This is a genomic window from Microbacterium sp. LjRoot205 (assembly GCF_056175745.1).
Map to the genome: position 1 here is coordinate 673,935 of NZ_JBGFFH010000001.1, position 54,230 is coordinate 728,164.

Here is a 54,230-nt window from a genome sequence, read left to right on the forward strand (position 1 = left end):
ACACGAACAGGACGGAGGGCTTGGTGGTGGTCGTCATGATGTCTCCAGGGTAAGCGAGCGTGCGGGCTCGGGCGACGGCGACGGAATCCTGCCGATCTGGAGCACACTCGGTGCGGCGCAGCAGCTTGCACCATCCGCTTCACCGAAGTCTCCCGATCCGCCGCAGACGCCGGTGTCAGGGAGGACGAGCTCAGTGCGGGCCGCGGCCTCGTGATCTCCGGCCAGGTGTGCGGCGACGCTGCGCACCTGCTCGTACCCCGTCAGCGCGAGGAACGTCGGTGCGCGGCCGTACGACTTCGCGCCGACGATGAAGAGCCCGGGCTCCGGTTGTGCGAGCTCGCGTGCGCCGGTCGCCGACACCGATCCGCACGAGTGGATGTTCGGATCGATCTCTGCGGCGATGCCGGCGACGGCCTCGAGGGAGGTGTCGAGGTCGATGCGCAGCTCCCGCAGGATGCCGGTGTCCGGACGGAAGCCGGTCAGCGCGAAGACCCGTCCGACAGCCGCCACCTCGCGTCCGTCCTCGGCGACGATCGTCATGCCGTCGCCCCCGGCGCGGAACTCCGCGACGCGGAACCCCGTGACCAGCTCGACCACGCCCGTGTCGATGACCTTGCGGGCGCGAGCGCCCAGTGCGGCGCGCTCCGGCAGCTCGTCGCCACTGCCGCCGCCGAAGACGTTCGCGGCGCTGCCGCGGCGCAGCAGCCAGGTCACCCGGGTTCCCGGTGCGCGGCGAGCCAGCTCGCTCAGGCGCAGCACCGCATGGGTGGCGGAGTGCCCCGCTCCGACGACGACGACGTGCTCGCCGGCGAGCTCCGCCACGTCGGCCGGGATGCGGTACGAGATGAGATCGGATGCCGCCCGCTCGCCGACCGCCGGGAAGCCGTCGGCGCCTGCCGGATTCGGCATGCCCCACGTGCCGCTCGCATCGACGACGGCACGGGCGAGGATGCGGGACTCGACACCGTCGACGTCGATGGTGTGCACGACGAACGGCGAACTCCTGCGCCCGGCGTCGACGACCTTGTCGCGCCCCTGGCGTGCGACTCCCGTGACGGTCGTCGCGTAGCGGATGCGGCCTCCCAGAGCACCCGCGAGCGGCGCCAGGTAGTCGCTCACCCACTCCGCCCCGGTCGGGTAGCCCGACGCAGGAGCGCTCCACCCCGTCGGCTCGAGCAGGCGACGGGCGGCCGAGTCGGTCAGTTCCGGCCATGCCGAGAACAGGCGCACATGCCCCCACTCCGAGACGGCGCTCGCAGCCCCCTGCCCTCGTTCGACCACCACGACGTCTTCACCGCGTTCGATCAGATGTGCCGCTGCGGCGAGGCCCTGTGGTCCCGCTCCGATCACCACGACGGGCAGTTCAGACATCGCATCTCCTCAGATTGAAAATCATCGATATGAGAAGCGTCGCGCACGTATCGAAGAATGTCAATACGTGAGAGGATGGTCGCATGACGCTTCCGGTGACGATCGAGCAGACCGCCTGCTGCACCCCGGGCACCGCAGCCGGGCTGCCGGTCGCCGAGGCCGAGCGCATCGCGCACCTCTTCAAAGCACTCGGAGACCCCACGCGCATCCGCCTGCTCTCGCTCATCTCGTCGGCGGAGGGCGGCGAGGCCTGCATCTGCGATCTCACCGCCCCGGTCGGCCTCTCGCAGGGCACCGTCTCGCACCACATGAAGCTCCTGGCCGACGCCGGACTCGTCACTCGCGAGCAGCGCGGCAAGTGGGCGTATTTCTCTCTCGCCGACGGCGCGCTCGACGCGGCCGGAGAAGCGCTGCGACGCGTCTGAGTCGGTCAGGCACACCCCGATAGGCTTGCTCCATGGCCCTTCTCTCGATCGCCGGCTCGACGCGCGCTCCGCATGAGCTGCGTTCGGCGACCCCGATGAGGAAGTCGATGCGCGTCGTCATGCACCCGGGCACGAATGGCTGGACCAGCGTCTGGGGCACACTCTCGCACGGTGAGATCGCGGGCTGCCCGCCGCCACGCGACTAGACCACGCCTCGATGGGGTGTGGTCTTCCGCGCCGTTCACCCCTTCTCTCGCGTGAGGTCTCTTCGTGTCCACTTCTCCTTCCCGTCCCCGTCTCCGCCTGGCTCCGCACGAGCTGTGGCGCGGCATCCGGAACAACGCCCGCAGCGACGTCCTCGGTGGCTCGCTCCTGCTCGCCGCCACCGTCGCCGCGCTGATCCTCGCCAACACCTCCGCGGTGTCGTGGTACGAGTCCGTGCGCGACTTCACCTTCGGCATCCCCGCGCTGCACCTCGACCTCAGCATCGGCGCCTGGGCGGCCGACGGCCTGCTGGCGATCTTCTTCTTCGTCGTCGGTCTCGAGCTGAAGGAGGAGTTCGTCACCGGTCGCCTGCGCGACCCCCGCCAGGCCGCGCTGCCGATCGCCGCGGCCGTCGGCGGAGTGATCGTGCCCGCGGTCATCTTCGCCGTCATCAACGCCGGCGACGGTGACGCCCTGCGCGGCTGGGCCATCCCGACCGCGACGGACATCGCGTTCGCCGTGGCCGTGATCGCCGTGGTGGGCAGGTTCCTGCCGCCCGCTCTGCGCGTCTTCCTGCTGACTCTCGCCATCATCGACGACCTCATCGCCATCACGATCATCGCCACGTTCTACACCGACACGATCAGCTTCCCGTGGCTCACGCTCGCCCTGCTTCCGCTCGCCGGATTCGCCCTCCTCGTGCAGAAGGGTGTTCGAGCGTGGTGGATCCTGCTGCCCCTCGCCGTAGCGGTCTGGGTCTGCATCCACGCCGCAGGGATCCACGCCACGGTCGCCGGCGTGCTGCTGGGCTTCGTCGTGCCCGTCGTGCCGACCGAGCGTGCCAGGGTCCCACGGGGAGTGGATGCCGACGGCGAGCCGGTGTACGACGGTCTGGCCCCGCACTTCGCCGATCGGTGGGGCGTCGTGGCGACGCTGTTCGCCGTGCCGGTCTTCGCCTTCTTCGCGGCCGGAGTCACCATCGGCGGTGTCGAGGGGCTGCGGTCGGCTCTCACCGACCCGATCGCGATCGGAATCATCGTCGGACTCGTCTTGGGCAAACCGATCGGGATCCTCGCGACCACCTTCCTGCTCAGCCGCGTGCCGGCGCTGCGCCTCGACGAGACGCTGCGCTGGCCCGACCTGACCGGCATGGCCTTCCTCGCGGGGATCGGATTCACCGTCTCCCTGCTGGTCGGCGAGCTCGCCTACGGGTCGAGTTCGATCGCCGACGAGCACGTCAAGATCGGCGTGCTGCTGGGGTCCCTCATCGCGGCGGTCATCGGCGGCAGCATCCTCGCGCGGCGGAATGCCGTGGCGCGACGCGCGCGATGACGACGAGAGTATGCCCGTCGCGGGGCCAGCGCGATCAGACCAGGCGCGCGGTCGTTCCTCGGACGTTCAGCTCATAGGGGAGCTCTGCGGGTATGCCCGCGGCCTCTCCGTCGGCGAGCTTGGCGAGCACGGCATCCGCCGCGCGCTCACCCTGACCCAGCGGGAACTGGTCGACCGTGCTGAGCCGGAAGAACTCGCCGAGCTCATGGCCGTCGATGCCCACGATCGAGAGGTCGTCCGGCACGGCGAAGCCGAGGTCGCGGGCGGCGAGGATCGCACCGATGGCCATCTCGTCGGATGCCGCGAACACGGCGGTGGGCCGGGGGCCCGGGCGGCCGAGCAGCTGCTTCGCCGCGCGGTATCCGCCCTCGACGGTGAAGTCGGCCGGTTCGAGGAAGGCGGGGTTCAGGGGGATTCCGGCCTTCGCCAGTGCCTTCTCGAACCCCAGGCGACGGTTCGTCGGGATGTGGAAGTCGATGTCGAACTCGGGGTTCGCGCCGATGTGGGCGATGTCATGGTGCCCGAGACCGATCAGGTGCTCTGTGGCGAGCTGCGCGACGGCCACGTCGTCGACCGTCAGCGTGTCGAGCTTCGGATTCGGGCCGCCGATCGCGATCACCGGCAGCCCGAGGTCGAGCAGGTGCTGCGTCTCGTCGGCGTCGAGCTCGATCGACACCGCGATCACGGCGTCGACCCGCTGCCGCCGCAGGAACGTGTCGAACACGTGGCGGCGCACGTCCTTGTCGGCGGTGATGTTGTAGAGGGTGATGTCGTAGCCCTCGCGCATCAGCGCCGACGACACCCCCGACAGCACGGTGCTGAAGAACCAGCGGTCGAGAAAGGGCACCACCACGCCGATGTTGCGGGTGCGACCCGACGCCAGGCTCGAGGCTCGAGACGAGACCACGTATCCGAGCGCCGCTGCCGCCTCCTGCACGCGTTGGCGAGCAGACTCCGACACGTGGCCTCGGCCGCTCAGAGCGCGCGAGACCGTCGCGGTCGAGACGCCGGCGAGCCGGGCGACCTCATCGATGCTCGCCATGGGGATTCCTCTCTGAGTCGGTGGGGCCGCGGCATCCGATGGGGAACGCGTCGGCGGGCAGCGGGATCGGCTCGGTGCCCAGGTTCGCGAGCACGTGCACGTCGCCGCGGCGGAATGCCACCGCATCCGCTCCGGCGTCCGCCCACACCAGCGAGCCGCTGCCGAAGCCGTACTCCCGGCGTCCGGCGAGCAGGCGCTTGTAGAGCGCGAGCGTCGACGAGGGGTCGACCTCCTCGACATCCCGCGAGTACGATGCCCAGTCGGCCGGCTGCGGCAGCCACGACGCGCCGGTCTCGTTGAAGCCGAACGCCGGAGCATCCGCCTCCCACGGCAGCGGCACGCGGCATCCGTCTCGTCCGTAGCGCTCGCCGTTCGTGCGGAACCACGTCGGGTCCTGACGGAACGCGTCGGGGATCTCCATCGCCTCGGGCAGGCCGAGCTCTTCGCCCTGATAGAGGTAGGCGGAGCCGGGGAGGGCGAGCATCACGGTCGTCGCCGCGCGGGCGCGGGCGAGTCCGATCGCGGTGTCGGGCTTGTGCGGAGTGTTCGGGCCGATGCCCTCACCCTGCGGGTTCTCGGCGGTCAGTGCGAGGCGCGAGGCGTGGCGCACGACATCGTGGTTCGACAGCACCCAGGTGCTCGGAGCACCGACCGCACCGAACGCGTCGAGGGATTCGCGGATGACGTCGCCGAGAGCCTTCGCGTCCCACTCGGTCATCAGGTACGGGAAGTTGAACGTCTGGTGCATCTCGTCGGGGCGCACCCACAGCGCGGTCTGCTTCAGCGTCGGCATCCAGGCCTCGCCGCACAGTGCGCGATCGCCGTCGTACTCGGCGAGCACCTTGTGCCAGTCGCGGTAGATCTCGTGCACGCCGTCCTGACCCCAGTACGGCACGTCGTCCTCGCCGCCGCCCATCGAGTCGGCGTCGGCCGGCGGGGTGTAGTCGGGCAGGCCCTCGGCCTTGATCATGCCGTGAGCCACGTCGACGCGGAAGCCGTCGACGCCGCGGTCGAGCCAGAAGCGGAGGATGGAGCGGAACTCCTCGCGCACCTCTTCGTTGTTCCAGTCGAAGTCGGGCTGCGTGGGGTCGAAGATGTGCAGGTACCACTGGCCGGGAGTGCCGTCGGCCTCGCTGATGCGCTCCCACATGCCGCCGCCGAAGACGGATTCCCAGTTGTTGGGGGGCAGCTCGCCGTTCTCGCCCTTGCCGTCGCGGAAGATGTACCGTGCTCGCTCGGGGCTGCCGGGAGCCGCCTTCAGCGCCTCCTGGAACCAGGCGTGCTGAGCAGACGAGTGGTTCGGGACCAGGTCGACGACGACGCGGATGCCGCGGGCGTGCGCCTCGTCGAGCATGGTGTCGAAGTCGTCGAGCGTGCCGAAGAGCGGGTCGACGTCGCGGTAGTCGGCCACGTCGTATCCCGCGTCACGCTGCGGGCTCGTCATGAACGGGCTCAGCCAGATCGCGTCGACGCCGAGCTCCTTCAGGGAGTCGAGCCGGCTGGTGATGCCGGGCAGGTCGCCGATGCCGTCGCCAGAGGCGTCGGCGAACGAACGAGGGTAGATCTGGTAGATGACCGCGCTGCGCCACCACTCGGAACCGGGGGCTGCGATCTGCTCAAGCTGTGCCATGGGATCAGATTAGTGCAAACGCTTGCAGGTCTGCCACCATTGCGATCGAATCGTTTCGGCAACGCGATATTCCACGCCGCTCCACAGCGACTTGCAGCCCGGGAGTAGGCTTCGGGCATCCGACGACTGGAGGCTGTCATGGTTCCCGAGATCAACTACTGGGCGGTTCTGCTCGCGACCGCGTCGAGCATGGTCGTCGGCACGATCTGGTATTCCCCGAAGGTGTTCGGCACGCGCTGGTCGAAGCTCGCAAACGTCGACATGGATCGCCCGGGTTCGAGCGCGACGATGGCGATCATCACCACCGTGTTCGTGAGCTTCGCGACGGCCTGGGTGCTGGCCGGAGCCTCCGCCATCGCGTGGCACTTCTACGACGGGTCGTTCTTCTGGGCGGCCGTCGTCACCGGCGTGCTGCTGTGGGCCGGATTCACCGCCGCGCGGTTCATCACCCACGATGCGTTCGAGGGGCGCCCGACAGCGCTGACCACCATGAACATCGCCCACGAGCTCGTCACGATCGTGGTCATGGCGCTGATCATCGGCGTCTGGCCGCCTGCGCTCGGCTAGCCGGCTGGGGCATCCTTCGTGAGGTCCTGCGCGAGCATCACGAGGATCCCGCTCGGGCCACGCAGGTAGGTGAGCTTGTAGACGTCCTGGTAGTTCGCGACTCCCCGCAGGGGCCGGAATCCATGCCGGGCGGCGATGGCCAGGGACTCGTCGATGTCCTCCACCGAGAACGCCACCCGGTGCATCCCGATCTCGTTCGGCAGCGTGGGCTCGGTCTCGATCGCGTCGGGGTGGATGTACTCGAACAGCTCGAGCTGACCGTGGCCGTCCGGTGTCTGCAGCACGGCGATCTTCGCATGATTGCCGTCGAGGCCGACTGCGGTGTCGGCCCACTCTCCTCTGACTTCGTCGCGGCCGAGCACGGTGAGGCCGAGATCGGTGAAGAAGGCGATGGTCGCGTCGAGGTCGCGCACGGCGATGCCGACGTTCTCCAGTGTGATGGGCATGCGTCGGATGCTACTCGCGAGCGCGACACGCCGGATGAGGCGAAAGACTAGACCTTCGCCCCTTCCGCTCGGACTTCTTGGTATGCCAGCATTTTGCACGTGACCTCCTGGTCGCTCGCGGGTCGTGCACTCGAACCGCGGTCCACACCGAGGGGGTCTTGATGTCGGGTTCGTCGCGTCGATCGGCTCCGTGGATGATCGCCGCCGCGCTCATCGCCGCCGCCCTGGTCGCGGGTGCGGCGACCGCAGCCTCGGGTGATGGCCCCTCCGACGCTCCGACCGCCGACGTCGCCTCCGACCCCACGCTCTCCGTCGCCCTGGCCTACGAGTTCCTCGATGCCCGTGTCGACGAGTTCTGCGACGGTGCCGGGCACTGCCTCCCTCGCAGCTACGAGGGAGGGTTCTTCACCGACCTGCCGACCTGGGACTTCACTCCGTCCTTCGTCTACGACGACGCACTCGTCGTGATCGCGTACACCGCCAGGGGCCTGCCGGACGACATCCGCCGGGCGCAGACCATCGGCGACACCCTGCTCTTCGTGCAGGCGAACGATCCGATCGGCGACGGGCGAGTCCGCACGTCGTACGAACCCCACGGCATCCGACAGGGGCGCGTCGAGATCACCGGCCCGGGCACCTTCACGGGCAACCAGGCGTGGGCGGGCATGGCGCTCGCGCGTCTCTTCCACGCGACCGGCGAGTCGAAGTACCTCGACGGAGCCGTGCGGATCGCCGAGTGGATCCAGACCAACACCGCCGACATGGCCCGGGCCCCCTTCGGCTATACGGGGGGTCAGCTCGAGAACGGCTCTTCGCTGGAGTGGAAGTCCACCGAGCACAACACCGATATCGCCGGCTTCTTCACGCAGCTGGCCCAGCTGACCGGCGACCCCGTGTGGGCCGACAGAGCGGCGGTGGCCACGGCATTCGTCGCCGCGATGCAGAGCGCAGACGGTCACGTCGACACCGGCACGCTGCTCGACGGGTCGACCACGAACGTCTATCCGGTGCCGCTCGACGCCCAGACCTGGACGCTGCTCGGCACGGGTGACCCGCGGTACGGCGCGGCTGTCGACTGGGCGCTCGCGAACCTAATGGCCACCGACGGGCCGTACACCGGCCCGTCCATCAGTCACGTCGACACCTCCAAGGTGTGGTTCGAGGGCAGCGGACACCTGGCACTGGCCCTGAAGCTGAGGGACGGAGCGGGCGACGCCGACCGCGCGGAGGCGCTGCTGAGCAGCATCCGACTCGGCCAGCGCGACGCGGCGAACGGAGACGGCAAGGGCATCGTGGCGACGTCGACCGACGGCCTGGATTCCGGCTTCGGCGACCTCTACTACGCCAGCCTGCACACCGGCGCGACGGCGTGGTACCTGCTCGCGGCCGCGGGGGACAACCCCTTCAGCCTTCCCGTCGACTGAGCGGCGCCGACTCCCGCCGGACGCGATCGCGATTGCGATTGCGATTGCGATTGCGAGGTCAGTTTCGCATCTTCAGACCGATGCGGGGTCGAAAAAGCATCCGATTCGGTCGTTTCCGATGCGGAATCGACCCCGGCTGTGTGCGGGGTGTGGAACCGACCCCGGGTAGGATTGCGGATGCCGCGTCGACCGGCCCCGGCCCTGGCGGGCTGCCGACCGGCGCGCCCGCGTGCCCTTCGGTGCTCAGGCGGTGCTTACGCGGCGACGCGGGCGACCGCGGCGACCGCGCTCGTGAAGAAGTCGAGTCCGTCGAGGCCCGAGCGCATGGCGGCCGAGGTGTCGGGGCCGAAGCCGGCCTCGGTGGCGTGCTCGGGGTGCGGCATGAGCCCCACGACGTTGCCCGCCTCGTTGGTGAGTCCGGCGATGTCGCGCAGCGATCCGTTGGGGTTGACGCCCGCATAGCGGAAGGCCACGAGACCCTCGCCCTCGAGACGGTCGAGCGTCTCTTCGTCGGCGATGTAGCCGCCGTCGGCGTTCTTCAGCGGGATCGTGATCTCCTGGCCGGTGCGGAAGCGGTTCGTCCACGCCGTGTCGGAGTTCTCGACGATGAGCTTCTGGTCGCGACGCACGAAGTGCTGGTGGTCGTTGCGGATCAGACCGCCGGGCAGCAGGTGCGCCTCGACGAGCATCTGGAAGCCGTTGCAGATGCCGAGGATCGGCATGCCCTTGGCGGCTGCGTCCTTGACCTCGCTCATGATCGGCGACAGCGCGGCGATCGCTCCGGCGCGCAGGTAGTCGCCGTAGCTGAAGCCACCGGGCAGCACCAGGGCATCGACGCCTTCGAGGTCGTGCGAACCGTGCCAGAGGGCGACGGGCTCGGCGCCGGCGATGCGCACGGCGCGCTGAGCGTCGCGGTCGTCGAGCGAGCCGGGGAAGGTGATGACGCCGATGCGGACGCTCACTCAGCGACCTCGATGCCCACGACGTCTTCGATCACGGAGTTGGAGAGCACCTCGTCGGCGATGCGACGGGCCTCGGCGAGGATCTCGTCGGTGACCTCGCCCTCGACGGTGAGCTCGAAGCGCTTGCCGATGCGGACATCGGTGAAGCCCTCGACGCCCAGACGGGAGAATGCGCCAGAGACGGCCTTCCCCTGCGGGTCGAGCAGTTCGGGCTTGGGCATGACGTCGACGACGATGGTGGGCATGTGGATCCTCCTGGCGGCCGCAGGCCGCAGCTATCGGTCGTTGAGCGACGAGCGCAGCGAGGAGTCGAAACGCGGGAGTCGCGGGCGGACGGGCGCGACCAGTCTACCGGCTCGCGGCAGGCGCCTTGAGCGAGAGCGCGAGCGTCAGGCGTGGAAGACGGTGTGCAGGTCTCCGATGGCCTCGCGGCCGCCTAGGCCGTCGATCTCGAACAGCACCGAGATCCCGACGACGTGGCTGCCGAGGCGCTCCACGAGCTCGCGTCCTGCGGCGAGCGTGCCACCCGTGGCGAGCACGTCGTCGATCAGCAGCACGCGGGATCCTGCGGGCAGGTCGTCGTGCATCTCGATCGTCGCCGTGCCGTACTCGAGCGCGTAGTCGACGGATGCTGCGGGCCGGGGGAGCTTGCCGGCCTTGCGGATCGGGATGAGTCCCACGCCGGCGGCGATGGCGGCCGCCCCGGCGAGGATGAACCCCCGCGCCTCGATGCCCGCGACCACGTCGAACTGCCCTGCGAACGGCGCGATGATCGCGTCGGTCGTGGCCTGAAGCGCCTCGGCGTCGGCGAGCAGCGGTGTGATGTCGCGGAAGATGATCCCCGCCTCCGGGTAGTCCGGGATGCTGCGGATCAGCGATTCGGCGCGGACGAGGGCGGGGGAGAGTTCGGTGTCGGGCACCGGTCAAGGGTACGCCAACACGGGGGCTTGACATTCGTGGGAGCGCTCCCATAGAGTCTCTCATCAATGCGTGGGAGCGCTCCCACGAGAGTTCCACGCATTGCCCCGACGCACCACACGCACCACAACCGCACGACCCACCACAAAGGAGTGAACTGTGAACACACGTGCCCGCAAGCGGATCCTGACGGCAGCAGCCGTCGCATCCGTCTCTGCCCTGGCCCTCGCCGGCTGCGCCTCTGCCGACTCGGGAGACAGCGCCACCGGTGACGAGAAGGTCACGCTGACCGTCACGACGTTCGGCACCTTCGGATACGACGACCTCTACGACGAGTACGAGAAGGCGAACCCGAACGTCACGATCGAGGCGACCAACATCGACACCGGCGGCAACGCCCGCACCGACGCGTTCACGAAGATCGCGGCAGGCTCGGGCCTCAGCGACGTCGTCGCGATCGAGGAGGGCTGGCTCGGCGCCATCATGGACGTCTCCGACACCTTCGTCGACCTGCGCGACTACGGCATCGAAGACCGCAAGGCCGACTGGGTCGACTGGAAGTACGGACAGGCGACCGATGCCGAGGGCCGCGTGATCGGCTACGGCACCGACATCGGCCCGAGCGGCATCTGCTACAACGGCGCAGCCTTCGAGGCAGCAGGACTCCCGAGCGACCGCGAGTCGGTGGCCGAGCTGCTGAACGGCGACTGGGAGAACTACTTCGCGGTGGGTGCCGAGTACACGGCGAAGACCGGCAAGGCCTGGTACGACCACTCCGGCTTCGTCTGGAACGCCATGGTCAACCAGCTCGACGAGGGCTACTACACCTCCGATGGCGAGCTCAACGTCGAGGACAACGCCGAGCTCAAGGAGCGCTTCGAACTGCTCGGCTCCGCGACCGAGGGCGGCCAGTCCGCCGCGCAGACCGCATGGGACTGGAACGGCGGCAAGTCGTTCGTCGACGGCACCTTCGCCACGTTCGTCTGCCCCGGCTGGATGCTCGGAGTCGTGCAGGGTCAGGTCGAGGCCGGAGGCGGCGACGCATCGACCGGCTGGGACTTCGCCGACGTGTTCCCCGGCGGAGCAGCCAACTGGGGCGGCGCCTTCCTGTCGATCCCCGAGAGCTCCGAGCACAAGGAAGCCGCGGCCGACCTGGCCGACTGGCTGACGCAGCCCGAGCAGCAGGTCAAGCAGTCCGCCGCCGCGGGCAACTTCCCCTCCACCGTCGAGGCGCAGGAGACGCTCTCCGCAGAGGCGACGCCGAACGCGTTCTTCAACGACGCGCCCACCGGCGCCATCCTCGCCGAGCGTGCGAAGGGTGTCGTGGCGCAGTTCAAGGGCGCCGACGACTCGGTGATCCAGGAGAACGTCTTCGGTCCGGCCCTCAGCGGCCTCGACCGCGGCGAGACCGACACCCAGGGCGCCTGGGATGCCGCGGTCAAGCTCCTGAACGAGCTGGTCGACTGACCCTCCGGTCGTTGAGCGAGCGCCGCGGAGCCGCCCGAGACGAAACGCTCACCGCGTCTCGTCTCGGGGCTTCGCTCCTCGCTCAACGACCGACGACTCTCCGGGCGTTGAGCGAGCACGGCGGAGCCGAGCGAGACGACACGCGCCACTCAGACGAAGGAACCCCTCATGACCCTCACAGCGGAACGCCGCGAGACGGCATCCGATGCGCCGAAGGCGGATGCCGCTGGCCGGCGTCCCTGGCGGCACCGCCTCTCGCGGTTCGACCAGAACGCGTCCCCGTACTTCTACATCTCGCCGTTCTTCCTGCTGTTCGGGCTGGTCGGACTCTTCCCTCTGCTCTACACGGTGTGGGTGGCCGTGCACGAGTGGGACCTGCTCAAGGGGCAGGGTGAGTTCATCGGCGCAGGGAACTTCGTAGAGATCCTCGGCGACGCGATGTTCTGGAACTCGATCTTCAACACCCTGAGCATCTTCCTGCTGTCGGCGATCCCGCAGCTCGCGGTCGCCCTGGTGATCGCGTACCTGCTCGATCGCGGCCTCCGCGCCCCCACCTTCTGGCGCATGAGCATCCTCATCCCGTTCGTGGTCACGCCCGTCGCCGTCGCCATCATCTTCTCGAGCATCTTCAACGAGGCCGACGGCCTCGCCAACAATCTGCTCAACCTGATCGGCATCGCCGACCAGCAGTGGAAGCACGACACCGCGCTCTCGCACCTGGCGATCGCCGTGATGGTGAACTTCCGCTGGACCGGCTACAACGCCCTCATCCTGCTCGCCGCCATGCAGGCGGTGCCTCGCGACCTCTACGAGTCGGCCGCGCTCGACGGCGCAGGAGCCGCGCGTCGCTTCTTCTCGATCACGATCCCCACGATCCGCCCGACCCTCATCTTCGTGATCATCACGGCCACGATCGGCGGTCTGCAGATCTTCGCCGAGCCCCGTCTGTTCGACGTCTCGACCGCGGGCGGCATCGGCGGCAGCGACCGACAGTTCCAGACCACGGTGCTGTTCCTGTGGGAGCTCGCCTTCTTCCGTCGAGACCTCGGCGAGGCATCCGCCGTCGCGATCCTGCTGTTCCTGCTCATCGTGGGCATCGGAGTGATCAACTTCCTCATCTCGAGGCGGATCTCGACAGGCGATGCTCCCCAGAACCGTGCCGCGCGACGGCGCGCACGCACCGCCGCGGCCGCAGCCGCGACGGCCGCAGCCGCAGGCTCGACGATCGCCACCACTACCGAGGAGAACGCGCGATGACCGCCACACAGGCGCTGAGCGTCCCCGAGAAGATCCGCAGGCGCCGAGGCGCCGTCGGCGGAAACGCCGGAATCGGCAGCCGCCCCGGATTCCTCACCTACGGCCTGCTCGCCGCATTCATCATCGGCAGCGTCTACCCGCTGTGGTGGTCGGTCGTCGTGGCGAGCGGCACCAACTCGACGCGCGGCGAGACCCTGCCGTTGATCCCCGGCGGCAACTTCCTCGCCAACGCCGCCAAGGTGTTCGACGCGATCCCGTTCTGGCTGGCGCTCGGGAACTCGTTCCTCATCTCCGGCATCATCACGCTGTCGGTCGTGACGTTCTCGACGCTCGCCGGATACGCGTTCGCCAAGCTCCGCTTCAAGGGACGCGACGGACTGATGATCTTCGTGATCGCGACCATGGCGATCCCGACGCAGCTCGGCATCATCCCCCTGTTCATGCTGATGCGCGAGCTCGGCTGGACGGGATCGATCGGCGCGGTCATCGTGCCGACCCTGGTCACCGCCTTCGGCGTCTTCTTCATGCGGCAGTACCTGGTCGACGTGATCCCCGACGAGCTGATCGAGGCCGCGCGCATGGACGGCGCCAACCAGTTCCGCACGTTCCTCACCGTCGGCCTCCCGGCGGCTCGGCCCGCCATGGCGATCCTCGGGCTCTTCACCTTCATGACCGCGTGGACCGACTACCTGTGGCCGCTGATCGTGCTCTCCCCGCAGAACCCGACTCTGCAGACGGCGCTCAGCCAGCTGCAGTCCGGCTATTACATCGACTACTCGATCGTGCTCGCCGGCGCGGTGCTCGCGACCCTTCCGCTGCTCGTCCTCTTCGTGGTGGCGGGCCGGCAGCTGGTCAGTGGCATCATGGCGGGCGCGGTGAAAGGATGACCCCTATGACCCGCGCCTTCCCCGAGAACTTCCTGTTCGGCGCCGCGACAGCGGCGTACCAGATCGAGGGGGCCGCTTTCGAAGACGGGCGCACCGCGTCGATCTGGGATGCCTTCAGCCGCGAGCCGGGTGCGGTCATCGGCGGGGACAACGGCGACGTGGCGTGCGACCACTATCACCGCTACCCGCAGGACGTCGCGCTCATGAAAGAGCTCGGGCTGCAGACCTACCGCTTCTCGACCTCGTGGTCGCGGGTGCGTCCTGACGGCGGCGCGGTCAACGCGAAGGGCGTCGACTTCTACGAGCGCCTCGTCGACGAGCTGCTCGCCAACGACATCCTGCCGTGGCTGACCCTGTATCACTGGGACATGCCGCAGGCGCTGCAGGAGACCGGCGGCTGGACGAACCGCGACACCGTCGGACGCTTCCTCGAGTACGCGGGCACGATGCACGACGCACTGGGCGACCGTGTGAACGTGTGGACGACGCTGAACGAGCCCTGGTGCTCGTCGTTCCTCTCCTACACGGGCGGCGAGCACGCTCCCGGCCACACGAGCGTCGCCGAGGGGCTGCTCTCGGCCCACCATCTGCTGCTCGCCCACGGCGAGACGGTGCGCGAGCTGCGCGGTCGGGATGCGAGCCTCAACCTCGGCATCACCCTGAACCACACCGTCGCAGACCCGGCGGATCCGGCGAATCCCGCCGACGTCGACGCGGCTCGTCGGGTCGACGGCCAGTTCAACCGCTGGTTCCTCGACCCGATCTACCGCGGCGTGTACCCCGACGACATCATCAGGGACATCAGGGCGGTGGATGCCGACGCGGTGGCGCGCTTCACGGATGCCGTCCATGACGGCGATCTCGACGTGATCTCGCAGCCCATCGACACGCAGGGCGTCAACTACTACCACGGCGACTTCGTGTCGGGCACGGCGCCGGCGGAGATGCCGGTCAGCGGCGGGCCCGCGACAGATCGCCCCGCACGCAGCCCCTACCCGTCGAGCGACGGCATCTACGCGGTCGAACGCGGACTGCCGCGCACCGCCCAGAACTGGGAGGTGCAGCCCGAGGGGCTGACCCGTCTGCTGCAGCGCGTGTGGACCGACTACGCCGAGCCCGCAGGAACCGCGCTCTACATGACCGAGAACGGTGCTGCCTACGACGACGTCGCCGTGGTCGAAGACGGCGAGACCCGTGTGCACGACGCCGACCGCACCGAGTTCCTGCGGCTGCACCTCGCGGCCGTGCTCGACGCGGCAGATGCCGGCGTCGATGTGCGCGGCTACTTCTACTGGTCGATGTTCGACAACTTCGAATGGGCATGGGGCTACGACAAGCGCTTCGGCATCGTGCGCGTCGACTACGACACCCAGGAGCGGAGTCTGAAGGACTCCGGTCGGGAGTACGCTCGCATCATCGCCGCCCGCGCTCTCTGACGCCGGCAGCGACAGTCGAGAGCATCCGGTCTCGCGGCCGGACAGAGGGGAGAGCCGTGTCGTCACGAGCGACCATCGAAGAGGTGGCATCGGCCGCAGGGGTGTCGAGATCGACGGTGTCGCGGGTCGTCAACGGCTCGACGGCGGTGAGCCCTGAGGCCCTCGAGTCGGTGAAGCGCGCGATCGAGGAGCTCAGCTACGTGCCCAATCGCGCGGCTCGCTCGCTCGCGTCGAGGCAGACTCACGCGATCGCGCTGATCGTGCCCGAAGACACCACGCGCTTCTTCGGCGACCCGTTCTTCGCCTCGATCGTCGCGGGCATCACGGGTGCGCTCCGGGGGTCGGACTACCTGCTCAACCTGCTCATCGCGAGCGACGATCCCGGCGACAAGATGACCAGCTTCGTGCGCAACGGCGGTGTCGACGGCGCGCTCATCGTGTCTCACCACACCAGCGACGCCTTCATCGACCGGGTCGCCGACGCCGTGCCCGTGGTCTGGGGCGGCCGACCGGTGCGGATCCGCGAGGGTGACTACGTGGTCGACGTCGACAACGTCGCCGGAGCTCGCACGGCCACCCAACATCTGATCGAGACCGGCCGCACACGCATCGCGACGATCTCGGGACCCATGACGATGGTCTCGTCGGTCGACCGCGTGCAGGGCTTCCGCGGCGCACTGGCGGACGCCGGGCTCTCGCCGTTCGCCGAAGAGGCGGGTGACTACAGCGAGGCCAGCGGAGCGGATGCGGCGCGCCGCATCCTCGCCGAGGGCCGCCCCGACGCGATCTTCGTCGCCAGCGACCTCATGGCCCGTGGCGCCCTGACGGCGCTGCGCTCCGCCGGCATCCGCGTTCCCGAAGACGTCGCGCTCGTCGGATTCGACGACTCGTCCGTCGCGCTGAGCACCGAACCGCAGCTGACCACGATGCGACAGCCGATGTATGCGCAGGGGGAGGCGATGGCCGGAGTGCTGCTCTCGCGCCTCGCCGGTCGCGACCCCGCGCACACGACGATCCTTCCGACCGAGCTCGTGGTGCGCGCCTCGTCGTAGCCGCTCCACGCGATCCGCGTCTCCGCCGGCGCGGAAGTGAACACGGATGCGGACCATACGCCCCTCCAGGTCGGCCCGCATCCGTGGGTCTGGGTCGGTCAGGTGATCCGGTACTGGTGACGGCGCCGAGACCGCTGATCGATGACCGCGGGCCACGGCATCGTCGCCCACGGGCCGTTCCGCTTCGCGGTGGATGCACTCGCGAAGACGGGCGACGAATCGCCGTACTTCTCGAACGAGTCCTCGTCGAGATCGCCGTCGCTCCAGTGCATGACGCGTCCGGCGATGTAGCTCAGGCCGAAATCGGCCCACGACACGAACGACGGGCGGGTGTCGACGCTGATCCGGTGGATGATGCGACGCGCCTCGGCGACGTCGGCGCATCCGAGCGCCACACCCCAGGTCGTCATCACCACGGCCTGGCCGAGTGCGTACGCGTCGAGGGTGCGGACGTAGAGGTCGGGCGTCACGACGTCTTGGACGACTCGCCTGCGCACCTCCTGCTCGATGTGCTCGATGCCGCGGACGAAAGGTCGTGCGTCGCGTCGGTCCCCGCCCTCATCGGCGATCGCGGCGAGCCACTCCTTCGTCGTCGGCACCCGCCCGAGGGCTGTGTGCAGGTCGTTGCGCACGGCGAGATGGAGCATCCAGGCATGACGTCGTCGTCGCACCGTGGTCAGGTGGTCGATCATGCCGAGCCAGTCCGCGCGATCGTGGATGCCCCACTGCTCGGCGAGCAGCGACTTCTCCTCGGTTCCGAGGCCGGGGGCCGTCGGGTCGTTCCACGGGCCGGACGGCAGGCTGCTGATCTGCAGCAGGCCCAGGGCGATCTCGTTCGCCTCGGTGTCATCCGTGGAGTACAGCTCGGAGGGTGCGAGCCTCTGGGGTCGCATGAACCATCCTGTCGCGCTCATCACACTCCTGAGGGTGAGGCCTGGCGTAGCTCATAGCTTGAACAGCTATTCAGTCGCTAATATATAGCGTCCGGGGGGAGAAATCGAAGTCGTCCGATGCTGGGGAGCGGGACACGAATGGCACGTTCAGACGAACACAACCGGGCGGCGCGTGAACGATCCCGCGAAGCCATCCTGCGGGCAGCGGTCGATCTGTTCGCCGAGCGCGGCGTCTCGGGCGCGAGCATCGCTGAGATCACGCGGCGAGCCGGAGTGGCTCAGGGCCTCGCGAACTATCACTTCGGGAACAAGGAGCGGCTGATCGCCGCAGTGCTCGACCGGTGGTTCGAGACGCTGTTCGGCATCCCCCAGGCCGAGGGGTCGGCCGACGACCGTCTCGCCGGCATCATCGACGGCGCCCTCACCGCCACGGGCTACGCCCTTCCGGTGCAGCGAGCGGTCTTCGCGATGCAGCAGCAGCCGACCACCCACCGCCTGTATGCGGAGGCCGAAGAGCGCCACGCGGAGGAGGCGAGGGCGTCGGAGGACATCGTTCGCGGGGTCTTCCGCGAACGCGGCGCCGCGGATCCGGCGCTCGAGGAGATCATGCTGCGCAGCACGCTCGAGGGCATCTTCATGAAGTACGCCGTCTACGGCGACACGTATCCTCTCGAAGACGCTCGCCGCTGGATGCACCGGCTCTACGGGCTCCCCGAGCCGCAGGCGCCGCTTCCTCTCCAGCTCGCCCCGCGGGACCCCGACGCGAGGACCAGAGCGTCGGGCGCGCTGCGCGCGGAGGAATGACCCCGGCACCGACATCGATCGGCGAGGGTCGGGATCAGCCCAGCTGCATCCGGGCGAACGCGCCGAGCACGACGCGTTCCGACTGCACGAGGTAGCGCTCGAGCTCGGCCGCGCCTTCCTGCGCGCCCTGCGTGAGGAAGGTGTCGAGCACGGCGCGGTTCTTGCGCACGAACGGCTCGTGGAGCGATCGCGGATCGTCGATCTTCAGGAACGCCAGCCGCAGCTCGGCCGCCAGGTCGCGATAGGTGCGGGCCAGGCGGGGGCTGTCGGCGAGATCGACCAGGGCGACGTGGAATGCCATGTTGGCGCTGCCCACCTCGCGCCAGGCGCCCGCGTCGTCGTGGACGGCATCCCGGGCGGCCTTCTCGGCGGCGAGCACCGCCTGCTGCATCCGCTGCACCGAGGGGTGCTCGGGCTCGGAGTGCAGGAGCGCCGTACACTCGATGACGCGGCGTGCTCGGTAGATGTCGATGACGTCGGCTATCGAGGGCGACGCGACGGAGACACCCCGGTGCGGCACGTGCTCGAGAAGACCCTGCTCGGAGAGCGCGCGGAACGCCTCTCGCAGCGTGTTGCGCGCGACGCCGAAGTGCTCGGCGAGGGCCGATTCCGACAGCCGTGAACCGGGGGCGAAGGCGCCGTCGATGATCTGCTGACGGAGCGCATCGGCGAGCATGCCCTGCTGGTTCATGCCTTCATCGTAGGCGGCAGGCGCGGCGGATCGTTCGAGGAGGCGACCGCGGCATCACGCGAACGCAACTCGGTCGTAGCACAGCCGAAACAAAGTTGTTGAACAATATTGCTCGATCCGTTCTACACTGGGTGTCACTCGACACCCACCAACGACGATGGGAAATCCCCCGCAATGTCAGAGAACACCGCAGCCCCGCTGTCCGCAGAAGACGAAGTCCGCCTCGCCGGAGCCAAGAGGCGGGCAGGCCGCAGCGCCGTGATCGGCGCGATCTTCCTGATGGCCACCAGCGCCATCGGCCCAGGATTCATCACCCAGACGGCCACGTTCACCGCGACGATGGGGGCCGCCTTCGCGTTCGCGATCCTCGTCTCGATCCTCATCGACATCGCAGTGCAGCTGAACGTCTGGCGCATGATCACCTCATCGGGCAAGCGCGCCGGAGAGCTCGCCAACAGCGCCATCCCGTTCTCCGGACACCTGATCGCCGTGCTCGTCGTGATCGGCGGCCTGGCCTTCAACATCGGCAACATCGCGGGTGGCGGACTGGGCCTCAACGCCCTGCTCGGCATCGATCCCAAGCTCGGCGGCGCACTCACCGCGGCCCTCGCGATCATCATCTTCCTCGTCAAGAAGGCGGGCCCGGTGATGGACGTCGTGCTGATCGTGCTCGGCGTGGGCATGATCGTGATGACCGTGATCGTCGCGGTGATCGCCCAGCCGCCGATCGGCGAGGCCCTGCGACAGACGTTCGTGCCCGACGAACTGAACTTCGCCACGATCACCACGATCGTCGGCGGAACGGTCGGCGGATACATCACCTACTCGGGCGCCCACCGCTACCTCGACTCCGGACACACCGGTCCGGAGCAGGCCGGCCCGGTGATGCGCGCCGCGGCGAACGGCATCCTCGTCACCGGCATCATGCGCTACGTGCTGTTCCTCGCGATCCTCGGTGTGGTCGCCTCCGGCGTCTCGCTCGACCTGTCGAGCCAGGCTGCGAACCCCGCAGGACAGGCCTTCGGCGCCGTGCTCGGCGACGCGGGGCTGCGCATCTTCGGTGCGATCTTCTGGGCCGCGGCCATCAGCTCGGTGATCGGCGCCGCGTACACGTCGGCGACCTTCCTCTCGACCTTCACGAAGAAGCTCAGGGGCGGCTGGCCGCTGCAGCTGGCCACCGTCGCCTTCATCGTCGTGTCGCTGATCGTCTACCTGTCGATCGGCACGGCGCCTGCTGCGATCCTCGTGTTCGTCGGCGGCTTCAACGGCCTCATCCTCCCCATCGGCCTCACGGTCTTCATGTACATCGGCTGGTTCCGTCGTGACCTGCTCGGCTCGAAGAAGTACCCGCTGTGGCTGCTCATCGCGGGCACGGTCGTGACGCTGCTCACCTGGTACATGGGCATCGTCTCGGTCGGCCCGATCTTCGCCTTCCTCGGAACCGGAGCGTGACCCCATGGCATCGATCGACCTGAACTCGGACCTCGGCGAGAACGTCGCCGACCGGATCGTCAGCGACGACCAGAGCATGCTCGACCTCGTGACGAGTGCGAACGTGGCGTGCGGCTTCCACGCGGGCAGCCCCGAGGGCATCCGCGCGACCCTCGCCAGCGCGGTGGCCGGAGGTGTCGTGATCGGCGCGCACCCCGGCTACCGCGACTACGAGAACTTCGGCCGTACGAAGGTCGACATCGATTCGGCCACGCTGCAGGCCCACGTCGAGTACCAGCTCGGGGCGCTGATCGGTCTCGCCGCCGCGGTGGGCGGAAAGGTCGCCTACGTCAAGCCGCACGGAGCGCTCTACAACACGATCGCCCGCGATGAGCGGCAGTCGCAGGACGTGGTGGCGGCCATCCGCGCGATCGATCCGAGCCTCGTGCTGCTGGGCCTGGCCGGAGGTGTGGTGCTCGACGTCGCCGAGCGCGCGGGGCTGCAGACTGCGGCAGAGGCCTTCGCCGATCGGGCGTATCAGCCCGACGGGCAGCTCGTCTCGCGCACCGAGCCCGGGTCTGTGCTGCACGATCCCGCGGCGGTCGCCGAGCGCATGGTGCGCCTGGCCGGCGAAGGAGTGATCCGCGCGATCGACGGCACCGACGTGCCCGTCAGCGCGCAGTCGATCTGCGTGCACGGAGACAGCCCTGGTTCGGTGGCCATGGCGGCAGAGACGAAGCGGATGCTGCAGCAAGCGGGCATCACGATCGCACCGTTCGCGGGCGTCTGACATGACCGTCCTCGCCACCGCAGCCCAGCTCGCCGACGCGCGCGCGGCCCGTGCCGCCATCCGGGCAGGGCACGCCGAGCCGACCAGCGGGGTCGCGGTCGGGCTGACACAGGCCAATCTCATCTCCGTGCCCGCGGACTGGGCCTTCGAGACCCTGCTCTTCGCACAGCGCAACCCGAAGCCGTGCCCGGTGCTCGAGGTCATCGAGCAGGGAGAGGTGGAGTCACGGCTCGCGCCGGGCAGCGACATCCGCACGGACATCGGCCGGTATCGCATCTGGCGCGACGGCGAACTGGCCGAAGAGATCACCGACGCGACGGCGGCCTGGGCGGAGCATCCGGACCTCGTCTCGTTCCTCATCGGATGCAGCTTCACGTTCGAGTCCGGACTCGTCGAGGCCGGCATCCCGATCCGTCATCAGGAGCTCGGTCGCAATGTGCCGATGTACCGCACCTCGGTGCCCTGCGCACCGGCGGGTCGCCTGAGCGGTGAGATGGTCGTGTCGATGAGGCCGATCGCGGCGGACCGAGTGGCGGATGCCGTGCAGATCTCCGGCCGAACCCCCGCTGTGCACGGTGCTCCGGTGCACGTCGGCGACCCCGTATCCCTCGGAGTCCTCGACCTCGCCCGCCCCGACTTCGGGGATGCCCCCGAGGTGCGCGACGGCGAAGTGCCGGTGTTCTGGGCCTGCGGCGTCACCCCTCAGGCCGCGATCATGGCCTCGAAGCCGCCGTTCGCCATCACCCACGCACCGGGGTACATGTTCATCACCGACGTGCCGGATGCCGAGTACCTCGTCTGATGCGCATCCTCACCGCATCCGATCACGCGCTTCTCGTCGAGGCGGCCGACCTCGACGAGGCGATGCGCCTGAACCTCGCCTGGGACGGAGTGCGCGGTGTGGTCGAGCGCATCCCGGGCGCTCGCACCGTGCTCGTGCGCTTCGATCCGCTCGTCGTCTCGGCCGGCGATCTCGCAGAGGCGCTCGCGGCGACGGACATCGACACCGCTCACCTGCCGGTCACCGGCGAGGTCACGGTGCCGGTGCGGTACGACGGCGAAGACCTCCACGAGGCCGCAGCCCTGCTGGGCGTGTCGGCGGCAGAGCTCGTGAATCGTCATCTCGGTGCCGATTGGAAGGTGGCCTTCTCGGGCTTCGCTCCCGGTTTCGGCTATGTGGTGAGCAGCGATCCCCTGTTCGACGTGCCGCGCCGCTCGTCGCCCCGCACGCGTGTGCCCGCAGGGTCCGTGGCGCTCGCCGGGCAGTTCACCGGGGTGTACCCGCGTGAGAGTCCCGGTGGGTGGCAGCTCATCGGTCGCACGGATGCCCTGATGTGGGACATCGACCGCGACCCGCCTGCGCTGCTGTCGCCGGGCACGACCGTGCGGTTCGAACGCGTGCGCGAGCAGGTCGTGACGTCGGGCGACGCAGACGAACGGGCCGACGAGCGAGGTGTCGCCGATCGACCCGCCGTCGCCGGTGCGCCGGACCCGGGTTCTCCCATGCCGGCCGCAGTCGAGATCGTGCGGCCGTCACTGCAGCTGCTGGTGCAGGATGCCGGTCGCCCGGGTTTCGCGGCACTCGGCGTCTCGGCGTCAGGCGTCGCCGATCGTCGTGCGATGCGAGACGCGAACCGTGCCGTGGGCAACGAGACCGGTGCCGCCGTGCTCGAGAGCGTCGGGGGCGCGGTGCTGCGCTTCCGGGGTGCCGGGGTCGCCGCCGTCGCGGGTGCCGTCGGATCCCTCGAGCTGATCGATGCCGGTGGCGTGGCGCGTCAGATCGCCCATGGAGTGCCCTTCGCCACCGTCGACGGTGACGAGCTCACTCTCGGGCACCCCGCGAGCGGGCTGCGCTACGTCATCGCCGTCCGCGGCGGTGTGGCGGCGGAACCGGCGCTGGACAGCCGCGCGAGCGACACCCTCGCCGGTCTCGGCCCGGCGGCGCTCGCCGCAGGCGACGTGCTCCGTGTCGGCGATCGCGCACCGCATCCCGTCGAGCCCGATGCGATGCCGCGGGCCCTCCCCGCACCCGGCGAGCTGGTCGAGCTCGAGATCACCCTCGGTCCTCGCGACGACTGGTTCACGGCGGCAGCGCTCGCCACCCTCACCGCCCAGGAGTGGACTGCGACCCCGCGCTCGGATCGGGTCGGCATCAGGCTCGAGGGAGCCGTGCCCCTGGAACGGTCGGTCGGCGGTGAGCTGCCCAGCGAGGGCGCCGTCACCGGGGCGATCCAGGTGCCTCCGGACGGTCAGCCCGTGCTGTTCCTGCCCGACCATCCGCTCACCGGCGGGTATCCGATCATCGGCGCCCTCACCGATCGCAGCCTCGACCTCGCCGGGCAGCTGCCGCCCGGTGCGCGAGTTCGTTTCATCGTCAAGGAGACCTCATGACCAAGGTGCTGATCGCGAATCGCGGAGAGATCGCCGTGCGCGTCATCCGCGCCTGCGCCGAAGCCGGATACACGTCGATCGCGGTCTACGCCGATCAGGACGCCGACGCCCTGCACGTGCGACTCGCCGACGAGGCGCTGGGTCTGGGGGGAGACACCGCTGCCGCCACGTACCTCTCCATCGAGGCGCTACTCGCTGCGGCGCGGAAGAGCGGGGCGCATGCCGTGCACCCCGGCTACGGATTCCTCTCGGAGAGCGCGGAGTTCGCGCGAGCCGTGGAAGGCGCAGGGCTCGTCTGGATCGGACCATCGCCCGACAGCATCGACGCGCTCGGTGACAAGATGACCGCGCGCCGGATCGCGCAGCGCGTCGGAGCACCGTTGGCGGCCGGCACCGACCAGCCCCTCGCCGGCCCTGCAGAGGCCGTGTCCTTCGCCGAGCAGCACGGGCTTCCGATCGCCATCAAGGCGGCATTCGGCGGTGGCGGGCGAGGCCTGAAGGTGGTGCGGGAGCTGTCGGATGTCGCCGACGCCTTCGACGCCGCGACCCGGGAGGCCATCGCCGCCTTCGGCCGCGGCGAGTGCTTCGTCGAGCGGTTCCTCGAGAGCCCGCGTCACATCGAGGTGCAGGTGCTCGGCGACGGACTCGGCGGCATCGTGGTCGTCGGCGACCGGGACTGCTCGATGCAGCGGCGCAATCAGAAGCTCATCGAGGAGGCCCCGGCGCCGGGGCTGTCGAGTGACCAGCGCACGCGATTCCACGACGCGGCCAGGGCGATCTGCGCCGAGGTGCAGTACCGCGGTGCGGGAACCGTCGAGTTCCTGCTCGCCGCAGACGGCACGATCTCCTTCCTCGAGGTGAACACCCGTCTGCAGGTGGAGCACCCGGTCACCGAAGAGGTCACCGGCACGGATCTCGTGCGAGAGCAGTTCCGCATCGCGTTCGGAGAGGGCATCTCGTTCACCGAGACCCCGACGCCGACAGGGCACGCCTTCGAGTTCCGCATCAACGCGGAAGACCCTGGTCGCGGGTTCCTTCCGAGTCCCGGTCGTGTGGAGTCGCTGCGGATCCCCGGCGGACCCGGTGTGCGCTGGGACAGCGGGATCGAGGCGGGCGATGCCGTTCAGCCCGCGTTCGACTCGATGATCGCGAAGCTCATCGTGCACGCCGACAGCCGAGATGCGGCACTCGTGCGGGCCCGACGGGCGCTGCGCGAGCTCGTGGTCGAGGGGCCGGCCACCGTCATCCCGTTCGATCTGCTCGCGCTCGACGACGCGGCGTTCGCCACCGACACCTTCGCGGTGCACACGCAGTGGATCGAGAGCACATTGCTGCCGAGGCTCGAACCTCAGCTGCGCCCGGCTCCCGCCCCGGATGCCGCACTCCAGCGCTTCCCCGTCGAGATCGACGGACGTCGGGTCGTGCTCGGGCTGCCGATCGCCCTGCTCGCGGGGCTCGGCGGGCTGGCGGTTTCCGGGCCCGCGCCCTCCGCATCCGACCCGACCGAACTGCGCTCGCCGGCGCCCGGCACACTCGTGCGCTGGCTCGCTGATGACGGCGCGCACGTCGTCGAGGGCGATCCGGTCGCCGTGCTCGACGCGATGAAGATGGAGACCACGGTCGCCGCTCATCGCGCCGGCATCCTGTCGCACCGCGCCGAGCTCTCAGCGGCGATCGCGCCGGACGGAGTCATCGCCGTCATCGACTGAGCGCGATCGCCGACTGAGCGCGATCGCCGCCTGATCGCGATCGCCGCCGGACGCGAAGATCCCGGACGCCGCAGCTGCAGCATCCGGGATCTTCGGGTTCGCGGGTCGAGCGTGGTTACGCGGGGTCGCCGCCCAGCGGACCCACGGCCTCGAGCGGCCTCGGGTCGTCGGCACCGGTCTTGCGCGCGCGAGCGATCGCGTTGCCCACGTGGTAGATCAGGAGAGCGGCGACCGTTCCGAGCACGATGCCGCCGAACGCGAAGTCGCCGAGCTGCATCGAGAACCCGGCGATGCCGATCACGAGTGACACCGCGGCGGTGTACTGGTTCACCGGACGCGAGAAGTCGACTTTGCTGTCGACCCAGATCTTGATGCCGATGATGCCGATCAGGCCGTAGAGCGCGGTCGTCGCGCCGCCGAGCACGCCCGCGGGGATCGAGTTGAACACCTCGCCGACCTTGGGCGAGAACGCCAGCAGGATCGCGAAGAGGCCGGCGACCCAGTAGACGGCGGTCGAGTAGACGCGGGTCGCGGCCATGACGCCGATGTTCTCGCCGTACGTCGTCGTGCCCGACCCGCCGAAGCCGCCGGCGATCGTCGTCGCGACGCCGTCGGCGATCAGGGCGCGGCCGGTGTGCCTGTTGATCGCGGGGTCTTCCGTCATCGTGGCGACACCGCGCACGTGGCCGACGTTCTCGGCGACGAGCACCAGCACGACCGGCAGGAACATGGCGATGGTCGACCACGTGCCGGGCGCGACGAAGTCGGGGAGCTGGAACTCGGGCAGGCCCACCCACGGCGCGTCGGCGATGAGCTCTGCGGGCGTCTTGCCTCCGCGCAGCGCGTTGGGCACGTCGAACGACCCGGTGAAGGCGGCGTAGATGAAGCCCACGGCGACGCCGAGGAAGATCGAGATGCGCCCGAGGAATCCGCGGAAGAGCACTGCGAACAGGATGATCGCGACGAGGGTGATGGTCGCGGTCACGGGGTCGAGCTGGAAGTTGTTCCACGCGGTGGGGGCGAGGTTGAAGCCGATGAGCGCGACGATCGCACCGGCGACCACCGGAGGCATCAGCGCGTCGACCCAGCGCAGGCCGGCGTACTGCACGACCAGGCCCACGACGGTGAGCAGGATGCCGACCGCGACGACTCCCGCCAGGGCGGATCCGGTGCCGCCGGCGGCGACCGCGGCCGTGATCGGCGCGATGAACGCGAACGACGATCCGAGGTAGCTGGGCAGCTGGTTCTTGGTGATGAGCAGGAAGATGAGAGTGCCGAGACCGCTGAACAGCAGCGTGGTCGAGACCGGGAAGCCGGTCAGCGTCGGCACCAGGAACGTGGCGCCGAACATCGCGACGACGTGCTGGGCGCCGATCGCGATCGTGGCCGGCCAGTTCAGGCGCTCTTCGGGCTTGACGACGGCGCCGGGTTCGACCGTGCGGCCGTTTCCGTGGGTCTTCCACAGGGGCATGCGGGCTCCTCAGGATCGGGGGGAGTGGGAGTGCTGGAGCAACACTACCGATTCCTGAGTGTTCCCTGGGTGCGCGCGGTCGCTCCTTCGGGCGGACTTCTGCGCCTCGGGAGGGGAATTCCCGAGAATCTCTCCTCCCGAGGCGCAGTTTCCCTCCCGAGAGGGTGCGCGCGTCAGGCCCCGAGGCGCTCGATCAGCTCGCGGTAGCGCGCGGCGGTGCGCTCGACGATGTCCTCGGGAAGCACGGGCGGCTCGCCCTGCTTGTCCCAGTTCGAGGCCAGCCAGTCGCGCACGATCTGCTTGTCGAAACTCGCCATGCGCTCGCTCGGGGTCGCACCGGTGCGCCAGGCCTCGGCATCCCAGTAGCGCGACGAGTCGCTCGTCAGCACCTCGTCGGCCAGGTGCAGCACGCCGTCGGCATCCGTCCCGAACTCGAACTTGGTGTCGGCGAGGATCAGACCCTTCTCCTCGGCGATCGCAGCGGCCCGCGTGTAGAGGGCGAGTGAGACGTCGCGCAGCTCGGCCGCGCGGTCGGCGCCGACGAGCTCGACGGTCTGCTCGAAGGTGATGTTCTCGTCGTGCTCGCCCATCGGCGCCTTGTAGGCCGGTGTGAACAGCGGCTCGGGCAGGCGGTCGCCGTTCTCCAGACCGGCGGGCAGCGGGATGCCGCACACGGTGCCGCTCTCGGTATATTCGGCCCAGCCGGAGCCGGTGATGTAGCCGCGCACGACGCACTCGACCGGCAGCATCTCGAGCGACTGCGCGAGCATGGCCCGGTCGGCGACGCTCGCCGGGATGTCGCCCTCGGCGAGGTGGTTCGGAACGTCGCTCAGCTGGCTGAACCACCAGCGGCTCAGGCGCGTCAGCAGCGCACCCTTCTCGGGGATGCCCGGCGAGAGCACGGAGTCGAACGCGCTCACGCGGTCGGAGGCGACCACGAGGATGCGGGTGTCGGCGGCGTCATCCGAGGCGTAGAGGTCGCGGACCTTGCCCGAGTAGATGTGGCGCCAGCCGGGGATGGTCTGCGCGGTGCTGTCCGAAGGAGTGCTCACCCGCCCATTATCCCGGTAGACGGCGCCGGTGTCGTGTCAAGGGCTGTTGCGAACGGCGCGGCATCGGCGACGCTCGAATCGACGGAGCGGAGGAGTCATGACGAAGGACCTGTCGACGGGTGACCGGGTGAGCTGGAACACGCCCCAAGGACGAACGCACGGCACGGTGGAGGAGAAGCGGACGAAGGACTTCCGATTCGCCGGCCAGAGCTTCACGGCTTCGGACGATGAGCCGGCGTACATCGTGAAGTCCGAGAAGAGCGGCGAGAAGGCCGCGCACAAGGGCTCGGCGCTGCGGAGGCTGAGCAGCTGAGCGGCCCCGGAGGGCGGCGCCCGGTGTCTGCGGGGGTGCCTAGCCTGGACTCGTGACCGACGACACCTTCACCCCACGCCTGCGCCTGTCGCGCCCCGTCGCCGCCGACCTCGACGCGGTCTTCGCGATCCAGAGCGATCCGCGGGTGTGGACGCACTATCCGAGCCTGCGTCACACCGACCCCGAGACGACGATCCGGATGATGGAGCGGTGGGAGCGCAGCTGGTCGGAAGCCGGTCTCGGATCGTGGGTCGCCCGTCTGCGCGACACCGGAGAGGTCGTCGGCAACGGCGGGTGCACCCTGCTGGGCGGAGCGGTGTGGAACATCGGCTATCGCATCGCCGGCGACCACCACGGTCAGGGGCTGGCGACCGAGCTGGCGCAGGCCGGAGTCGAGAGGGCGAGGGCGATCGCGCCGGATCGGCCCGTGATCGCCTACCTCGTCGAGCACAACCATGCCTCTGCTCGCGTCGCCGGGAAGCTGGGACTCGACCTCGTGCATCGTGCGCCCGACGCGGGCAACCCCGACCCCGGGGTGGTGCGGCTTGTGTACGCGGATCGGCCGCTCACGCCGGAACAGCTCGCGGCCGCCTTGGCGTAGATCGGCCGCAGTCGGCATCCGTCTTGTCGACCGGCCTGAAGGGGCGTATAGTCCACGTGGACTATTTGAGGTGGAGCACGTGTCGAAGGAACCTGCGGAGCGGTTGACCCCGATGGGGGTGATGGTGCTCGCGCTGCTGCGCGAGGGCGACATGCACCCCTATGAGATGGTGCGTCTGATGCGCGCTCGCCGCGACGAGCGTCTGCTCGCCGTCACCAACGGGACGCTCTATCACACGGTCGGTCGTCTGCAGCGTGGCGGACTCATCGACGAGGTGGGCACCGATCGAGAGGGCAATCGCCCCGAGCGCACCACCTACACGCTCACGGATGCCGGTCGTGACGCGCTCATCGGCTGGCTCCGCCGTGAGCTGTCGATCATCGACCGCCCCGCCGAGTTCCGGATCGCACTCGCGGAAGCGCACAACCTCGAGCGCCCCGACGTCGTCGACTGCCTCCGCGTCCGTCGCGTCGCACTCGCGGAAGGGCATGCTCTGCACCGCGACGGACTGACCGGCGCCCGCCGCAAGGGCGCCCCCGAGCAGGTGCTCGTCGAATTCGAGCGTCAGGAGGTGCTGCTCGACGCCGAGCTGCGCTGGCTCGACTCGCTCCTCGATCGTCTCGAGGCCGAGGCGTTCCCCTGGGGGCCCACGGCTTTCGAGAACACCGACCGCTACCTCGCTCAGCGAAAGGCTGCACAGCAATGACCGACTCTCCCTCGACGGGACGCACGCCCGTGGCATCCTCGTCATCCGGTCCCTCGACCGGCACCTTCGCGGCGGGCCACCGTCCCGCCAGCCCGTGGCCCGCCCTGTGGGCGCTGGTCATCGGCTTCTTCATGATCCTCGTCGACACGACGATCGTCTCGGTGGCGAACCCGGCGATCAAGGCCGCCCTCGACCCCACCACGAACAACCTCGACAACGTGGTGTGGGTCACCAGCGCCTACCTGCTCGCATACGCCGTGCCGCTGCTGATCACCGGACGCCTCGGCGACCGTTTCGGTCCCAAGAACATCTACCTCATCGGCCTCGCGATCTTCACGCTCGCATCGCTCTGGTGCGGACTCTCGGGCTCGCTCGAGATGCTCATCGCGGCGCGCGCCGTGCAGGGGCTCGGCGCCGCCTTCATGACGCCGCAGACCATGGCAGTGATCACCCGCACGTTCCCGCCCGAGCGCCGCGGTGCGGCCATGGGCCTGTGGGGTGCGACCGCCGGTGTCGCCACGCTCGTCGGACCCCTCGTCGGCGGACTGCTCGTCGACGGCTTCGGCTGGGAATGGATCTTCTTCGTGAACATCCCCGTCGGCATCGTCGCCTTCGTGCTCGCCTGGCGGCTCGTGCCCAAGCTGCAGACGAGTCCGCACCGCTTCGACGTCCTCGGTGTCATCCTGAGCGCGGTCGCGCTGTTCCTCATCGTCTTCGGTCTTCAGGAAGGCGAGAAGTTCGACTGGGGTGTGATCTGGGGCCCGATCTCGGTGTGGAGCCTGATCATCACCGGCCTCATCGTGCTCGGGCTGTTCATCGTGCAGCAGGCGCGCACGCGCAGTGAGGCCCTCGTGCCGCTCGCCCTCTTCCGCGACCGCAACTTCTCGGGCGCGAACGTCGCCATAGCCGCGGTCGGGTTCACGGTGACGAGCATGTCGCTGCCGATGATGTTCTTCCTGCAGACCGCTCGCGGGCTCACCCCGACCGAGGCCGCTCTGCTGCTGATCCCGATGGCCGTGCTCTCGGGCGTGCTCGCTCCGTTCGCGGGCAAGCTGCTCGACCGCGTCGACCCGCGCATCATCCTGATCCCGGGTCTCCTCTGCGTCGTCGTCGCCCTCGTCTGGTACTCGACGCTGATCAACATGGGCACCGAGATCTGGATGTTCCTGCTGCCGTCGGCGCTCATGGGCATCGGCAACGCGGGCATGTGGGGGCCGCTCGCGACCACCGCGACCCGCAAGCTGCCGCCGCGCCAGGCGGGCGCCGGCGCGGGCATCTACAACACGACCCGGACCATCGGATCGGTGATCGGCTCGGCATCCATCGCCACGTTCATGCAGTCTCGTCTCGAGGCGAACCTGCCCGGTCTCGCGGATGCCCCGTCGGGCACCAGCGGCGGCGGCTCGCTGCCGCCCGAGGTCGCCGAGGGGTTCGCCGCAGGCATGTCGCAGGCGATCCTGCTTCCCGCGTGCGTGATGGTCGTCGCCCTCGTCGCCTCGCTGTTCCTCGGACGCTACGACAGGGCGGATGCTGCCGCGTCGGCTCCCACGGAGGCGCCCGCGCCTGCGGCGTGACCCGCTCCTGCCTGCGAGCCGGGCCTTTCGCACACGCGTGGGGAATGCCCGGTTTGCGGCCGGGAACCCCCCTGTGATGTCATCGGGCGATGACGATCGAGCTCACGAGGCCCACCACCGACCTGTTCGACTCCTGGGCGGCTGCCGTCGCCGAATTCGGCGACGGTCATGTCGACGGTTCAGGTCTGCAGGCACCCGTCACCCCGGATCTCGCGACGCTCGAGGCCCTGATCGAGAAGTCGACGCTGCTCGCCGACACCACGGCCGACCTGCCCGACGACGCCGTGCACAACGATCTGTACTGGATCGTCGACGACGGCGAGGTCGTCGGTTTCCTCTCCTTCCGGCACGAGTTGAACGAATGGCTCCGTGAGGCGGGCGGCCACATCGGCTACTCGGTGCGCGCCTCTCGCCGCCGACAGGGCTACGCCTCTGCGGCGCTGCGTCTCGGGCTCGAACGTGCTCGCGAGATCGGCCTCGAGCGCGTGCTCGTCACCTGCGACGACGACAACGTCGGCTCGTATCGCACGATCGAGGGTGCCGGAGGCGTGCTGCAGGACGTCAGCGACCAGTCCGCGCGGGGACACGCGATGCTCCGCCGATACTGGATCACCCTCTAGAGGCGAGCGCGCGGACCGCCCTCGGATCACGGCGACACGCCGTCGCCGGTTAGGGTGGATGGTCGACGACCATCCCGGTGGCAGCATCCTGTCGCCCATCCGATCCGAGGAGCACCCGTCGTGATCCCACATCCCTCTCCTGCTTCCGCGCGCCTGCGCGCGTTCGGACGCACCGTCGGGGCGATGGCGCTCACGGCGTTCATCGCGGCCGGTGCGCTGCTCGGCGGCGCGTCCGCGGCCACCGCGGCCGACGACTCCGAGACCTATGTCATCGGCACCGACACGACGTTCGCGCCGTTCGAGTTCACCTCTCCCGAGGGCGAGCTCGTCGGCATCGACATGGATCTGCTGCGCGCGATCGCAGACGACCAGGGCTTCGAGGTCGAGATCCGCCAGCTCGGGTTCGACGCCGCGGTGCAGGCTCTGCAGGCCAACCAGGTCGACGCCGTCATGGCGGGCATGTCGATCACGGAAGAGCGCGAGAAGACGTTCGACTTCAGCGAGCCGTACTTCACCAGCGGCATCCAGCTCGGAGTGCTCGAGTCCAGCGACATCCAGTCGCTCGACGACCTCGACGGCGAAGCGGTGGCGGTCAAGACCGGCACCCAGGGGCAGACGTTCGCCGAGGAGAACCAGGACGAATTCGGCTTCCGCATCACGCCGTACCAGGACACGACCGACATGGTGGATGCCGTCAAGGCCGGCCAGGCCGTCGGCTACTTCGAGGACTTCCCGGTGCTCGCCTACGGCATCCAGCAGGGGTCCGGCTTCCGCCTGATCGGCGAGCCGGAGCTCGGCGGCGAATACGGATTCGCGGTCAACAAGGGCCAGAACCCCGAACTCGTGGAGATGTTCAACGCGGGTCTCGAGAACCTCAAGGCCTCGGGGGAGTACGACGAGATCGTCGACAGCTACCTCGCAGGCGGCGAGGAGAGCACGCAGGCGACCGACATCTTCTCCGTGGCGGTGAAGTACTGGCCCGCTCTGATGGAGGGCCTGTGGCTCACGATCCTCGCGACGCTGGTCGCGATCGTGGCGGCGTTCATCCTCGGGCTCATCTTCGGCTTCGGCCGGGTGTCGGCCTTCGCGCCGTTCCGCTGGGTGGCCACCGCGTACGTCTACGTGTTCCGCGGCACCCCGATCCTGGTGCAGGCGTTCTTCGTGTTCTTCGCCATCCCGCAGCTGTTCCCCGGGCTCACGTTCAACCCGTTCGTCGCGGGCGCCATCACGCTCTCGTTGAACACCGGTGCGTACATGACCGAGATCATCCGCGGCGGCATCCAGGCCGTCGACCCCGGTCAGTCCGAGGCGTCGCGTTCCCTGGGCCTCGGCCACTGGAAGACCATGCGGAAGGTCGTGCTGCCGCAGGCCTTCCGCATCATGATCCCGTCGTTCGTGAACCAGGGCATCATCACCCTCAAGGACACCTCGCTGATCAGCGTGATCGGGCTCGCCGAGCTCACGTTCGTGTCGCGCCAGATCATCGCCTCGACGTACCTGTCGGCCCAGGTGCTGACCATCGTCGCCATCATCTACTTCGTCGTGATCACGCTTCTCACGCTGCTCGCGAACCGCCTGGAGAGGAAGTTCAACGCATGAGCAAGATCGAGGTCAGAGACCTGCACAAGTCGTTCGGCGACAACCACGTGCTCAAGGGCATCGACCTGACGGTCGAAGACGGCGAGGTCATCGCGGTCATCGGTCCGTCCGGGTCGGGAAAGTCCACCCTGCTGCGCTGCCTCAACAAGCTCGAGGAGCCGACGTCGGGTCATGTCATCGTCGACGGCGTCGACCTGACCGACAAGAGCGTGAAGCTCGACGAGGTGCGCCAGCGCATCGGCATGGTGTTCCAGCACTTCAACCTGTTCCCGCACATGACCGTGCTCGAGAACATCACGCTGGCGCCGGTCGAGCTCGGCAAACTGTCGAAGGCCGAGGCGAAGGAGCGGGCGCTCGCTCTGCTCGATCGCGTGGGCCTGGCCGAGAAGGCGGATGCCAAGCCGGCATCGCTCTCGGGCGGTCAGAAGCAGCGCGTGGCGATCGCCCGCGCGCTCGCGATGGACCCCGAGATCATGCTCTTCGATGAGGCCACCAGCGCGCTCGACCCCGAGATGGTCGGTGAGGTGCTGCAGGTGATCCGTGACCTCGCGTCCGGCGGCATGACGATGGTGCTCGTGACGCACGAGATGGGCTTCGCTCGCGAGGTCTCGGGCCGCACGGTGTTCATGGACGGCGGAGTCGTCGTCGAAGAGGCGCCGCCCGCCGAGCTGTTCGGCGCGCCGAAGAACGAGCGCCTGAAGGACTTCCTCTCGAAGGTCCTCTGAGCGTCTTCCGGTGTCGAAGGCCCCCACCCGATTCCGGGTGGGGGCCTTCGTCGTCGGGCGATCAGGGCGACGTGACCGCGGCCGGATGCCGGCGGATCGTGGCGCTCACCAGCGCGGCGACGGCGCAGAGGCCGGCGGCGGCGAACCAGGCGACGGTGTACTGGCCCGTGTGGTCGCGCACCATGCCCGCGAGGAACGAGGCGATGCCGGCGCCGATCTGGTGCGAGGCGAACACCCAGCCGAACACGAGGGGACCCCGATCGCCGAAGACCTCACGGCACAGTGCGATGGTCGGCGGAACCGTCGCCACCCAGTCGAGGCCGTAGATCACGATGAACACGACGATGCTCGGCTGCACCTCGGCCGACAGCAGGCTCGGCAGGAACAGCAGGCTCACGCCGCGCAGCGCGTAGTACGCGGCCAACAGGATGCGAGGGTTCACCCGGTCGGTCAGCCAGCCCGAGAACACCGTGCCGGCGATGTCGAAGATCCCGACCACGGCGAGCAGCCCGGCTGCGGTCGTCGTCGGCATCCCGTGGTCGTGCGCGCTGGGGATGAAGTGGGTGCCGATCAGGCCGTTGGTCGTGGCGCCGCAGATCGCGAATCCGATCGCGAGCGCCCAGAACGTCTTGGTGCGCGCGGCGTCGCGGAGCGTGGTGATCGCGAGTCGAGCGGCTCCCCACGCGCTGCCCTTCGGTCGGGCGGTCACGGTGACGGGTCCGCTGTCGCCGTAGCGGTTGACGCCGAGATCGCTCGGACGGTTGCGCACGAAGATCCAGACCAGGGGGACGACCGCGAGCGCACCCCCGGCGATGATCAGCGAAGCCCCTCGCCAGCCGATGTCCTCGGCCGCCGCGGCGATCACCGGCAGGAAGATGAGCTGCCCGGTGGCGCTTCCGGCCGTGAGCACGCCCGACACGAGGCCGCGCCTGGTCGCGAACCAGGTGTCGGTGATCGTGGCCGCGAACACCAGCGCCATCGACCCGGTGCCGAGTCCGATGAGCACGCCCCACGTCAGGATGAGCTGCGCCGGGGTGGCGACGAAGACGCTCAGCGCAGCACCCGCTCCGATCACGAGCAGAGCGGTCACGGTGACGGCGCGGATGCCGAAGCGCTGCATGAGGGCGGCGGCGAACGGTGCTGTGAGGCCGAACAACAGCAGGTTGACCGTGACGGCGAGAGAGAGCTCGGCCGTGGTCCAGCCGAACTCTTCCTGCAGAGGCAGTATCAGCACCCCTGGTGCAGCACGGAACCCGGCGGCTCCGATCAGTGCGATCAGTGCGACGAGCGCGACGATCCATGCGGGATGGATGCGGCGCTGCGGCATCGCGGGCGGCGTGGGTGTCGGAAGGTCGGTCGGCTCCTCGACCGATTCGGCGGTCATGCGGCGGTGCCTGATGCGAGCGCGAACGGCTCGCCGCCCATGCTGCGACGCGACCACCGGGTGGTGTCTGCGTCGAGCGGGGCGGCGCAGGTCGTGCACCAGTCTGCGGATGCCGCGAGCTCGCCGCAGCGCCCGCAGCTGACGGTCAGCCCCCAGGGGCCGTCGGGATCGGTGACGCGCGTGAATCGCGCGTAGGCGTGGAGGATCGGGAGGGTCTCTCGGCCGACCTCCGTCAGGAGATACCCCCGTTCGTCGTCGCGCCGCACGAGGCCCGCCTCGGTCATCGAGGCGAGGCGCCGGGCGAGCACGGAGTCGGCGGCTCCCGTGGCATCGCGCAGCTCATCGAAGCGGGTGCGACCCGAGAACAGCTCGCGCAGGATCAGAAGCACCCACGGGTCGGCGAGCACATCGGCGGAGCGGGCGATCGGACACGTGGCTGTCGACCAGTCGGAGCGGAGCGGCATCCAGTCACTTTCTTGAAGAAAGTTGTCGGTGTCAAGAGTCCGCGTCCGGAATGGCGGAGTACCTGCGCGAGTCGGCAGGAAAACGACGAACGGGCGAGCTACTCCGCGACGCGGGCCGCGATGTCGGTGCGGAAGTGCGAACCCTCGAGAGAGATGCGGCCGATGGCCTCGTATGCTCGGTCGCGCGCGGTGCGGAAGTCCGATGCCACAGCGACGACGTTCAGCACGCGCCCACCGGTGGCGATCAGCGAGCCGCCGGGTGCATCGGGGCTCGCGGTCGCAGCGTGCACGAGACGCACGCCCTCGACGGCCGCGGCGTCGGCCAGGCCCTCGATCGGGCGACCGGTCTGCGGAGCCTCGGGGTAGCCCTCGCTGGCCAGGACGACGGTGATCGCGACATCGTCGCTGAAGACCGGCTCGGGCTGGTCTTCGAGAGTGCCGGATGCCGCGGCGAACAGCAGCTCCGACAGCGGCGTCACGAGACGAGGCAGCACGATCTGGGTCTCGGGGTCGCCGAAGCGGGCGTTGAACTCGATCACGCGCACACCGGCGGAAGTCAGGATGAGCCCGGCGTAGAGCAGGCCGATGAACGGGGTGCCCTCCTCGTCGAGCTGACGGATCACGGGCAGGGCGACATCTCGGGTGACCTCTTCGACGAAGGCCTGCTCGCTGCCGAACTGGTCGGCCAGCCACGGCAGCGGCGAGTATGCGCCCATGCCCCCGGTGTTGGGACCTGCGTCGCCGTCGAGCGCACGCTTGAAGTCCTGCGCGGGGCTGAGCGCCCGCACGGTGTCGCCGTCGCTCAGGAAGAACAGCGAGACCTCGGGGCCCGAGAGGAACTCCTCGATGAGCACGGGGCCCGAGGGCAGATAGTGCTCGGCGTGCGCGAGCGCCTCGGCACGGTCGGACGTCACGATGACGCCCTTGCCTGCCGCCAGTCCATCGGCCTTCACCACATGGGGGGCTCCGAGGTCGTCGAACGCGGCCTCGACCTGGGCGGTCGTGGTGGCGCGCACCGCTCGTCCGGTGGGCACGCCGGCCGCATCCATGATCCGCTTGGCGAACGACTTGGATCCCTCGAGCTGCGCCGCAGCCTTGCCGGGGCCGAACACGGGAATGCCGTGCGCGCGCAGCACATCGGCGACACCGGCGACCAGCGGGGCCTCCGGGCCGACCACCACGAGGTCGACGGCGTGCTCGTTGGCGAAGGAGGTCACCGCGGCGCCGTCGAGCATGTCGAGGGTGACGGGCGTCGCGTCCTGCGCGATCCCGGCGTTGCCGGGGGCCACGAAGATCTCGTGCTCCGCGGTCTCTGCTCGCAGGGCGAGGATGATCGCGTGCTCACGGGCACCGGAACCGAGGACGAGAATCTTCACCCGTCCAGACTACCGAGGCGGACGCGCGCGTTTCGGCGGGTTGCGGCTCAGAGCTCGACCGGGCGCTCCGCCGACGGGTCCCACGGCATGGTCCAGCCTGCGGCGTCGAACAGCGCATCGAGCACCATCGCCGTGAAACCCCACACGATCGTGCCGTCGACGTCGAACGCCGGCCCCTTCCAGGTGCGACCCATGCGGTGAATGGTCGATGTGAAGCGGGTCTTCGGGTCGAGCAGCTGTGCCACGGGCACACGGAACACGTCGACCGTCTCGGCGTGATCCACGGCCGCGACGCGCGATGGCGAACGCCACCAGCCGAGCACGGGGGTGACCATGTGGTTGCTCGCGGCGAGCGGGATCTCGGCAAGAGTGGCGAGGATCTCGACGCCGGCCGGGTCGAGACCGGTCTCCTCTTCGGCCTCGCGCAGGGCGGTGGCGACGGCATCCGCATCCGCATCCTCGGCCCGGCCGCCGGGGAACGACACCTGGCCGGGGTGCGACGACAGCGTGGCCGCTCGGCGCTGCAGCAGCACGTCGAGGTCGGCGGCCATGGTCGTGGCGTCGGTCTGAGCCGGGGTGCTGTCGAGCTTGCCGAACAGCACGAGCACGGACGCCGGATGCGCGTTGCCGTCGACCGGTGGCACAGGCCTCGTCCAGCCCTCACTGCGCTTCGCCGCGGCGAGCAGCTCGGCTCTCGCGCCGTGCAGGGTGTCGGGATTCTGGCTCATCGCCTCGAGCCTATGCCTGCGAAGGGCCTCCAGGGCAGTGCTGCGCTCGGCGTACCCTGTTCCCATGCCCTCCAGGAAGATCGACATCATCGACGGCCGCGCGGCGCTCGATGAGGTCAGGAGAGCGGATGCCACGGGCGAGAAGCCGCAGCGCACCCCGCTCGCCACTGCCGTGCGCTATCTGCTGCAGCTGCTCGACGAGAAGGCTCCGGGCAACAGCGTCGAGGTGCGAGTGCCGCCGTTCGGCGCCGTGCAGGTGATCCAGGGCCCTCGACATACGCGCGGAACCCCGCCGAACGTCGTCGAGATGGACCCGGCGACCTGGATCGCCGTCGCCACGGGCGCGGAGCACTGGGCGGATGCCGCGGGCTCGGGCCGGGTGAGCGCATCGGGCACTCGCGCGGACCTCTCGGACGTCCTGCCGCTGCGTCCCTGACCCGCAGCACTCGCAGCACCCTGAGCGCCCGCAGGACCCTCAGGTCGAGGGCCCCACCACAGCGACGTCGAGACGCTCGGAAGACGGGGGAGCGACCCACAGGCAACGGTGGGAGAATGGATGCATGTCCTCCCACGATTCCTCCCAGACGGTCGAGGCGACCGTCCGCCGCGTGCCGCGCTTCGGCGTGTTCATGGGCATCGGCGTCGTGCTCGGCATCATCGCCGCCGGCATCCTGACGATGATGGGCAGTTACGAACCCTCCGACGCGGTCGGCGTCGTCTACCCGCCAGGGCAGGTGTTCGGGTTCCTGCTGCTGTGGACGGTGCCGATCGGCTTCGCCCTCGCGAGCATCGTCGCGCTGATCCTCGAGCGGCTCGCCCGCCGCCACGATCACGTCGTCACGGTCGAGCACGAGACGATCATCGAGAACGACTGACCCGGTCGGTGCGCAGCAGGCCGCGTCAGGCCAGCTCTGCGATGATCGGCCGGATCGCCGCGTCGAACGACACCACGTCGCGGCGCAGCCCGTCGGTCACCGCGACCGTGAGAGCGCCGATCCACCAGATCCCCCGCTGCGAGAACGGCAGCACCTGCACGTTGAGTTCGAACGAATGCGCTCGGCGCCCGATCTCCCGCTCGAACTCGGCGATCGCGCTCGCATAGGCACGGTACGCCTCGCCGCCGATGTTGCCGTTGCCCGACCGGCTCGCCATCGAGCTGCGGATCGACGCGACGTAGCGGTCGTGCGCGACGCGGGCGAAGTGCATCGCCGACTCCGCGTGCGGCGCGATCGCGTCGGCGAGCTGCTCGGCACCGGTCGCAGGCAGGGCCACGAGCGTGTCGAAGCCGTCGACGAGCTCGAGCGGCACGCCGGAGGGGTGCGCCCGAGGTTCGACCGTCATGTCCCAGAAGTCGCGCCACTGCTTCTCGAGCTCGGGCGTCACCTCGACGGCATCCGGCGCTCTGACGGGCAGATCGCGCAGGCTCGGCAGGTCTTCGGGGGCCCGGATGCCGAGGGATTGACGCAGCGCGAGCGCGACGAGCACCGGAACGCTCGCATCCTCGCGGATCAACCACTGCGGCTTGTCGGCCATGGCCCCATCGTAGGAGATCGCGGGCGGGGAGAGGAGGGCCCCGCGGGCGGTAGGCTGGAGGTGTGGCTGCCTCCCCCACCAATCCCTATTCCGAAGCCGGCGTCGATACCGCTGCAGGCGATCTCGCCGTCGAGCTGATGAAGTCTTCCGTGCGCGCTACGCACGGCCCTGAAGTGCTCGGCGGTGTCGGCGGCTTCGCCGGACTGTTCGACGCGAGCGCGCTGCGCGACTTCCGTCGCCCGCTGCTCGCGACCAGCACAGACGGCGTCGGCACGAAGGTCGCCATCGCGCAGGCCATCGACAAGCACGACACGATCGGCCAGGACCTCGTCGGCATGGTCGTCGACGACATCGTCGTGGTGGGCGCGAAGCCGCTCTTCATGACCGACTACATCGCCTGCGGCAAGGTCTTCCCGCAGCGCATCGCCGACATCGTGCGCGGCATCGCCGAGGCGTGCACCGCCACCGGCACCGCGCTCATCGGCGGCGAGACCGCAGAGCACCCCGGGCTGCTCGGCCCGCGCGACTACGACGTGGCAGGCGCCGCGACCGGAGTCGTCGAGGCCGACGGCATCCTGGGGGCCGACCGCGTGCAGGACGGCGACGTCGTGCTCGCCGTCGAGTCCAGCGGACTGCACTCCAACGGCTACTCTCTCGTGCGCCACATCGTCACGAACGCCGGAATCGGCTACGGCGACAACGCCGCCGACTTCGGCAAGACCTGGGGTGAGGCTCTTCTCGAGCCGACGCGCCTCTACACGCTTCCGCTGCTTCGTCTGATCGAGCAGCTCGGCGGCGCGACGGGCGCGGGCGGAGTGCACTCGCTCAGCCACGTCACCGGCGGCGGCATCGCGGCCAACCTCGCCCGTGTGCTCCCGCAGGGCAGCTGGGCCGAGGTCGACCGCAGCACGTGGTCGCCGAGCCCGGTCTTCCGCGTGCTCAGCGACATCGCGGGGTCGACGCTGGAATCCGCCGAGGGCACCTGGAACCTCGGCATCGGATTCCTCGCGATCGTCGCGGCCGACAAGAAGGATGCCGCCATCGCGGCGCTCGCGGCAGACGGCATGCCCGCGTGGCAGGTCGGGACCGTGGGCTTCGGCGCGCGTCCGGCAGGAGAGTTCGAACAGGGCGCCAAGGGCGTCGACGGTGGAGCAGTGCGCCTGGTCGGCGCCTATGCGGACGGAGCGAAGTAAGAGCCCATGTGCGGCATCGTCGGAATGGTGGGCTCTGCCCCGGTCAATCAGGACATCTACGACGCACTCCTGCTGCTGCAGCACCGCGGCCAGGATGCGACGGGAATCGCGACAGCTGAGGCGAACGGCGTCATGCACAACGCCAAGGCGCAGGGCATGGTCCGCGAGGCGTTCCGCACCCGCGACATGCGCGGGCTCCTCGGGAATGTCGGGCTCGGTCACGTGCGCTATGCGACCAAGGGCACGGCGTCGAACGAAGAGGAGATGCAGCCGTTCTACGTGAACGCGCCGTACGGCATCATCCTCATCCACAACGGCAACCTGACGAACACGCGCGAGCTGACGGCCGACATGGCCCAGCGCGACCGCCGTCACCTCAACTCCTCGAGCGACACCGAGCTGCTGCTCAACGTGCTCGCCGGCGAACTGCAGAACACGACGTCGACGGTCGACCTCGATGCCGAGCGGGTGTTCGAGGCCGTCGAGCGCACGCATGAGCGCATCGAGGGCGCCTATGCCGTCATCGCCGTGATCGCGGGCTACGGTCTGCTCGCGTTCCGCGACCCGTTCGGCATCCGTCCCCTCATCCTCGGTCGTCGCCCCTCGACCGTCCCTGGCGCGGAAGGCCGCGACGAATGGGTCGTCGCGAGCGAGTCGCTCGTGCTCGAGAACGCCGACTACGAGGTGGTCCGCGAGGTCGAGCCGGGCGAGGCGATCTTCATCACCAACGAGGGCGAACTGCACAGCAGGCAGTGCGCCAAGGATCCCGTGCTCGCGCCGTGCGCGTTCGAGTACGTCTACCTCGCTCGTCCCGACTCGGTCATGAACGGCGTCTCCGTCTACGAGTCGCGTCTGCGCATGGGCGACAAGCTCGCCGACACGATCGCCAAGCACGTGCCGATGGACAAGATCGACGTCGTCATGCCGATCCCCGATTCATCTCGCCCCGCGGCCATGGAGGTCGCCCGCAAGCTGGGCATCGAATACCGCGAGGGCTTCTACAAGAACCGCTATGTCGGCCGCACCTTCATCATGCCCGGCCAGGCCGTGCGCAAGAAGAGCGTGCGTCAGAAGCTGAACGCGATGTCGACCGAGTTCCAGGGCAAGAACGTGCTGCTGATCGACGACTCGATCGTGCGGGGCACGACGTCGAAGCAGATCATCCAGATGGCCCGGGATGCCGGTGCCACCTCGGTGACGTTCGCGTCTGCCGCGCCGCCCGTGCGATACCCGCACGTCTACGGCATCAACATGCCGTCGCGCCATGAGCTCATCGCCCACGGACGGACGATCCCCGAGATCGCCACCGAGCTGGGCTGCGACCACCTGGTCTACCAGGAGGTGGAAGACCTCAAGGCTGCGATCACCGAGGGCTCCGTGCTGAACGATCTCGACATGAGCTGCTTCGACGGCCGGTACGTCACCGGCACGGTCTCCGACGAGTACCTCGCGTGGGTGGAGGGGTCGCAGACCTCGTGACCTCGGGTGCGCAGCCGCTCTGGCGTGGTCGCGCCCTCGCGCTGATCGGCATCGTGCTGGTCGCCTTCTCGTTGCGCTCGGCAGTGGCATCCCTGTCACCGGTGCTCGACCACGTCGCCGAGGACTTCGCGGTCTCGTCGGTCGTCGTGGGTCTGATCGGTGCCGCGCCGCCCGTGTGCTTCGCCGTCTTCGGTCTGCTCACTCCGCTGTTCGAGCGCCGGTTCGGGCTCGAGCGCGTGGCCGTGGTCGCGATCGCGCTGATCGCGACCGGGCTGCTGCTGCGCAGCCTCGCCGTCGACTCGACGTCGCTGCTCGCCGCGACGACCGTGGTGTTCGCGGGTGTCGGCTCGGGCAACGTGCTGCTGCCGCCTCTGGTCAAGAAGTACTTCCCCGATCGACTCGGTCTGATGATGACCGTGTACTCGACCACCATGGCCGTGTCGACGTTCGTGCCGCCGCTCGTCGCGGTGCCGCTCGCCGACTCGGCGGGGTGGCGGGTCTCGCTCGGCCTGTGGGGCGTGTTCGCCGCGATCGCTCTGGTGCCGTGGGTGGCGATGCTGGTCACGAGCCGAGCGGATGCCGTCGCCGCCGCGCAGACACGCGTCGATCCCGCCTCGACCGAGGTCGAGCGCGACGGGTACGACGCGGCATCCGTGGCGACCGGCCCGATCGCGACGACGCCTGCGAACCCCCGGGTCTTCGGCCGGCTGTGGCGGTTGCCGATGGCATGGTCCATCGCGCTGGTGTTCGCGGCGTCGTCGACGCTGGCCTACGTCTCCTTCGCCTGGCTGCCCTCGATCATGATCGACGTGGGTGGGGTGACGCCGGCGAATGCGGGGCTGCTGCTCTCACTGTTCGGTCTGATGGGTCTGCCGTGCTCCCTGCTCGTGCCCATCCTCATCGTCCGGTTCCAGGCCACGCGACCCGTGTTCGTCATCTCGATCGCCTGTGGCCTCACCGGACTCCTCGGATTCATCTTCCTCCCGACGGTGGCGCTGCCGATCTGGGTCGTGTTCTTCGGCCTCGCGCCAGGGCTGTTCCCGCTCGCTCTCGTGCTGCTCAGCATCCGCGCGCGCACGCCGGAGAGCGCCGTGGCGCTCAGCGGGTTCGTGCAGAGCATCGGATACGCGGTCGCCGCGGTGTTCCCGCTGTTGATCGGTCTGCTGCACGACATGACCGACAGCTGGCAGATCCCGCTCTGGCTTCTCGTCGGCGTTCTGATCGCGGTGATCCCCGCCGGGTGGATCGCGGGTCGTCGTCGCACGATCGAAGAGGACTGGGAGCGCCGGCACGGTCGCTGGTGACTCGCGGCGAGGTCACGGCACCGGTGCGACCTCAGCGTGCCCTCAGTGCGCCCGCACCTCGTCGCCGACGCTGATGGTGCCGCCGGCCCACTCGGCGGATCCGTCGGCCGCGGCACGCGGCGGAAGCAGCAGCCTGCCGAGCGTCGGCTCATCCTGTCCGAGGTCGTTCGTGAGGGTCTTGAGCACCTTCGCGTCACGGGCTCCGGTGTCGGGATTGGCGTGTGTCGCCAGGCACCGAACGATCGGGCCCGCTGTGCGGAACGACACCCGACCGATGCTCAGCTCACCCGTCCAGTCGAGCTCGGACCACGGGGCGACGTCATCGACGACGACGTTCGAGCGGAATCGCCGGTCATCGATGCCGAAGCCGAGGGCGTCGCTGAGCGCGTCGACGCTGCCGCGACTGTGCACCGAGACGTATCCGCGAGCGCGGTCCTGGAACCTCGACGTCACACCGTCGCCCACCAGCACGAGCGGCAGTCGTCCTGGGCGTCGGATGCGCCGGCCCTCCGCGCTCGCGAGCACGAACTCGGTCACGGCATCCGCGAGCTCCACACGGCCGGCGTCATCGAGTCCCGCCTCGACGAGCACTGCTCCGGCGTGCTCGATCCGCACGCGCTGCCGAGCATCGTCGTAGTCGGTGCGCAGTGCCGCGAGCCCGGGGAAGTCCTGCAGCGAGAGGCCCTTCGCCTTCGGCCAGTGGTCGAGGCCGTCGTGGTGCTCCGGGGCCGTCGCATCGGCGAAGCGGAACGCCAGCACGCGATCGCCCGCGATCCGGCCGTCGGCTTGCACGATCAGCGAATCGACGGATTCGGGAGTGAAGCCCTTGATCGGGTGACGGAAGAGCGAGACGACACGAGCCATGAGGAGATCCTCTCAGGCTGGTAGGGGTCCGTCCGTCACCGACAGGGCATCGGCAGCGACGGGTTCCGGCATTCCGGGCACGACGAAACCCCCGTGCATCGCACGGGGGAGTCGACGACGATCGAATCGGCGGTCAGGCCTTTTCGAGCTCGTCCTCGTCTTCGTCTGCATACTCGTCGGCCCACTTGTCGACATATGCGTCTTCAGCGTCGCTCGGGTGCGCGAGTTCGCGCTCGAGCGCCGAGTAGTTCACCGACGGACTGAACGACTTCAGTTCGCGGGCGATCTTGGTGTGTTTCGCCTTTTGACGGCCACGGCCCATGCCTGAGACCCCCTCACGAGTTAAGCTGCGAGCAACCATCTGCCCGAGTCATTCACGACACCGGCTGAGGGCCGGTAAGAGTAGCATTCAGAATAGCACGCGGCCAGACCGCACTGGCCCGTTGGCAGCTGGTGAAGGGAGCGATCCTCATGACCGACAACACCTCGACGCCCACCGACGAGGCCGCACAGAACGCGACACTGCAGAAGGCCGTGATCGTCGGGATGCAGCCGGGTCAGCCCACGCGGGTGATCGAAGAAGCAGCGCGGTTCGCCCGGCTCCTCCGGGTGCCTCTCGTGGTGGCCCACGTCGACGTCACCCGCTTCGTCACCTACGAAGATCCCGATGGCTATGTGCACTCGGCGCCCATCGACATCAACATCGACGCCGGAGCAGCCGAGTTCGAGGCCGTACAGGCCGAAGCCACTGCGGCGCTCGACGGCACAGGCCTGACGTGGACGGCCCGCCAGCTCGTCGGCGACCCTGCCCTCGCCATCAAGCAGCTCGCCACCAAGCTCGACGCCCAGCTGATCGTCGTCGGCACACGCAAACGTGGCATCGGCGAGTCGATCCGCGAGTTCTTCACGGGATCCGTCGCCGCCCGCCTCGCGCATCGCCAGCACAGGCCCGTGCTCGTCGTGCCCCTGCAGGACCCGGTTCCCGACACTCAGCCCGAGATCTGGACCGAGTAGGTCTCGGCCGACCCCTTCCGGTTCGGATGGCTGGCCGATCGCCAGCCGGCTGGCGTCTTCCCGGACGGCCCAGCCAACCGGCAAGACGCCAGCCCACCGCACGACAGAAGCCCCTCTCGTCGAGTGACGGGAGGGGCTTCGGACGTGCGACGGGGTGAGGTCAGCGCCCGAGCGATGCCAGAGCGGTCGTGATCCCTCGGGCCGCGGCATCCAGCCCGTCCTCCAGCTGCGTGACGACGGATGCCGGCAGCGTGCCGCCCTTCGCCACGTGGGTGCGGAGGTCGGTGCGCACGCGTGCGCGGAAGGCGTTGATGACGGCATCCGCTCGGTGCAGCTCCTCGCGAGTGACGATGCGCTCGTCGTCGCCCGCGGTGCGCGGGCGGGACTTGGATGCGGCGCGGTCGTCCTTCTCAGCCGTGGCCAGGTCTGCGCGAAGGCTCTTCATGGCCTCCTTGACGCTCTGACGCACCTCGTTGGCGATCAGTCGCACCGAGTCGGTGAGACCCGCCTCGATGCCGGCGAGGTCGCCCTCGCGTGACGCGAGCTCGGCGCGTCCGGCATCCGTGATCGCGTAGATCGTGGTGCGGCCGTCGACGGTCTTGCTGACCAGACCCTCCTCCTCGAGCTTCGCGAGCCGCGGATAGATGGTCCCGGCGCTGGGCGTGTAGGTGCCACCCGTGCGATCGGTCAGAGCCTGGATGATGCCGTAGCCATGCTGGGGCGCCTCGGCGAGCAGCGAGAGCAGGTAGAGCCTGAGATCGCCGTGGGAGAACACTGCGGGACTCATGCTTCCTCCCATTCGGGGTCGTTCTCGATCGAGCTGGGCGTGCGGCGAAGAACGGTGACGCCGCCCGAGACGGAGTTCGCGCGCAGGTCGACGAAACGACCGGCCAGTTCACCGGTCGAGCCGGTGTAGTTGTTGATCCCGGAGGAGCCGCGCTCGACGCCGTCGATCAGCAGTCGTCCGCTCAGCGAGCGCACGACGTAGTTCGCGGCGAGTGACTCGTCGAGGCGCACGGTGGTGCCGCCGGAGACCGAGTTGACGTTGATGGCGTTCACGTCGCCGGCGGCGTCGACCAGCGTCGACCCCGAGACGATGTCGACGGTGGCGCGGCGGATGGTGCCGGTGACGGCGACATCTCCTGAGACGCTGTTCGCGCTGATCGAGCCGGTGAGGCCGCGAACCTGCACGTCGCCGGACACCGAGTTGACCGTGAGGTCGCCGATGAGGGTGTCGACGATGAGGTCACCCGAGACGGTGTTGAGGCGGGCGTCGTTGCGGATGCCCGAGACGAGTGCTCCGGCGCTGACGACGCCGAGGTTCAGGGCGATCGAGCGGGGCACGGCGACGCTGACCTCGGCCTTGGGGCCGCCCGAGCCGAAGTTGCGGAACACCTCGAGGAAGTTGTCCCAGCCGAGCTGCGGGTGGTCGATCTCGACCTCGCCGTCGTTCGCCTCGATGCGGAGGTCTTTGGTGGTGACACCGTGCACCTCGATGCGGATGCCGGGTTCGTCGTGTGCGATGACATCGACCTGACCGCCGACCAGACCGATCTTCAGCCGGGTGACGTTCTCGATGTCGATGACGCGTTCTTCGCCGGGGGCGATGAGCCACTTCTCGGTCATGTCTGCTTCTCCTGGTTCGAGGGAACACGATATATCGTGTGTGGCAAGAGTAACACGATATATCTCGATCTTGTCAAGAGTGTTCGGTGACGGGCCGTCTGCAGGATCCGGGCACGTCGGCAGGACGGTTCGGGGGAGATGGTCCTGTAGTCGCGCTTCGGTCCTGCAAAACGGCACGGGTGGGGTGCTGAAACGGCGACCTCAGACGAGGGGCGGAGTGTGCCAGATGCGGTCGATGTAGTCGCGGATCGAGCGGTCGGACGAGAAGAACCCCGTGCGGGCGACGTTGAGGATCGCGGAGCGGGTCCAGGAATCCTGGTCGGCGTATGCGGCATCCACCCGATCCTGCGCGGCGATGTACGACGCGTAGTCGGCGAGCACCATGAAGCGGTCCTCGTAGAGCAGGTTCGAGACGACGGGTTCGAACACCGAGCGGTCGCCGCGAGAGAAGGCGCCGGATGCGATCAGGTCGATCGCCCGACGGAGGCCGTCATCGGCCTGGTAGAACTCCTGCGGCCGATAGCCGCGAGTGCTCAGCGCCTCGACCTCGGGCTCGCTCATGCCGAAGAGATAGAAGTTGTCGTCGCCGACGAGCTCGCGGATCTCGACGTTGGCCCCGTCATCCGTGCCGATGGTGAGCGCGCCGTTCAGCGCGAACTTCATGTTGCCGGTGCCAGACGCCTCCTTGCCGGCGAGCGAGATCTGCTCCGACAGGTCGGCGGCGGGGATCACGCGTTCGGCCAGAGTCACGTTGTAGTTCGGCGGGAAGACGACCTTCAGTCTGCCCTCGAGTCGCGGGTCGGTGTTCACCACCTCGCCCACGGCGTTGATCAGGTGGATGATGCGCTTCGCCATCGCGTATCCGGGCGCGGCCTTCGCGCCGAAGATCGCCGTTCGCGGCACGACGTCAGACACGGCGATGCGCCCCGAGATCACGCCCTCGTAGGTGGTGACGATGTGCAGCACCTTCAGCAGCTGGCGCTTGTACTCGTGCAGACGCTTGACCATGACGTCGAGCATGTGGCCGTCGCTGATCTCGACGCCGTCCCGTTCGCGCAGCACCTCGCTCAGGCGGCGCTTGTTCGCGGCCTTCACCGCGGCGAACGCGGTGCGGAATTCGGCATCCTCGGCGAACGGCTCGAGCTCATGCAGCCGTTCGAGGTCGGTGGTCCAGCCGTCGCCGATCGCGGCGGTGACGAGCGAAGAGAGTTCCGGGTTGGCGAGGCGCAGGAAGCGCCGAGGTGTCACCCCGTTTGTGACGTTCGTGAACTTGCCGGGGAAGAACACGTCGAAGTCGCTGAGCACCTTGTCGCGGAGCAGCTGCGAGTGCAGCTCGGCGACGCCGTTCACCTTCGCTCCGGCGACGGTCGCGAGGTACGCCATGCGCACCGAGCGCTCCGGATGCTCGGCGATGATCGACATGTTGCGCACGAGCATCTCGTCGTCGCCGAAGCGCTCGCGCACCGCCACGAGGAACTCGTCGTTGATGCGGTAGATGATCTCGAGGTGGCGGGGCAGCAGTCGGCCCAGCAGTTCGACCGGCCAGACCTCGAGCGCCTCGGGAAGGAGCGTGTGGCACGTGTAGGCGAAGCACTGCTGGGTGATCGCCCACGCGGCATCCCACTCGAGGTGCTTCTCGTCGACGAGCACGCGCATGAACTCGGGCACCGCGATCACCGGGTGGGTGTCGTTGAGCTGGAAGATCACGCGCTCGGGCAGGTTCGCGAGGTCGAAGCCGTCGGCGAGCATGTTGTCGAGGAAGTCGTGGATGGATGCCGCGACGAAGAAGTACTGCTGCTGCAGGCGCAGCTCCTTGCCCTGCGGGGTGGAGTCTTCGGGGTAGAGCACCTTCGAGATGTTCTCGGCGAACGTCTGCGCTCGCACGGCCTCTTCGTAGTCGCCTGAGTTGAAGATGCGCAGGTCGAAGGCGCTCGTGGCGACCGCGCTCCACAGCCGGAGGGTGTTGACGCGGCCGTTCCGGAATCCGGGGACCATGTAGTTGTAGGGCACGGCCTGCACGTTCCACGCGGGGACCCACCGGCTGCGCGTGACGCCGTCGTCGTCGTATTTCTCGGTGTGGCCGCCGAACGCGATCGTCTGCGCGTCTTCGGGTCGCGCGAACTCCCACGGGGAGCCGAGCGCAAGCCAGGCGTCGGGCTGCTCGACCTGCTGACCGTCGACGAACGTCTGACGGAAGATCCCGTACTCGTAGCGGATGCCGTAGCCGATGCTCGGCACAGCCATCGTGGCGAGCGAGTCGATGAAGCAGGCGGCGAGGCGCCCGAGTCCGCCGTTGCCGAGACCCGGCTCGACCTCGTGCGCGCGCAGCTCGTCGAGCGAGACGCCGCACGACGCCAGGGCTTCGCCGGCGACCTCGGTGAGGTCGGCCGCGAGCAGGTTGTTGTCGAGCTGACGGCCCAGCAGGTACTCGGCCGAGAGGTAGCAGACGCCCTTCGCCTGCACCTCCTTCTGGTGCCGCACGTCTTCGAGCCAGCGTGCCATCAGGTACTCGCGCACCGTGTGGGCGAGCGCGAGATAGCGGTCATTCGCGCTGGATGCCGACAGCGCGACGCCGCGGTCGAAGTTGAGGTTGTGCAGGAAGCGCTCGACGAACTCATCCGCAGTGCTCGGCGGAGCGATCACGGGAGCGAGGGCGAGCGGATGCAGAGGGGAGTGTGATTCGGGCACGAGACGACCGTAGCGAGCGACGAGCCGATTCGTGTGACGCGCGGATGAAGAATATCGGTTGGGCAGCAAGCTTGACCTTGACGCAACGTCAACTTCTACCGTGGAGTTATCGAAGAACGGATCCACGGAAGGAGGACTCGATGACCGGTCGTGATTGGTCGATCCAGGAGATCGCCCGACTCGCGGGCACTACCAGCAGAACGCTGCGTCACTACGACGACGTGGGTCTGCTGCCACCCTCGCGCATCGCGCACAACGGCTATCGCCACTACGACGAGGCCGCGCTCGTGCGCCTGCAGCGCATCCTGCTGCTGCGTGAGCTCGGACTCGGTCTGCCGCAGATCGCGGAGGTGCTGAACCCGGTGAATGCGCGGCAGAGCGAGGAGTCCGCTCTCGAGACACACCTCGCGCTGCTGCGCGAGGAGCAGAACCGGCTGGCGCGGCAGATCGCGTCGGTCGAGAACACCATCAACGCACTGAAAGGAGGTGAAGAACTCATGGCAGAGAACATGTTCGACGGCTTCGACCACACCCAGTACAAGGAGGAGGTCGAAGAGCGCTGGGGTCGCAAGGCCTACGCCGACAGCGACCGCTGGTGGCGCGGGATGACCGATGCCGAGCGCGCCGACTGGCAGCAGCGTGTGTCCGACCTCGGTCGCGACTGGATCGCCGCCGCAGAGAGCGGCATCGACCCGGCATCCGCCGAGGCTCAGGATGTCGCTCGGCGCCACGTCGAGTGGCTCACCGGCATCCCCGGAACCCCCGCGGCCGTGCCGGGTGGTGACGTGAAGGGATACGTCATCGGGCTCGGCGAGATGTACGTCGCAGACCCGCGCTTCGGCGCGAACTACGTGACGTCGGCCGGCGGCACGCAGGGAGCGGAGTTCGTCCGCGACGCCCTTCGCATCTACGCGGAAGGCAACCTGTAGCCGGCATCCGCGTGTCCGTCAGCCGCTGCTGCGGGGTCAATAACGCATCCGAGACGCCCGTTTCAGGTGCGTTTTTGACCCCGCACGGTGCGAGAGGTGTGGGGGTGGGGCGTTTCGTCTCGCTCGGCTTCGCCGTGCTCGCTCAACGACCGGGGCGCGACGAGACGCCCCGCTTTGCACAGATCGAGACACCAGGGCAAGGCCGAGAGCGGATGCCGGGGGTGGGCGTAGGGTCGGGTCATGGGCCACCGCCGCAGACGCACCGACGCCGCGCCGCTCTTCGCCGCGGCGGCCGTCGCCTACTCCGCGAACGTCGCCCTCGGGACGGCGGTCGCCGCCAAGGTCATCGACACGAGCAACTTCCGCTGGCTGCACCACGCGATGTACATCGCCACCTGCGCCACCGCTGCCGCTGCGTTCTCGGCGATCATCTGGGGCCGGCCGACGCATGCGAGCCGCCGCGCCGCCCTGGCGCTCGCGCCCGCCGCCGCTCCGCTCGCCGCCATCCCCTACCTGGGCACGCACAGCCGACGGCATCCGCTCGTCGCGCTCGCCGCGGGCCCCTTCATCGTCGCGGGCCTCATCTGCTCGCGCCTCGCCACCGACCGGAAGTGAACGCATGGAACTGCTCGACGCCATCCGCCGCCGCAAGACTACGAACGGGCCGTTCCTGCCCGACCCGGTGTCGGAGGAGCATCAGCGCATCCTGCTCGAGGCGGCCGGTCGTGCCCCTTCGCAGCTGAACAGCCAGCCGTGGCGGTTCGTGGTCATCGAGAACCGCGACACCATCGATCAGATCGCGCGCATCTCAGGCGAGAGCATGACCGAGGCCATGTCGAACGGGACGTTCTTCGAGCGCTACAAGCCGTACTTCCGGTTCAGCCAGGCCGAGATGGAGGAGAAGCGCAGCGGGATGCTGTTCGACAAGCTCCCTGCAGCCCTCCGCCCGTTCACGAGCCAGGTGTTCACCAAGCGCGGCCAGAAGCTGATGAACACGTTCGGGGTGCCCAAGACCCTGGGCGAGGAGAACCACAAGCTGGTCGGCGGCTCGCCGCTGCTGCTCGGTGTGATGCTCGATCGCAGCGAGTACCGACCGGGCCAGCTCTCATCGTTCTACTCGGTCTTCAGCATGGGCGCGGCGATGGAGAACGTCTGGCTCACCACGGTCGAGGTCGGCATGGGCATCCAGTTCATCTCCTTCCCGATGGAGGTGCCTGGTCGCTGGGACGAGATCGTGAAGCTGCTGCGCGTGCCAGATGACCTCGAGCTCATGGCGGTCTACCGCCTCGGCTATCTGCCACCCGAGCAGCGCCGCCCGGCGATCGACTGGTCGAGCCACCAGCGCAAGCTCGCGTCGCAGTACGTGTTCCGCGAGAACTGCGACCAGCCCCAGCAGGGCTGGGACGCGCCGCCGCCGGGTGCGGGCGCCCCGCCGACGAGCTGAGCGTCAGCCCCCGCTCTTGCGGGGGAGGACCTTCAGATCCTGCAGCGCCGGGCCCTCGATGCGGGTGCCGTCGGCGGCGAACCGAGAGGCGTGCAGCGGGCAGTCCCAGGTGCACTCGGCATCGTTCCAGTCGAGCACTCCGCCGAGGTGCGGGCAGACGGCCGAGACCGCGCGGGTGACTCCGTCGACCGTCGAGATTCCGACCGGGCGTCCGCTGCGGTTGGCGACCACACCCTCGCCCTCCGCCGGCTTCGGAACCGGCACGGGGTTGCGCTCGGCCTCGACCCATCCGCTCGTCGCGGCGGCCGCGACCTTCGCTCCTTCTGCGGCTCCTCGGGCGAGATCGGCCGGTACCGTCAGCCTCGTGCCGAGCTTGACCATCCACGACGGCCGATCGTGCCAGTTGGCGCCGAGGATCTCTGCGGTCAGACGCAGAGCAGCGGCCGGCGCGTTCGACAGCCCCCATTTGGCGTAGCCGGTCGCGAAGCGGATGCTGCCGAATCCTCGTGGCATCGCCCCCACGAACGGGATCTGGTTGTGCGACTCGTAGTCCTGCGCCGACCAGCGGTGGGTCTCTTCGGCGTCGGGGAAGTACTGCCTCGTCCACTCGACGAGATCGTCGACCGCGGCGGCCTCGCTGTCGGAGCGCCCGACCGGATGCCCGTTGCCGCCGACGATGAGCTGCGCCGTGCCGCCGGGGCCGTCGGCGGGCGAGACCGGACGGATCGACCGGCTGGGGGAGTCGAGCGAGATGAAGGTCGACTCCGGCACGTCGCCTGCGACGCGGAACGAGACGCAGTAGGACCGGAAGGCGCGCATCTTCGCGAAGTACAGCCCGCGGTCGAGGATCGGATAGCCCGTCGCGATCACGATGTGCTCCGCGAACATGGGCCCGACCGGGGTCTCGACGCGCGGCTCGGGAAGGACGTGGGTGGCGGTGACCCGGGTTCCCATGTGCAACGTGCCGCCGGTCGCGAGCAACTCCTCGGCGAGCGCCTGCGTCACGAGCGCAGGGTCGATGGTCACCTGGTCGTCGAGTGCGACGGCGCTGACGACGGGGAAGGCCGCCTCCGAGAGCTCCTCCCGAGTGAGCATCCTGGTCGCGAGGCCCGCTTCGCGCGCCGCCTCGTGCACCTCGCGCACCGAGTCGACGCCGTTCGGATCCTGCGCGTAGGAGTGGTCGGCTCGCCGCTCGTACGAGACGCCTGAGTGGTCGGCGAAGCCGACCAGCCAGTCCATGCCCTCGCGGTTGCCTTCGACGTACGCCTGCACGAGGGAAGCGGAGTGGTGCCTGCGGATCTCGGCGAGCCGCTTGCCCTGCAGCAGGGTGAGCTTGCCGGTGTTGCCGCCGGTCGCCAGCTCGGCGACCTCCCCCGCCTCGATCACCGCCACGTCGAGCCCCGCGCGCGTGAGCATGACTGCGGTGGTGAGGCCGGTGAGGCCCGCACCGACGATGATCACGTCGTGCCGTGCGCCGGGATCGAACGGTGTGCCGATGGGCGGGGTCCGGTCGAGCTTCCACAGTGGCTTCATGGCGTCAGTCTTCGCCCAGACGCCGCGCAACCACACCCGGTTGACAATCAGCGGATGCGTTGCATCGGCGCGGCTAGAGTTGTCGCGTGACTCTCCGCAGCCTCCTACTGGTCTTCGTGGGAGGCAGCATAGGCACGGCGGCGCGGCTCGCGGTCGCGCTCTGGATTCCGGATGCCGGAGGCTTCCCGGTCGCCACCCTTGCGGTCAACGTGCTCGGGGCACTGCTGATCGGCATCCTCGCCGCTCGGCTGCAGCAGACCACGGGCCTGCGGGTGTTCCTCGGCACCGGTGTGCTCGGCGGCTTCACGACCTACAGCGCGTTCATGACCGGTGCGGTGGAACTCTGGGCGGATGCTCCGCTGCTCGCCTTCGTCTACGCCGCGGCCAGTCTCGTTCTCGGCCTTGCCGCGGCCGCGGCGGGGCTGCGTCTCGGCCGACCTCGTCCGTCCGCCCGCCTCGACGGAGCAGCAGCCGCATGAGCCCGCTGCTGTTCATCGGAGCCGCACTCGCCGGAGGCGTGGGAGCAGCGCTGCGCCATCTCGTCGACCTCGGTGTCGCGAGGGTCGCGGGTCGGCGCTTCCCGTGGGGCATACTCCTCGTGAACCTCAGCGGGTCGTTCGCATTGGGCGTCATCACCGCGGCGCTTCCTGGCGGCGCGTTCCTGCTCGGAGCCGGTCTGCTCGGGGGATACACCACCTTCAGCACGGCGATGCTCGACACGGTCGCGCTGTGGCGCGACGGCGAGCGAACGGCATCCGCGTTCAATGCCGTGGGGATGCTGCTGCTCGGTCTGCTCGCGGCAGGGCTGGGGATCGCGCTCGGCTCGATGCTCTGACGACGACGCGGGTCTGCCCGCCTCGCGCTGAGATCGATGCTTGACC

At 68.9% G+C, this 54,230-nt stretch carries 57 protein-coding genes (1 of these 57 only partly in view); 34 read left to right on the top strand and 23 right to left on the bottom strand.

Annotated features, from left to right (window positions below):
- Positions 1–37: the start of an arsenate reductase ArsC gene (locus tag AC04ME_RS03370; RefSeq protein WP_475123382.1), read on the bottom strand. Its footprint begins 371 nt before the window's first position; the window shows 37 of its 408 coding nt (coding positions 1–37); its start codon is at positions 35–37; its stop codon lies beyond the left edge, outside the window.
- Complete coding sequence (locus tag AC04ME_RS03375) at positions 34–1,371, bottom strand: FAD-dependent oxidoreductase (RefSeq protein WP_475433577.1); 1,338 nt, start codon at positions 1,369–1,371, stop codon at positions 34–36. The genes AC04ME_RS03370 and AC04ME_RS03375 overlap by 4 nt, the downstream gene beginning before the upstream one ends.
- An 83-nt stretch (positions 1,372–1,454) precedes the next feature.
- On the opposite strand from AC04ME_RS03375, the gene AC04ME_RS03380 reads away from it, so the two are divergent.
- The 3 genes from AC04ME_RS03380 to nhaA all read left to right on the top strand — a co-directional run bounded on the left by AC04ME_RS03380 (position 1,455) and on the right by nhaA (position 3,332).
- Complete coding sequence (locus AC04ME_RS03380) at positions 1,455–1,796, top strand: ArsR/SmtB family transcription factor (RefSeq protein WP_079112125.1); 342 nt, start codon at positions 1,455–1,457, stop codon at positions 1,794–1,796.
- Between the two features lie 32 nt (positions 1,797–1,828).
- Positions 1,829–2,002 carry a hypothetical protein gene (locus tag AC04ME_RS03385; protein WP_164481681.1) on the top strand — a complete coding sequence of 58 codons (174 nt, stop codon included), beginning with the start codon at positions 1,829–1,831 and terminating at the stop codon, positions 2,000–2,002.
- Positions 2,003–2,066: 64 nt separating this feature from the next.
- Positions 2,067–3,332, top strand: coding sequence for a Na+/H+ antiporter NhaA (gene nhaA, locus AC04ME_RS03390; RefSeq protein WP_052492858.1), 1,266 nt, complete (start codon positions 2,067–2,069; stop codon positions 3,330–3,332).
- 34 nt (positions 3,333–3,366) lie between these two features.
- Here nhaA and AC04ME_RS03395 read toward each other — a convergent pair whose 3' ends face one another.
- Positions 3,367–4,374 carry a LacI family DNA-binding transcriptional regulator gene (locus AC04ME_RS03395; protein WP_042538074.1) on the bottom strand — a complete coding sequence of 336 codons (1,008 nt, stop codon included), beginning with the start codon at positions 4,372–4,374 and terminating at the stop codon, positions 3,367–3,369.
- Positions 4,358–6,004: a glycoside hydrolase family 13 protein gene (locus AC04ME_RS03400; RefSeq protein ID WP_475433579.1), complete on the bottom strand. Its 1,647-nt coding sequence runs from the start codon at positions 6,002–6,004 to the stop codon at positions 4,358–4,360. Before AC04ME_RS03400 ends, AC04ME_RS03395 begins: the two co-directional genes overlap by 17 nt.
- Before the next feature lie 138 nt (positions 6,005–6,142).
- Between AC04ME_RS03400 and AC04ME_RS03405 the strand changes: the two genes are divergently transcribed.
- Positions 6,143–6,571 carry a DUF1761 domain-containing protein gene (locus AC04ME_RS03405; RefSeq protein WP_079112128.1) on the top strand — a complete coding sequence of 143 codons (429 nt, stop codon included), beginning with the start codon at positions 6,143–6,145 and terminating at the stop codon, positions 6,569–6,571.
- Here the strand turns inward: AC04ME_RS03405 and AC04ME_RS03410 are convergent.
- Entirely contained in the window at positions 6,568–7,017 is a 450-nt protein-coding gene (locus AC04ME_RS03410) for a VOC family protein (protein ID WP_475433581.1), read from the bottom strand. The genes AC04ME_RS03405 and AC04ME_RS03410 overlap by 4 nt on opposite strands.
- Before the next feature lie 161 nt (positions 7,018–7,178).
- On the opposite strand from AC04ME_RS03410, the gene AC04ME_RS03415 reads away from it, so the two are divergent.
- Positions 7,179–8,441, top strand: a complete 1,263-nt coding sequence (locus tag AC04ME_RS03415) for a hypothetical protein (RefSeq protein ID WP_475433582.1) — start codon at positions 7,179–7,181, stop codon at positions 8,439–8,441.
- A 254-nt stretch (positions 8,442–8,695) separates the two neighbouring features.
- Here AC04ME_RS03415 and purQ read toward each other — a convergent pair whose 3' ends face one another.
- From purQ to AC04ME_RS03430, 3 genes are all read right to left on the bottom strand, one after another.
- Entirely contained in the window at positions 8,696–9,403 is a 708-nt protein-coding gene (gene purQ, locus AC04ME_RS03420) for a phosphoribosylformylglycinamidine synthase subunit PurQ (RefSeq protein WP_475433583.1), read from the bottom strand.
- Positions 9,400–9,648: a phosphoribosylformylglycinamidine synthase subunit PurS gene (gene purS / locus AC04ME_RS03425; RefSeq protein WP_079112131.1), complete on the bottom strand. Its 249-nt coding sequence runs from the start codon at positions 9,646–9,648 to the stop codon at positions 9,400–9,402. The genes purQ and purS overlap by 4 nt, the downstream gene beginning before the upstream one ends.
- A 144-nt stretch (positions 9,649–9,792) precedes the next feature.
- Positions 9,793–10,323 (bottom strand): adenine phosphoribosyltransferase, encoded by a 531-nt coding sequence (locus AC04ME_RS03430; protein ID WP_042538063.1) that lies wholly within the window; start codon positions 10,321–10,323, stop codon positions 9,793–9,795.
- Positions 10,324–10,480: 157 nt separating this feature from the next.
- Between AC04ME_RS03430 and AC04ME_RS03435 the strand changes: the two genes are divergently transcribed.
- The 5 genes from AC04ME_RS03435 (at position 10,481) to AC04ME_RS03455 (ending at position 16,420) form a co-directional block, all read left to right on the top strand.
- On the top strand, positions 10,481–11,788 hold the full coding sequence (locus tag AC04ME_RS03435) for an ABC transporter substrate-binding protein (RefSeq protein WP_042538061.1): 1,308 nt from the start codon (positions 10,481–10,483) through the stop codon (positions 11,786–11,788).
- A gap of 168 nt (positions 11,789–11,956) precedes the next feature.
- Positions 11,957–13,045, top strand: coding sequence for a carbohydrate ABC transporter permease (locus AC04ME_RS03440; protein WP_309693411.1), 1,089 nt, complete (start codon positions 11,957–11,959; stop codon positions 13,043–13,045).
- Positions 13,042–13,932, top strand: a complete 891-nt coding sequence (locus tag AC04ME_RS03445; protein WP_042538056.1) for a carbohydrate ABC transporter permease — start codon at positions 13,042–13,044, stop codon at positions 13,930–13,932. The genes AC04ME_RS03440 and AC04ME_RS03445 overlap by 4 nt, the downstream gene beginning before the upstream one ends.
- Before the next feature lie 5 nt (positions 13,933–13,937).
- Positions 13,938–15,368 carry a GH1 family beta-glucosidase gene (locus tag AC04ME_RS03450; protein ID WP_475433584.1) on the top strand — a complete coding sequence of 477 codons (1,431 nt, stop codon included), beginning with the start codon at positions 13,938–13,940 and terminating at the stop codon, positions 15,366–15,368.
- 56 nt (positions 15,369–15,424) lie between these two features.
- Positions 15,425–16,420 (top strand): LacI family DNA-binding transcriptional regulator, encoded by a 996-nt coding sequence (locus AC04ME_RS03455; RefSeq protein WP_042538052.1) that lies wholly within the window; start codon positions 15,425–15,427, stop codon positions 16,418–16,420.
- Between the two features lie 98 nt (positions 16,421–16,518).
- Here AC04ME_RS03455 and AC04ME_RS03460 read toward each other — a convergent pair whose 3' ends face one another.
- Positions 16,519–17,313 (bottom strand): DUF1266 domain-containing protein, encoded by a 795-nt coding sequence (locus tag AC04ME_RS03460; protein WP_475433586.1) that lies wholly within the window; start codon positions 17,311–17,313, stop codon positions 16,519–16,521.
- Between the two features lie 138 nt (positions 17,314–17,451).
- Between AC04ME_RS03460 and AC04ME_RS03465 the strand changes: the two genes are divergently transcribed.
- Entirely contained in the window at positions 17,452–18,117 is a 666-nt protein-coding gene (locus AC04ME_RS03465) for a TetR/AcrR family transcriptional regulator (protein WP_042538048.1), read from the top strand.
- 34 nt (positions 18,118–18,151) lie between these two features.
- Here the strand turns inward: AC04ME_RS03465 and AC04ME_RS03470 are convergent, their stop codons facing one another.
- A complete protein-coding gene (locus AC04ME_RS03470) occupies positions 18,152–18,808 on the bottom strand; it encodes a GntR family transcriptional regulator (RefSeq protein ID WP_079112136.1) in 657 nt (218 codons plus the stop codon).
- Positions 18,809–18,982: 174 nt separating this feature from the next.
- Between AC04ME_RS03470 and AC04ME_RS03475 the strand changes: the two genes are divergently transcribed.
- The 5 genes from AC04ME_RS03475 to AC04ME_RS03495 are packed head-to-tail and all read left to right on the top strand — an operon-like array spanning position 18,983 to position 25,129.
- Positions 18,983–20,260 (top strand): NRAMP family divalent metal transporter, encoded by a 1,278-nt coding sequence (locus tag AC04ME_RS03475; protein ID WP_042538044.1) that lies wholly within the window; start codon positions 18,983–18,985, stop codon positions 20,258–20,260.
- Between the two features lie 4 nt (positions 20,261–20,264).
- Positions 20,265–21,029, top strand: coding sequence for a LamB/YcsF family protein (locus AC04ME_RS03480; RefSeq protein ID WP_079112137.1), 765 nt, complete (start codon positions 20,265–20,267; stop codon positions 21,027–21,029).
- Position 21,030: 1 nt separating this feature from the next.
- Positions 21,031–21,831 carry a putative hydro-lyase gene (locus AC04ME_RS03485; RefSeq protein ID WP_079112138.1) on the top strand — a complete coding sequence of 267 codons (801 nt, stop codon included), beginning with the start codon at positions 21,031–21,033 and terminating at the stop codon, positions 21,829–21,831.
- The gene (locus AC04ME_RS03490; RefSeq protein WP_079112139.1) at positions 21,831–23,420 is read left to right on the top strand and encodes a 5-oxoprolinase subunit B/C family protein; all 1,590 of its coding nucleotides are present in this window, start codon (positions 21,831–21,833) and stop codon (positions 23,418–23,420) included. Before AC04ME_RS03485 ends, AC04ME_RS03490 begins: the two co-directional genes overlap by 1 nt.
- On the top strand, positions 23,417–25,129 hold the full coding sequence (locus tag AC04ME_RS03495; protein WP_079112140.1) for an acetyl/propionyl/methylcrotonyl-CoA carboxylase subunit alpha: 1,713 nt from the start codon (positions 23,417–23,419) through the stop codon (positions 25,127–25,129). Before AC04ME_RS03490 ends, AC04ME_RS03495 begins: the two co-directional genes overlap by 4 nt.
- A 115-nt stretch (positions 25,130–25,244) precedes the next feature.
- Here AC04ME_RS03495 and AC04ME_RS03500 read toward each other — a convergent pair whose 3' ends face one another.
- Both AC04ME_RS03500 and AC04ME_RS03505 read right to left on the bottom strand, forming a co-directional pair.
- A complete protein-coding gene (locus AC04ME_RS03500) occupies positions 25,245–26,600 on the bottom strand; it encodes a uracil-xanthine permease family protein (RefSeq protein ID WP_079112141.1) in 1,356 nt (451 codons plus the stop codon).
- 173 nt (positions 26,601–26,773) lie between these two features.
- Entirely contained in the window at positions 26,774–27,652 is an 879-nt protein-coding gene (locus AC04ME_RS03505) for a phosphoribosylaminoimidazolesuccinocarboxamide synthase (RefSeq protein ID WP_079112142.1), read from the bottom strand.
- 97 nt (positions 27,653–27,749) lie between these two features.
- Between AC04ME_RS03505 and AC04ME_RS03510 the strand changes: the two genes are divergently transcribed.
- The 7 genes from AC04ME_RS03510 (at position 27,750) to AC04ME_RS03540 (ending at position 33,790) form a co-directional block, all read left to right on the top strand.
- On the top strand, positions 27,750–27,965 hold the full coding sequence (locus AC04ME_RS03510) for a hypervirulence associated TUDOR domain-containing protein (protein WP_042538029.1): 216 nt from the start codon (positions 27,750–27,752) through the stop codon (positions 27,963–27,965).
- A gap of 52 nt (positions 27,966–28,017) precedes the next feature.
- Positions 28,018–28,566, top strand: a complete 549-nt coding sequence (locus AC04ME_RS03515) for a GNAT family N-acetyltransferase (protein ID WP_079112143.1) — start codon at positions 28,018–28,020, stop codon at positions 28,564–28,566.
- A 79-nt stretch (positions 28,567–28,645) separates the two neighbouring features.
- Positions 28,646–29,272, top strand: a complete 627-nt coding sequence (locus AC04ME_RS03520) for a PadR family transcriptional regulator (RefSeq protein WP_228385639.1) — start codon at positions 28,646–28,648, stop codon at positions 29,270–29,272.
- Complete coding sequence (locus AC04ME_RS03525; RefSeq protein WP_079112145.1) at positions 29,269–30,846, top strand: DHA2 family efflux MFS transporter permease subunit; 1,578 nt, start codon at positions 29,269–29,271, stop codon at positions 30,844–30,846. The genes AC04ME_RS03520 and AC04ME_RS03525 overlap by 4 nt, the downstream gene beginning before the upstream one ends.
- A gap of 89 nt (positions 30,847–30,935) precedes the next feature.
- Positions 30,936–31,466, top strand: a complete 531-nt coding sequence (locus tag AC04ME_RS03530) for a GNAT family N-acetyltransferase (protein WP_079112146.1) — start codon at positions 30,936–30,938, stop codon at positions 31,464–31,466.
- Positions 31,467–31,586: 120 nt separating this feature from the next.
- Positions 31,587–33,065 carry an amino acid ABC transporter substrate-binding protein/permease gene (locus tag AC04ME_RS03535; RefSeq protein WP_042538017.1) on the top strand — a complete coding sequence of 493 codons (1,479 nt, stop codon included), beginning with the start codon at positions 31,587–31,589 and terminating at the stop codon, positions 33,063–33,065.
- Positions 33,062–33,790: an amino acid ABC transporter ATP-binding protein gene (locus tag AC04ME_RS03540; RefSeq protein WP_042538015.1), complete on the top strand. Its 729-nt coding sequence runs from the start codon at positions 33,062–33,064 to the stop codon at positions 33,788–33,790. The genes AC04ME_RS03535 and AC04ME_RS03540 overlap by 4 nt, the downstream gene beginning before the upstream one ends.
- A 61-nt stretch (positions 33,791–33,851) precedes the next feature.
- Here AC04ME_RS03540 and AC04ME_RS03545 read toward each other — a convergent pair whose 3' ends face one another.
- From AC04ME_RS03545 to AC04ME_RS03560, 4 genes are all read right to left on the bottom strand, one after another.
- Positions 33,852–35,174: an MFS transporter gene (locus tag AC04ME_RS03545; protein ID WP_475433590.1), complete on the bottom strand. Its 1,323-nt coding sequence runs from the start codon at positions 35,172–35,174 to the stop codon at positions 33,852–33,854.
- Positions 35,171–35,638: a winged helix-turn-helix transcriptional regulator gene (locus AC04ME_RS03550; protein ID WP_042538011.1), complete on the bottom strand. Its 468-nt coding sequence runs from the start codon at positions 35,636–35,638 to the stop codon at positions 35,171–35,173. Before AC04ME_RS03550 ends, AC04ME_RS03545 begins: the two co-directional genes overlap by 4 nt.
- A 98-nt stretch (positions 35,639–35,736) precedes the next feature.
- Positions 35,737–37,014, bottom strand: a complete 1,278-nt coding sequence (gene purD, locus AC04ME_RS03555) for a phosphoribosylamine--glycine ligase (protein WP_475433592.1) — start codon at positions 37,012–37,014, stop codon at positions 35,737–35,739.
- 47 nt (positions 37,015–37,061) lie between these two features.
- On the bottom strand, positions 37,062–37,742 hold the full coding sequence (locus AC04ME_RS03560) for an NUDIX hydrolase (RefSeq protein ID WP_056375466.1): 681 nt from the start codon (positions 37,740–37,742) through the stop codon (positions 37,062–37,064).
- A gap of 64 nt (positions 37,743–37,806) precedes the next feature.
- On the opposite strand from AC04ME_RS03560, the gene AC04ME_RS03565 reads away from it, so the two are divergent.
- Both AC04ME_RS03565 and AC04ME_RS03570 read left to right on the top strand, forming a co-directional pair.
- Complete coding sequence (locus AC04ME_RS03565) at positions 37,807–38,178, top strand: sterol carrier family protein (protein WP_475433594.1); 372 nt, start codon at positions 37,807–37,809, stop codon at positions 38,176–38,178.
- Positions 38,179–38,302: 124 nt separating this feature from the next.
- Positions 38,303–38,617: a hypothetical protein gene (locus tag AC04ME_RS03570; RefSeq protein ID WP_042538004.1), complete on the top strand. Its 315-nt coding sequence runs from the start codon at positions 38,303–38,305 to the stop codon at positions 38,615–38,617.
- A gap of 25 nt (positions 38,618–38,642) precedes the next feature.
- Here the strand turns inward: AC04ME_RS03570 and AC04ME_RS03575 are convergent, their stop codons facing one another.
- Positions 38,643–39,275, bottom strand: a complete 633-nt coding sequence (locus tag AC04ME_RS03575) for a hypothetical protein (RefSeq protein WP_042538002.1) — start codon at positions 39,273–39,275, stop codon at positions 38,643–38,645.
- A gap of 62 nt (positions 39,276–39,337) precedes the next feature.
- On the opposite strand from AC04ME_RS03575, the gene purM reads away from it, so the two are divergent.
- From purM to AC04ME_RS03590, 3 genes are read left to right on the top strand one after another with little or no spacing between them, the layout of a single operon-like run.
- On the top strand, positions 39,338–40,468 hold the full coding sequence (gene purM, locus AC04ME_RS03580; RefSeq protein ID WP_042538000.1) for a phosphoribosylformylglycinamidine cyclo-ligase: 1,131 nt from the start codon (positions 39,338–39,340) through the stop codon (positions 40,466–40,468).
- A 6-nt stretch (positions 40,469–40,474) separates the two neighbouring features.
- Complete coding sequence (purF, locus tag AC04ME_RS03585; protein ID WP_042537998.1) at positions 40,475–41,947, top strand: amidophosphoribosyltransferase; 1,473 nt, start codon at positions 40,475–40,477, stop codon at positions 41,945–41,947.
- Positions 41,920–43,251: an MFS transporter gene (locus AC04ME_RS03590; protein ID WP_475433596.1), complete on the top strand. Its 1,332-nt coding sequence runs from the start codon at positions 41,920–41,922 to the stop codon at positions 43,249–43,251. The genes purF and AC04ME_RS03590 overlap by 28 nt, the downstream gene beginning before the upstream one ends.
- A gap of 42 nt (positions 43,252–43,293) precedes the next feature.
- Here the strand turns inward: AC04ME_RS03590 and AC04ME_RS03595 are convergent, their stop codons facing one another.
- Positions 43,294–44,115, bottom strand: coding sequence for an MOSC domain-containing protein (locus AC04ME_RS03595; RefSeq protein WP_475433598.1), 822 nt, complete (start codon positions 44,113–44,115; stop codon positions 43,294–43,296).
- Between the two features lie 133 nt (positions 44,116–44,248).
- A complete protein-coding gene (locus tag AC04ME_RS03600; protein WP_042537993.1) occupies positions 44,249–44,437 on the bottom strand; it encodes a DUF3073 domain-containing protein in 189 nt (62 codons plus the stop codon).
- Positions 44,438–44,586: 149 nt separating this feature from the next.
- On the opposite strand from AC04ME_RS03600, the gene AC04ME_RS03605 reads away from it, so the two are divergent.
- Positions 44,587–45,129 carry a universal stress protein gene (locus AC04ME_RS03605; protein WP_056375471.1) on the top strand — a complete coding sequence of 181 codons (543 nt, stop codon included), beginning with the start codon at positions 44,587–44,589 and terminating at the stop codon, positions 45,127–45,129.
- A 160-nt stretch (positions 45,130–45,289) separates the two neighbouring features.
- Here AC04ME_RS03605 and AC04ME_RS03610 read toward each other — a convergent pair whose 3' ends face one another.
- The 3 genes from AC04ME_RS03610 to AC04ME_RS03620 all read right to left on the bottom strand — a co-directional run bounded on the left by AC04ME_RS03610 (position 45,290) and on the right by AC04ME_RS03620 (position 49,443).
- Positions 45,290–45,916, bottom strand: coding sequence for a PadR family transcriptional regulator (locus tag AC04ME_RS03610; protein WP_309693471.1), 627 nt, complete (start codon positions 45,914–45,916; stop codon positions 45,290–45,292).
- Positions 45,913–46,755: a DUF4097 family beta strand repeat-containing protein gene (locus AC04ME_RS03615; protein WP_475433601.1), complete on the bottom strand. Its 843-nt coding sequence runs from the start codon at positions 46,753–46,755 to the stop codon at positions 45,913–45,915. Before AC04ME_RS03615 ends, AC04ME_RS03610 begins: the two co-directional genes overlap by 4 nt.
- 201 nt (positions 46,756–46,956) lie before the next feature.
- Entirely contained in the window at positions 46,957–49,443 is a 2,487-nt protein-coding gene (locus AC04ME_RS03620; RefSeq protein ID WP_475433603.1) for a glycogen/starch/alpha-glucan phosphorylase, read from the bottom strand.
- A 140-nt stretch (positions 49,444–49,583) separates the two neighbouring features.
- Here AC04ME_RS03620 and AC04ME_RS03625 point away from each other — a divergent pair, with 140 nt between their 5' ends.
- From AC04ME_RS03625 to AC04ME_RS03635, 3 genes are all read left to right on the top strand, one after another.
- Entirely contained in the window at positions 49,584–50,372 is a 789-nt protein-coding gene (locus AC04ME_RS03625; RefSeq protein WP_475433605.1) for a MerR family transcriptional regulator, read from the top strand.
- Between the two features lie 240 nt (positions 50,373–50,612).
- Positions 50,613–50,987, top strand: coding sequence for a hypothetical protein (locus AC04ME_RS03630; RefSeq protein ID WP_475433607.1), 375 nt, complete (start codon positions 50,613–50,615; stop codon positions 50,985–50,987).
- Positions 50,988–50,991: 4 nt separating this feature from the next.
- A complete protein-coding gene (locus tag AC04ME_RS03635) occupies positions 50,992–51,816 on the top strand; it encodes a nitroreductase family protein (protein WP_475433609.1) in 825 nt (274 codons plus the stop codon).
- A 3-nt stretch (positions 51,817–51,819) separates the two neighbouring features.
- Here AC04ME_RS03635 and AC04ME_RS03640 read toward each other — a convergent pair whose 3' ends face one another.
- Entirely contained in the window at positions 51,820–53,349 is a 1,530-nt protein-coding gene (locus AC04ME_RS03640) for an FAD-dependent oxidoreductase (protein ID WP_475433610.1), read from the bottom strand.
- Positions 53,350–53,435: 86 nt separating this feature from the next.
- Between AC04ME_RS03640 and AC04ME_RS03645 the strand changes: the two genes are divergently transcribed.
- Both AC04ME_RS03645 and AC04ME_RS03650 read left to right on the top strand, forming a co-directional pair.
- The gene (locus AC04ME_RS03645) at positions 53,436–53,828 is read left to right on the top strand and encodes a fluoride efflux transporter FluC (RefSeq protein WP_475433612.1); all 393 of its coding nucleotides are present in this window, start codon (positions 53,436–53,438) and stop codon (positions 53,826–53,828) included.
- Positions 53,825–54,184 carry a fluoride efflux transporter FluC gene (locus AC04ME_RS03650; RefSeq protein WP_475433613.1) on the top strand — a complete coding sequence of 120 codons (360 nt, stop codon included), beginning with the start codon at positions 53,825–53,827 and terminating at the stop codon, positions 54,182–54,184. Before AC04ME_RS03645 ends, AC04ME_RS03650 begins: the two co-directional genes overlap by 4 nt.
- Positions 54,185–54,230 lie beyond the last annotated feature (46 nt).

What these genes read in the sequence shown, in the direction of transcription:
- AC04ME_RS03530 (WP_079112146.1), top strand. Translation starts at nt 30,936, where the DNA reads ATGACGATCGAGCTCACGAGGCCCACCACCGACCTGTTCGACTCCTGG.
- AC04ME_RS03575 (WP_042538002.1), bottom strand. Translation starts at nt 39,275, where the DNA reads ATGGCCGACAAGCCGCAGTGGTTGATCCGCGAGGATGCGAGCGTTCCG.
- AC04ME_RS03410 (WP_475433581.1), bottom strand. Translation starts at nt 7,017, where the DNA reads ATGCCCATCACACTGGAGAACGTCGGCATCGCCGTGCGCGACCTCGAC.
- AC04ME_RS03595 (WP_475433598.1), bottom strand. Translation starts at nt 44,115, where the DNA reads ATGGCTCGTGTCGTCTCGCTCTTCCGTCACCCGATCAAGGGCTTCACT.
- AC04ME_RS03610 (WP_309693471.1), bottom strand. Translation starts at nt 45,916, where the DNA reads ATGAGTCCCGCAGTGTTCTCCCACGGCGATCTCAGGCTCTACCTGCTC.
- AC04ME_RS03525 (WP_079112145.1), top strand. Translation starts at nt 29,269, where the DNA reads ATGACCGACTCTCCCTCGACGGGACGCACGCCCGTGGCATCCTCGTCA.
- AC04ME_RS03570 (WP_042538004.1), top strand. Translation starts at nt 38,303, where the DNA reads ATGTCCTCCCACGATTCCTCCCAGACGGTCGAGGCGACCGTCCGCCGC.
- AC04ME_RS03405 (WP_079112128.1), top strand. Translation starts at nt 6,143, where the DNA reads ATGGTTCCCGAGATCAACTACTGGGCGGTTCTGCTCGCGACCGCGTCG.
- AC04ME_RS03625 (WP_475433605.1), top strand. Translation starts at nt 49,584, where the DNA reads ATGACCGGTCGTGATTGGTCGATCCAGGAGATCGCCCGACTCGCGGGC.
- AC04ME_RS03415 (WP_475433582.1), top strand. Translation starts at nt 7,179, where the DNA reads ATGTCGGGTTCGTCGCGTCGATCGGCTCCGTGGATGATCGCCGCCGCG.
- AC04ME_RS03495 (WP_079112140.1), top strand. Translation starts at nt 23,417, where the DNA reads ATGACCAAGGTGCTGATCGCGAATCGCGGAGAGATCGCCGTGCGCGTC.
- AC04ME_RS03480 (WP_079112137.1), top strand. Translation starts at nt 20,265, where the DNA reads ATGGCATCGATCGACCTGAACTCGGACCTCGGCGAGAACGTCGCCGAC.
- AC04ME_RS03500 (WP_079112141.1), bottom strand. Translation starts at nt 26,600, where the DNA reads ATGCCCCTGTGGAAGACCCACGGAAACGGCCGCACGGTCGAACCCGGC.
- AC04ME_RS03395 (WP_042538074.1), bottom strand. Translation starts at nt 4,374, where the DNA reads ATGGCGAGCATCGATGAGGTCGCCCGGCTCGCCGGCGTCTCGACCGCG.
- AC04ME_RS03630 (WP_475433607.1), top strand. Translation starts at nt 50,613, where the DNA reads ATGGGCCACCGCCGCAGACGCACCGACGCCGCGCCGCTCTTCGCCGCG.
- AC04ME_RS03485 (WP_079112138.1), top strand. Translation starts at nt 21,031, where the DNA reads ATGACCGTCCTCGCCACCGCAGCCCAGCTCGCCGACGCGCGCGCGGCC.
- AC04ME_RS03615 (WP_475433601.1), bottom strand. Translation starts at nt 46,755, where the DNA reads ATGACCGAGAAGTGGCTCATCGCCCCCGGCGAAGAACGCGTCATCGAC.
- AC04ME_RS03490 (WP_079112139.1), top strand. Translation starts at nt 21,831, where the DNA reads ATGCGCATCCTCACCGCATCCGATCACGCGCTTCTCGTCGAGGCGGCC.
- AC04ME_RS03475 (WP_042538044.1), top strand. Translation starts at nt 18,983, where the DNA reads ATGTCAGAGAACACCGCAGCCCCGCTGTCCGCAGAAGACGAAGTCCGC.
- AC04ME_RS03445 (WP_042538056.1), top strand. Translation starts at nt 13,042, where the DNA reads ATGACCGCCACACAGGCGCTGAGCGTCCCCGAGAAGATCCGCAGGCGC.
- AC04ME_RS03550 (WP_042538011.1), bottom strand. Translation starts at nt 35,638, where the DNA reads ATGCCGCTCCGCTCCGACTGGTCGACAGCCACGTGTCCGATCGCCCGC.
- AC04ME_RS03600 (WP_042537993.1), bottom strand. Translation starts at nt 44,437, where the DNA reads ATGGGCCGTGGCCGTCAAAAGGCGAAACACACCAAGATCGCCCGCGAA.
- purF (WP_042537998.1), top strand. Translation starts at nt 40,475, where the DNA reads ATGTGCGGCATCGTCGGAATGGTGGGCTCTGCCCCGGTCAATCAGGAC.
- AC04ME_RS03380 (WP_079112125.1), top strand. Translation starts at nt 1,455, where the DNA reads ATGACGCTTCCGGTGACGATCGAGCAGACCGCCTGCTGCACCCCGGGC.
- AC04ME_RS03465 (WP_042538048.1), top strand. Translation starts at nt 17,452, where the DNA reads ATGGCACGTTCAGACGAACACAACCGGGCGGCGCGTGAACGATCCCGC.
- AC04ME_RS03640 (WP_475433610.1), bottom strand. Translation starts at nt 53,349, where the DNA reads ATGAAGCCACTGTGGAAGCTCGACCGGACCCCGCCCATCGGCACACCG.
- AC04ME_RS03440 (WP_309693411.1), top strand. Translation starts at nt 11,957, where the DNA reads ATGACCCTCACAGCGGAACGCCGCGAGACGGCATCCGATGCGCCGAAG.
- AC04ME_RS03385 (WP_164481681.1), top strand. Translation starts at nt 1,829, where the DNA reads ATGGCCCTTCTCTCGATCGCCGGCTCGACGCGCGCTCCGCATGAGCTG.
- AC04ME_RS03560 (WP_056375466.1), bottom strand. Translation starts at nt 37,742, where the DNA reads ATGAGCCAGAATCCCGACACCCTGCACGGCGCGAGAGCCGAGCTGCTC.
- AC04ME_RS03510 (WP_042538029.1), top strand. Translation starts at nt 27,750, where the DNA reads ATGACGAAGGACCTGTCGACGGGTGACCGGGTGAGCTGGAACACGCCC.
- AC04ME_RS03565 (WP_475433594.1), top strand. Translation starts at nt 37,807, where the DNA reads ATGCCCTCCAGGAAGATCGACATCATCGACGGCCGCGCGGCGCTCGAT.
- AC04ME_RS03635 (WP_475433609.1), top strand. Translation starts at nt 50,992, where the DNA reads ATGGAACTGCTCGACGCCATCCGCCGCCGCAAGACTACGAACGGGCCG.
- AC04ME_RS03650 (WP_475433613.1), top strand. Translation starts at nt 53,825, where the DNA reads ATGAGCCCGCTGCTGTTCATCGGAGCCGCACTCGCCGGAGGCGTGGGA.
- AC04ME_RS03375 (WP_475433577.1), bottom strand. Translation starts at nt 1,371, where the DNA reads ATGTCTGAACTGCCCGTCGTGGTGATCGGAGCGGGACCACAGGGCCTC.
- AC04ME_RS03540 (WP_042538015.1), top strand. Translation starts at nt 33,062, where the DNA reads ATGAGCAAGATCGAGGTCAGAGACCTGCACAAGTCGTTCGGCGACAAC.
- AC04ME_RS03460 (WP_475433586.1), bottom strand. Translation starts at nt 17,313, where the DNA reads ATGCGACCCCAGAGGCTCGCACCCTCCGAGCTGTACTCCACGGATGAC.
- AC04ME_RS03545 (WP_475433590.1), bottom strand. Translation starts at nt 35,174, where the DNA reads ATGACCGCCGAATCGGTCGAGGAGCCGACCGACCTTCCGACACCCACG.
- purS (WP_079112131.1), bottom strand. Translation starts at nt 9,648, where the DNA reads ATGCCCACCATCGTCGTCGACGTCATGCCCAAGCCCGAACTGCTCGAC.
- AC04ME_RS03605 (WP_056375471.1), top strand. Translation starts at nt 44,587, where the DNA reads ATGACCGACAACACCTCGACGCCCACCGACGAGGCCGCACAGAACGCG.
- AC04ME_RS03470 (WP_079112136.1), bottom strand. Translation starts at nt 18,808, where the DNA reads ATGAACCAGCAGGGCATGCTCGCCGATGCGCTCCGTCAGCAGATCATC.
- AC04ME_RS03400 (WP_475433579.1), bottom strand. Translation starts at nt 6,004, where the DNA reads ATGGCACAGCTTGAGCAGATCGCAGCCCCCGGTTCCGAGTGGTGGCGC.
- AC04ME_RS03450 (WP_475433584.1), top strand. Translation starts at nt 13,938, where the DNA reads ATGACCCGCGCCTTCCCCGAGAACTTCCTGTTCGGCGCCGCGACAGCG.